The following is a 57,535-nucleotide window of genomic DNA, read 5'->3' as shown; positions in this document are numbered from 1 at the left end:
CATCAAGAACTCGGCCGACCTCGCGGTCAAGACGGCCAACAAGAAGGAGTACGTCAAGGGCGTCACCTTCAAGCTCGTCGCCCTGGACGACCAGGCCCAGCCCTCCGCCGGCCAGCAGAACGCCACCAAGCTGGTCGCCGACAAGACCGTCCTCGGCGTGGTCGGCCCGCTGAACTCCGGCGTCGCCGAGTCGATGCAGAAGGTCTTCGACGACGCGAAGCTGGCGCAGGTCTCCCCGGCCAACACCAACCCGGCGCTCTCCCAGGGCCCGAACTGGGCCTCCGGCGACAAGAAGCGCGGCTACAAGTCGTACTTCCGTACCGCCACCACGGACGCCATCCAGGGCCCGTTCGCCGCGCAGTACGTCTTCAACGACGCCAAGAAGACCAAGGCGTTCATCATCGACGACAAGAAGACCTACGGCGCCGGCCTCGCGGGCACCTTCAAGGGCGAGTGGGAGAAGCTCGGCGGCAAGGTCGTCGGCACCCAGCACATCGACCCGGAGACCAAGGACTTCTCCGCGGTCGCCACCCAGGTGAAGAGCTCCGGCGCGGACGTCGTCTACTACGGTGGCGAGTACCCGGCCGCCGGCCCGCTGGCCAAGCAGATCAAGGAGGCCGGCGCCAAGGTCACCGTCGTCGGCGGTGACGCGCTCTTCAGCCCCGAGTACGTCAAGCTGGCGGGTGCCACCGCGGCCGAGGGCGACTTCGCCACCTCCGTCGGCGCCCCGATCGAGACCCTCGACTCCGCCAAGGAGTTCCTGGCCAACTACAAGGCCGAGAACTACAAGGAGGCCTTCGAGGCCTACGGCGGCTACTCCTACGACTCGACCTGGTCGATCATCGAGGCCGTGAAGAAGGTCGTCGACGGCAACGGCGGCAAGCTCCCCGAGGACGCCCGCGCCAAGGTCGTCGAGGCCCTGCAGGGCGTCTCCTTCGACGGTGTGACCGGCAAGGTCGCCTTCGACGAGTTCGGTGACACCACCAACAAGCAGCTGACCGTCTACCAGGTCAAGAACGGCGCCCACGCGCCGGTCAAGTCCGACACCTTCGGCGAGTGACCTTCGGCGGCTGACCCTCAGCTCCACCCCACTCAGCACCACCCAGCACCACTCAGCACCACCTTTCACCGCGCGGGGGGCCGCACACCACAGGCACCCCGCGCGGTGTCATATCCGTCGAAAGTCTCGGAGGACAATGCGGTGAACGAACTGCCGCAGCAGCTGGTCAACGGCCTGCTACTGGGATCCATGTACGGGCTGGTCGCCGTCGGCTACACGATGGTCTACGGCATCGTCCAGCTCATCAACTTCGCCCACGGCGAGATCTTCATGACCGGCGGCTTCGGGGCCCTGACGGTCTGGCTCATCCTGCCCGGCGGCACCAGCATGTGGGTCGCGCTGCCCCTCATGATCATCGGTGCCGTGATCGTCGCGACGACCATAGCCGTCGGAGCGGAACGCTTCGCCTACCGTCCGCTGCGCGGCGGCCCGCGTCTCGCCCCGCTCATCACGGCCATCGGCCTCTCGCTCGCCCTGCAGTACGCGGTCTGGGTCTGGTACCCGGAGGCGAAGTCCGCCCGGACCTTCCCGCAGATCCCCGGCGGCCCGATCGAGCTCGGCTCGGTCACCATCCAGACCGGTGACGTCTTCCTGCTGATCGCGGCCCCGATCTGCATGGCCTTCCTCGCCTTCTTCGTCATGCGCACCCGCACCGGCCGCGGCATGCAGGCCACGGCGCAGGACCCGGACACCGCGAAGCTCATGGGCGTCAACACCGACCGCATCATCGTGATCGCGTTCGCCCTCGGTGCCGTCTTCGCCGCCGTCGGCGCCGTCGCGTACGGCCTCAAGTACGGCGTCGTCGACTACAAGATGGGCTTCCTCCTCGGACTCAAGGCGTTCACCGCCGCCGTCCTCGGCGGCATCGGCAACATCTACGGCGCCATGATCGGCGGCCTCGTCCTCGGCGTCGCCGAGACCATGGCCACCGCCTACGTCGACCAGATCCCCGGTATGGAGCAGCTCGGCGGCCAGTCCTGGGCCAACGTCTGGGCCTTCGTACTCCTCATCGTCGTCCTCCTCGCCAGGCCCCAGGGTCTGCTCGGCGAGCGCGTCGCGGACAGGGCGTGAGCACCATGACCACCATCTCCGAGAACCCCCAGGCACCCGCTGCCACGGAGGCCGTGAAGACCGCCGACCGCGGTCTCATCGGCTTCCTGCCCGAGCAGACCGCCCGCGCCGTCGTCCTCGGCGGCTCCGTCCTGACGGTGGCGAGCTGTTTCCTCGCCTGGACGTGGACCTCCCGCTTCCCGGGTGACCTCACCGTGTACGGCTACCCGGGCGGGCTCCAGCTCCAGGTCCTGGTGCTGGGTGTCCTGACCGCCCTCTTCGCCCTCTCCTCGTACGGCGTCAAGGGGCTGCGCTGGCTGACCCCGGCCGGTGCGGACGGCGCGGTCAAGCTCGGCGCGCTGGCCTCCTTCTGCACCGCCTGGTTCACCGTCGGCGCGATCAGCGTCACCCTGGGCGGGCCGGTCAACCTGGAGCCCGGCGGTGCGATCGTCGCGGTCACCACGCTGGTCACCCTGCTCGCCGCCCTGGCGCTGCCCTTCACCCGCCCGGCCGTGCTGCCGGTCGACCCGGAGGACACGGGCTGGGACCAGTTCAAGCACCGGGCCGGCAACGGCTGGGCCTCCTTCCGGGCGTCCTTCTCCGCCCCCCGCCCGGTGGGGAAGCTCCCCCCGCTGCCCTCCGCCGTCGAGATCCTGATCATCGCGGGCGTCCTCGCGGTGGCGCTCGGCGTCTTCACGTACGGCATCGGCACCGAGTACGACGAGCTCTTCCTCGGCTTCCTCATCACGGCCGGCCTCGGCTTCGCCACGATCGGCGCCTCCGGTCTGCTCAAGCAGGCCACGCAGCTCACCTCGAAGCACCAGAACCTGTCGATCGCGGGCGCGTTCATCGCCGCGGCGCTGTTCCCCTTCACCCAGACCGACGACCAGTACGCGACGCTCGGCGTCTACATCCTGATCTTCGCCACGGTCGCCCTGGGCCTGAACATCGTCGTCGGCCTCGCGGGGCTCCTCGACCTCGGTTACGTCGCCTTCCTCGGCGTCGGCGCCTACGCGGCGGCCCTCGTCTCGGGCGCCCCGACCTCGCCGTTCGGCGTGCACTTCCCCTTCTGGGCGGCGATCCTGGTCGGCGCCGCGGCCTCGGTGGTCTTCGGCGTCCTGATCGGCGCGCCGACCCTGCGGCTGCGCGGCGACTACCTCGCCATCGTGACGCTCGGCTTCGGTGAGATCTTCCGCATCACGGTGATGAACACCGACGGCACCTCCGGCCCGGACATCACCAACGGCTCCAACGGCATCGCGTCCATCCCGAACCTGGACTTCTTCGGGTTCGACTTCGGCCAGCCGCACACCATCGCCGGCTTCACCATCGGCCGCTTCGCCAACTACTTCTTCCTGATGCTGCTGATCACGGCGGTCGTCGTGCTGGTCTTCCGGCGCTCCGGCGACTCCCGCATCGGCCGCGCCTGGGTCGCGATCCGCGAGGACGAGACCGCCGCGCTCGCCATGGGCATCAACGGCTTCCGGGTGAAGCTGATCGCCTTCGCGCTCGGCGCCGGTCTGGCCGGTCTCGCCGGTACGGTGCAGGCCCACGTCACGTACACGGTGACCCCGGAGCAGTACCTCTTCGCCGGTCCCATCCCGCCCAACTCCGCCTTCCTGCTCGCGGCCGTCGTCCTCGGCGGCATGGGCACGATGAGCGGCCCGCTGGTCGGCGCGGCCCTGCTCTTCCTCATCCCCAACAAGCTCCAGTTCATGGGCGAGTACCAGCTCTTCGCCTTCGGCGTCGCGCTCGTGCTGATCATGCGCTTCCGTCCGGAGGGCATCGTCGCCGACAAGCGGCGCCAGCTGGAGTTCCACGAGCACGACGAGAAGCCGGCGCCGGACGCTACGCCCGCCAAGGCAGGTGCCTGAACCATGACGACGACCACCACCGAGGCCGACGCCACCACGGAGCCGGCCGCCCGCGAGACCGTGCTCGACGCGCGCGGGGTCACCATGCGCTTCGGCGGTCTGACCGCCGTCAGCGATGTGAACCTCACCGTCAACGCCGGCGAGATCGTCGGTCTGATCGGCCCGAACGGCGCCGGCAAGACGACCTTCTTCAACTGCCTGACCGGTCTGTACGTGCCCACCGAGGGCGAGGTCCGCTACAAGGGCCAGGTCCTGCCGCCGAAGTCCTTCAAGGTCACCGCGGCCGGCATCGCCCGTACCTTCCAGAACATCCGTCTCTTCAACAACATGACGGTCCTGGAGAACGTGCTCGTCGGCCGGCACACCCGCACCAAGGAGGGCCTCTGGTCCGCCCTGCTGCGCGGCCCCGGCTTCAAGAAGGCCGAGGCGGCCTCCGAGAAGCGGGCGATGGAGCTCCTGGAGTTCGTCGGGCTCGCGGAGAAGGCGCAGCACCTCTCCAAGAACCTGCCGTACGGCGAGCAGCGCAAGCTGGAGATCGCCCGCGCCCTCGCGAGCGACCCGGGCCTGATCCTCCTCGACGAGCCGACCGCCGGCATGAACCCGCAGGAGACCCGGGCGGCCGAGGAACTCATCTTCGCCATCCGGGACATGGGCATCGCCGTGCTCGTCATCGAGCACGACATGCGCTTCATCTTCAACCTGTGCGACCGGGTCGCCGTGCTCGTGCAGGGCCAGAAGCTGATCGAGGGCGACAGCCAGACCGTCCAGAGCGACGAGCGGGTCATCGCCGCGTACCTCGGCGAGCCGATCGACGAGACCCCGAAGGCCGAAGCCCCCGCGGCCGAGGCTCCGGCGGACGAGACCCCGGCAGCCGAGACCCCGGTGGACGAGGCGGACGGTTCCGACGAGGCCGAGGCCGATGCCCCGGCGGACGGCGAGACGCCCGACGAGACGCCCGACGAGGCTCCGGCGGACGACGAGACCCCGGCCGAGGACGACACCCCGGCGGACGCGGCGGACGCCGCGAAGGACGCCGCTCCGGGCAAGGAGAACGACGCATGACCGCACTGCTCGAAGTCGAGGACCTGCGCGTCGCCTACGGAAAGATCGAGGCCGTCAAGGGCATCTCCTTCTCCGTGGAGGCGGGCGAGGTCGTCACCCTCATCGGTACGAACGGCGCCGGGAAGACCACCACCCTGCGGACCCTCTCCGGGCTCCTCAAGCCGGTCGGCGGCCAGATCAAGTTCGAGGGCAAGTCCCTCCGCAAGATCCCCGCGCACAAGATCGTCTCGCTGGGTCTGGCCCACTCCCCCGAGGGCCGGCACATCTTCCCGCGCATGACGATCGAGGAGAACCTGCTCCTCGGCGCCTTCCTCCGGAAGGACAGCGCCGGCATCGCCAAGGACGTGCAGCGCGCCTACGACCTCTTCCCCATCCTGGGCGAGCGTCGCAAGCAGGCGGCCGGCACGCTCTCCGGCGGTGAGCAGCAGATGCTCGCCATGGGCCGGGCGCTGATGTCCCAGCCCAAGCTGCTCATGCTCGACGAGCCCTCCATGGGCCTCTCGCCGATCATGATGCAGAAGATCATGGCGACCATCGCCGAGCTGAAGGCCCAGGGCACCACGATCCTGCTCGTCGAGCAGAACGCCCAGGCCGCGCTGGCGCTGGCGGACCACGGTCACGTGATGGAGATCGGCAAGATCGTGCTCTCGGGCACGGGCGGCGACCTCCTGCACGACGAGTCGGTGCGCAAGGCGTACCTCGGCGAGGACTGACCCGTACGCACACGAGGAGGCCCGCCCCGCATCACGCGGGGCGGGCCTCCTTTCGCGTACCGGTACGGGCTACTGCCCCTTCGCGGCCTTCTTCTCCTCGGCGTCCTCGATGACGGCCTCGGCGACCTGCTGCATGGACATGCGGCGGTCCATGGACGTCTTCTGGATCCAGCGGAAGGCGGCCGGCTCGGAGAGGCCGTACTGGGTCTGGAGGACCGACTTGGCGCGGTCGACCAGCTTGCGGGTCTCCAGGCGCTGGCTGAGGTCGGCGACCTCCTGCTCCAGGGCGCGCAGCTCGGCGAAGCGGGAGACGGCCATCTCGATGGCGGGGACGACGTCGCTCTTGCTGAAGGGCTTGACCAGGTACGCCATGGCACCGGCGTCCCGGGCGCGCTCGACGAGGTCGCGCTGGGAGAAGGCGGTGAGCATGAGGACCGGGGCGATGGACTCGCCGGCGATCTTCTCGGCGGCGGAGATGCCGTCGAGCTTGGGCATCTTCACGTCCAGGATGACCAGGTCGGGGCGGTGCTCGCGGGCGAGCTCGACGGCGGCCTCGCCGTCACCGGCCTCGCCGACGACCGTATAGCCCTCCTCCTCCAGCATCTCCTTGAGGTCGAGGCGGATCAGCGCCTCGTCCTCGGCGATGACGACACGGGTCGTCAGCGGCGGGACGTGCGACGCGGTCGCGGCGGCGGCGTCGTCGGAGGCGGGCTGGGGCGACTCGGGGGCGGTCACGGGGGCTCCTCGTTCCGGGGCAGGTGTGCTGCATGAAGAAGCCTACCTAGCTGCTGGCCGCACCCGGGACCGGGTACACTCCGATTGGCAACCTGCCGGGTTGGCGAAATCGGCAAACGCGGAAGCCTCAAAAGCTTTTGCCCGTAAGGGCTTGCGGGTTCAAGTCCCGCACCCGGCACCAGATTCTGAAGCGGACGTTCACCTTCGCGTGAATGTCCGCTTTTTGCTGCGTACGGCGATGCTCCGTCGCGCAGGGTAGTCGCATGAACTTTCACGGGACACGCGTGCGCCAGCGGGCACTCACGATGCTGCGGGGGGGCGCCAAGAACGCGGAAGTGGCGCGCAAGCTCAACGTTCCCATGGGCACCGTCGGCTACTGGAAGCACGTGGACCGCGCCAAACGCGGCGAGTGTCCGGGCAGGCGCGCGCCGCTGTGCCCCCGATGTGATGGACGCGAGCTCGACAACATCGCGTACGCGTACCTGCTCGGCCTCTATCTCGGCGACGGCCACATCGCTCAGAGCCGCGCCATGCGGGTTCCGAGTCTTTCCGTCTCCTGTACCGACACCTGGCCGGGGCTCATCGACGCATGCGTGGGGGCCATGCAGTCCGTCCTGCCCGGCAATCGTGCGTCGAAGGTACAGAGGCAGGGGTGCGTGGATGTCAAGATCACCTCCATGCACCTCGGGTGTCTCTTCCCCCAGCACGGGCAGGGCAGGAAGCATGAGCGCCCCATCGTCCTCGCGGCCTGGCAGCAGGCAATCGTCACTGCTCACCCCTGGGAGTTCATTCGGGGGCTCATCCACTCCGACGGCAGTCGGATCACCAATTGGACCGAGAAGATGATCGGCGGACAGCGCAAGCGGTACGAGTACCCCCGCTACTTCTTCACCAACTCGTCCGCCGACATCATCGCGCTCTTCACCGACGCCCTCGACCGTGTCGGGGTCGAGTGGAAGTCCGCGAACCAGTCGCGCGTCGCGCAGAACATCTCCGTCGCCCGCAAAGCCTCCGTCGCGCTCATGGACCTTCACGTCGGGCCCAAGCACTGACTACGTCAGCGGCTCCCCGATGTGGTGGACGCGGACGAGGTTGGTGGAGCCGGAGACGCCGGGCGGCGAGCCGGCCGTGATCACCACGACGTCGCCCTTCTTGCAGCGCCCGATGCGGAGCAGTTCCTCGTCGACCTGGGCGACCATGGCGTCCGTGGAGTCGACGTGCGGGCCGAGGAAGGTCTCGACGCCCCAGGTGAGGTTGAGCTGGGAGCGGGTCGCCGGGTCCGGGGTGAAGGCGAGCAGCGGGATCGGCGAGCGGTAACGGGAGAGGCGCCGGACGGTGTCGCCGGACTGGGTGAAGGCGACCAGGAACCTGGCGCCGAGGAAGTCGCCCATCTCGGCGGCGGCCCGGGCCACCGCGCCGCCCTGGGTGCGCGGCTTGTTCCGCTCGGTCAGCGGCGGCAGGCCCTTGGCGAGGACGTCCTCCTCGGCGGCCTCCACGATCCGGCTCATGGTGCGGACCGTCTCGATCGGGTGGCGGCCGACGCTGGTCTCGCCGGAGAGCATCACGGCGTCGGTGCCGTCGATGACGGCGTTGGCGACGTCGGACGCCTCGGCGCGGGTGGGCCGGGAGTTGTCGATCATCGAGTCGAGCATCTGGGTGGCGACGATGACCGGCTTGGCGTTGCGCTTCGCCAGCTTCACCGCGCGCTTCTGGACGATCGGGACCTGCTCCAGGGGCATTTCGACGCCGAGGTCGCCGCGGGCGACCATGATGCCGTCGAAGGCGGCGACGATCTCCTCGATGTTCTCGACCGCCTGCGGCTTCTCGATCTTGGCGATGACCGGGAGGCGGCGGCCCTCCTCGTCCATGATCCGGTGGACGTCCTCGATGTCCCGCGCGGAGCGGACGAAGGAGAGGGCGATGACGTCGGCGCCGGTGCGCAGCGCCCAGCGGAGGTCCTCGACGTCCTTCTCGGAGAGGGCGGGGACGGAGACGGCGACGCCCGGGAGGTTGAGTCCCTTGTGGTCGGAGACCATGCCGCCCTCGACGACCCGGGTGTGCACCCGGGGGCCGTCGACGGAGGTGACCTCCAGGGTGACCCGGCCGTCGTCGACGAGGATCCGCTCACCGGCGGTGACGTCCTCGGCGAGGCCGGCGTAGGTGGTGCCGCAGCGGTGGCGGTCGCCCTCCACCGGCTCGACGGTGACGGTGAACGCGTCGCCGCGTTCAAGGAGTACCGGCCCCTCGCGGAAACGGCCGAGCCGGATCTTCGGGCCTTGAAGGTCGGCGAGGACGCCGACGCTGCGGCCGGTCTCGTCGGCCGCCTTGCGGACCCGCCGGTAGCGCTCCTCGTGCTCGGCGTAGGTGCCGTGGCTGAGGTTGAGGCGGGCCACGTCCATCCCGGCCTCGATCAACGCCTTGATCTGGTCGTATGTTTCGGTGGCGGGCCCAAGGGTACAAACGATTTTCGCTCGGCGCATGAGGCGAGCCTAGGGCCTTACCCATCAGTAGCCGCCGGCTCCCGCGTGACTACTCAACAACCTTTCCGTGAAACGTTGTTGACAAGACTTGAATCTGTGCGCCGGAGTGCTCCGATGAGCGTTTTCCGCGCCTCCGGGCGCCTCGTCTCAGAGTGCGGGCGGCAGCATCGTGAAGCGCGCGACGACCTCGGCGGTCACCGTCCGACGCTGCGGTTCGAGGTCGAGCGAGGGGGCCGCGCCCGCCCCTTCCACCGCGTAGGCGGCGGACACCCGCTGGAAGGCGTGCCCCCTCGGCCCGCCCGGCTCCGCCGCCCCCGCGTCCGACAGTTCGAGGAGTGAGCCGAGCGTGGTCCCCAGCGCTTCGGCGTAGGCCCGTGCGCGCCGCACCGCCGCCGCCACCGCGAGCCGGCGCGCCTCCGCGTACGCCTCCGAGTCCGGGCGCAGCTCCCACGACGGGCCCTCCACCTGCGTCTGCTCCCGGTCCGCGAGTTCGGGTACCAGCTCGCCGAGGACCGTGAGGTCGGTCAGCTCGACGGTGATGCCGACCCGCCCGCGGTAGGCGCGCGCCTCCTCGCCCTTCCTCCGGCGGGGCTGTTCGGGAAGGATCGAGACGCTGCCCGTCTCCAGTTTCCCCACGGCCGCTCCTCGCGCCCGGAGCAGGCCGAGGACCTCGGTGTTGCGGCGGGTGAGGTCCGCGAGGACGGCGGTCCGGTCGACTCCCCGCGCGGAGACGGTCAGCCACAGCCGGGCCAGCTCGGGATCGACCTCCAGGCGGCCTTCACCACGGACCGTCACCTGCGGCGCCTGCGGGGTGGGGTGGGGGTGCGTCACGGCGGGCTCCTCGGGACCGGGCATCGACGGCATACGAACACTTTCCCACTCCGTAACCCGAAAGGGCTGTTGCCGGCGAAAGGTCTGAGCCAGAATCTACGCGCGTTGTGCACCTGTGACAGCGCCACGGAACAAGGAGAGACACACATGCCGCTTAACCGCCGGACCTTCCTGGAGAGCTCCGCCGCCCTCGGGGCCGGGGCCGCCCTCGCCGCCGGGACCGCCGGGACCGCCGAGGCCCACGGAGCCCGCCCCAAGCCGGCCAAGCGGTACTCCTTCACCGTCATGGGCACCACCGACCTGCACGGCAACGTCCTCAACTGGGACTACTTCACGGACAAGGAGTTCGACGACAAGGCCCACAACGACGTCGGCCTCGCCAAGATCTCCACCCTGGTGAACCAGGTCCGCGCCGACCGGGGCCGCCGCAACACCCTCCTCATCGACGCCGGCGACACCATCCAGGGCACCCAGCTCTCGTACTACTACGCCAAGATCGACCCCATCACCCGCACGGGCGGCCCGGTCCACCCGATGGCCCAGGCCATGAACGCCATCGGCTACGACGCCGCCGCGCTCGGCAACCACGAGTTCAACTACGGCATCCCGGTGCTCCGGAAGTTCGAGGAGCAGTGCGACTTCCCGCTGCTCGGCGCCAACGCGCTCGACGCGAAGACGCTGCGCCCGGCCTTCCCCCCGTACAGCATCCACCGGCTGCGCACCCCGCACGGCAAGGACGTCCGCGTCGCGGTCCTCGGCCTGACCAACCCCGGCATCGCCATCTGGGACAAGGCCAACGTCAACGGCAGGATGGTCTTCCCCGGCCTGGAGGAGCAGGCCGCGAAGTGGGTGCCGAAGCTGCGCTCCATGGGCGCCGACGTCGTGATCGTCTCCGCCCACTCCGGCTCCAGCGGCACCTCCTCGTACGGCGACCAGCTCCCCCACGTCGAGAACGCGGCCGGCCTCGTCGCCGAGCAGGTCCCCGGCATCGACGCGATCCTCGTCGGCCACGCCCACACCGAGATCCCCGAGTACCGGATCGCCAACAAGGAGACCGGCAAGGAGGTCGTCCTCTCCGAGCCGCTCAAGTGGGGCCAGCGCCTCACCCTCTTCGACTTCGACCTCGTGTGGGCGAAGGGCCGCTGGACGGTGGAGAAGGTCGCCGCCCAGGTCCTCAACTCCAACACCGTGGAGGAGGACCCGGAGATCACCGGGCTGCTCGCCGACGAGCACAAGAAGGTCGTGGCGTACGTCAACACCGTCATCGGCACCTCCACCGCCGCCATGACCACGGCCGACGCGCCGTGGAAGGACGAGCCGATCATCGACCTGATCAACGTCGTCCAGGCCGAGACCGTGCAGGCGGCCCTGGCCGGCGGCGCGTACGCCTCCCTGCCCGTCCTCTCGCAGGCCTCCTGCTTCTCCCGCACGGCCCGCATCCCGGCCGGCGAGATCACCATCAAGGACGCCGCCGGGCTCTACCCCTTCGAGAACACCCTGGAGGCCCGTCTGATGACGGGCGCCCAGCTGAAGGAGTACCTGGAGTACTCGGCGAAGTACTACGTCCAGACCCCGGCGGGCGCCCCCGTCGACACCGCGAAGCTCACCAACGCGGACAACACCCCGGACTACAACTACGACGCCGTGTACGGGCTCACCTACGAGATCGACATCGCCCGGCCGGCCGGGCAGCGGATCACCGGGCTCTCCTTCGAGGGCAAGCCGCTCGACCCGGCCGCGACGTTCGTCCTCGCGGTCAACAACTACCGTGCCAGCGGCGGCGGCGCCTTCCCGCACGTCGCCGACGCCGAGCAGCTGTGGGCGAACTCGGACGAGATCCGCAACACGATCATCCAGTGGGTGCAGGCCAAGGGCACGGTCGACCCGGGGCGGTTCGCGTCCGTGGACTGGAAGCTGACCCGGGACGGCGTGCCGGTCTTCTGATCCCTACTGCTGGACGAGAGGCGTCAGCTTCCGTTCCTGCGACGGGATGCTCGGCGCCTCTCGTGCCACCAGGCCGAAGCTGGTGAAGGCGGTCCGGCGCGGCAGCGGGTACGGCTCCTTGCCGGTCACCGCGTTGAGGATCACCGCGCTGCGCCAGGCCGCGAGCCCCAGGTCGGGGGCGCCCACGCCATGGGTGTGGCGCTCCGCGTTCTGCACGTACACCGCGCCGGTGACCGACGGGTCGAGGACGAGCCGGTAGTGCTCGTCGATCTTCGCCCGGCCCGCCGCGTCGTGCCGCAGGTACGGGTCGAGACCGGCGAGCATCCGGTCGACCGGGCGCTCCCGGTAGCCGGTGGCGAGGACGACGGCGTCGGTGGTGAGCCGGGACCGGGTGCCCTGCTGGACGTGCTCCAGGTGGAGCTCGACCTGGGTGGTGGCGACCCGGCCGGCGGTGCGGACCCGCACGCCCGGGGTGAGGACGGCGTCCGGCCAACCGCCGTGCAGGGTGCGGCGGTAGAGCTCGTCGTGGACGGCGGCGATGGTCTCCGCGTCGATCCCCTTGTGCAACTGCCACTGGCGGGGCACGAGTTCACCCCTGACCTGCTCGGGCAGAGCGTGGAAGTAGCGGGTGTAGTCGGGGGTGAAGTGCTCCAGGCCCAGCTTCGAGTACTCCATCGGCGCGAAGGCCTCGGTGCGGGAGAGCCAGCTGATCCGCTCGGCGCCGGCCGGGCGGCCGCGCAGCAGGTCGAGGAAGACCTCGGCGCCGGACTGGCCGGAGCCGATGACGGTGACGTGCCCGGCGGCCAGCAGCGACTCCCGGTGGGCGAGGTAGTCGGCGGCGTGGATCACCGGCACGCCGGGGGCGTCGGCGAGCGGGCGCAGCGGCTCGGGGACGTACGGCTCGGTGCCGACGCCGAGGACCACGTTCCGGCTGTAGGCGCGGCCGAGGGCGGCGGCCTCGCCGTCCGGGTCGAGCTGGGTGAAGTCGACCTCGAAGAGGCGCCGTTCGGGGTTCCAGCGGACCGAGTCGACCTGGTGGCCGAAGTGCAGTCCTGGCAGCCGCTCGCTGACCCAGCGGCAGTAGGCGTCGTACTCGGCCCGCTGGATGTGGAACTTCTCCGCGAAGTAGAAGGGGAAGAGGCGCTCTCGGCTCTTCAGGTAGGCGAGGAAGGACCAGGGGCTGGCCGGGTCGGCGAGGGTCACCAGGTCGGCGAGGAACGGCACTTGGAGGGTGGAGCCCTCGATGAGGAGCCCCGGGTGCCAGTGGAAGGCCGGGCGCTGCTCGAAGAAGCTCGCGGCGAGTCCGCCGGGGACGCCGTCGGCGAGGGCGGCGAGCGAGAGGTTGAACGGGCCGATGCCGACGCCCACCAGGTCGTGCGGGCGGTCGAGGTCCTGCTGGGGGGTGCTGCCGGTCATCGGTCGGTGCCGCCTTCCACGAGTGCCGCGAGGGTGAGGGTGACGAGCCGGTCCAGGTCGTCGGGGGTGGTGTGGGGGTTGAGGAGGGTGGCCTTGAGCCAGAGCCGGCCGTCGGCCTCGGCGCGGCCGAGGACGGCGCGGCCCTCGGCGAGGAGCCGGCGGCGGACCCCGGCGACCGCCGTGTCGTCGGCGCCGGCCGGGCGGAAGAGGACGGTGGTGAGGACGGGCCGGTCGTGGAGTTCGAGCCCCGGGTGCTTCTCCACCAGGTCGGCGAGGTCCCGGGCGTGCTCCATGCACCGGTCGACGAGGGCGCCGAGGCCGGTCCTGCCGAGGGCGCGCAGGGTGACGGCGGCCTTGAGGACGTCGGGGCGGCGGGTGGTGCGCAGGGAGCGGCCGAGGAGGTCGGGGAGGCCGGCCTCGGTGTCGTCGTCGGCATTGAGGTAGTCGGCGGTGTGGGCGAGGGCGGCGAGGTCGGCGGTGTCGCGGACGGCGAGGAGTCCGGCGGCGACCGGCTGCCAGCCGAGCTTGTGCAGGTCGAGGGTGACGGTGCGGGCCCGGTCCAGGCCGGCCAGGAGGTGGCGGTGGGCGGCGCTGAACAGGAGCGGGCCGCCGTAGGCGGCGTCGACGTGCAGCTCGGCGCCGTGCGCGGCGCAGGCGTCGGCGAGGGCGGGCAGCGGGTCGATCAGTCCCTCGTCGGTGGTGCCGGCGGTGGCGGCGAGGAGGACCGGTCCTTCCCGGTCGGCGAGGACCCGGGCGGTGGCCTCCGGGTCGAGGACGCCGCGCGGGGTGGGGACGGTGACCGGCTCGGGGAGGCCGAGGAGCCAGGCGGCGCGGCGGACGGAGTGGTGGGCGCGGTCGCCGGTGACGGTGGTGAGGCCGGGGCCGTGCCGCTCCCGGGCGAGGAGCAGGGCGAGGTGGTTGGACTCGGTGCCGCCGGTGGTGACGAGCGCGTCGGGACGGTCGGCGGCCGGGAAGACCTCGGCGGCGAGCGCGGCGGTCACCTCGGCCTCCAGGGCGGAGGCGGCCGGGGCCTGGTCCCAGGAGTCCATCGAGGGGTTGAGCGCGGCGGCGGCCAGGTCGGCGGCGGCGGCGAGGGCCAGCGGCGGGGTGTGCAGATGGGCGGCGCACAGCGGGTGCGCGGGGTCGGCGGCGCCGGCGGCGACCAGGTGCACGAGGGTGCGCAGCGCCTCGTCCGCTCCGGTCCCGGTCTCGGGGAGTACGGCTCCGAGGGCGGCGCGCACGCGTGCCGTGACGGCCGCCGGTCCGCCGGGCGGCAGCGGCCCGCCGCGTTCCTCGGCGCCGGTGCGGAGCGCGTCCAGGGCGATGCCGAGGAGTCGGCTGAGCGGGGTGGGCTGGGCGGCGAGGGGCGGCGGGGGTGCGACACGCATGGACGACAGGGTGCCGGGGCCGGTGTGCCGCTGTCCGCGGAGTGGGGGGTTGTTACCCGAACGGGGGACGGCACCCCGGGTGGGGGGTGCCGTCCTGGCGGCATCAGCCCTGGCGGACGCGCAGGGCGCGGGCGAGGTCGTCGAGCTGGTCGACGAGCTTGCGCCGGAGGGCCGGGATCATCGCGTCGTCGGCGAGCCGGCGTTCGCCGAGGGCGAGGGAGTCGGCGTCGATCGCGTACGCGGGGAAGGCGTACCGGCCGGCGGCCTCGGCCATGGCGGGGCCCCGGCGGTCGCCGAGGGCGGCGGCGTCGTCGTAGAAGCGGGCGACGTACACGCCTACCAGCTCGGCCTGTTCGGGCTGCCAGAAGCCGAGCGCGGTGGCGGTGAAGAGGTAGTTCGACAGGTCGTCGGACTCGAACATGGCGGCCCAGGCCGCCGCCTTGGCGGCCGGGTCGGGGAGGGAGGCGCGGCAGCGGGCCGCGCCCTCCTGGCCGGTGGCGCTGGGGTCGCGCTCCAGCTCGGCGGCGATGGCGGCCTCGTCGGTGGCGCCGAGGACGGCGAGCCGGGCGAGGATGCGCCAGCGCAGCTCCGGGTCGAGCTCGGGGCCGCCGTGGACGGTGCCCTCGTCGAGCCAGGAGGCGATCTGGTCGGGGGTGGTGGCGCTGTCGATGAGGGCGCGGACGGCGGTGAGGCGCAGTCCGGGGTCCTCGCCGTCCTCGGTGCGGCGGAGCAGGGCGCGGGCGATCTCGCGGAGGGTGGCGAGGGCGGCGGGGCGCTGCTCCTCGGGGACGTACCGGTCGGCGACCTGCTGGCGGGCGAAGGCGAGGACGCCCTGGACGATGCCGAGTTCGGTCTCCTCGGTGAGGTGGGCGAGGGCGGCGTCCAGGTAGGCGGCGGGGGCCAGTTCGCCGTCGCGGACCATGTCGCGGAGGCTGTTCCAGACGACGGCGCGGGTGAGCGGGTCGGGGATGCGGGCGAGGCCGCGGAGGGCGGACTCCTCGGAGACCTCGTCGAAGCGGAGCTTGGCGTAGCTGAGGTCGCCGTCGTTGAGGACGACGAGGGCGGGGCGGGGGCCGGTGAGGCGGGCGGGCTCCTGCTGCGGGACGTCGAGGGCGACGCGCTCGCGCAGGGCGAGTTCGCCGTCGGGGCGGCGGTCGTACAGGCCGGCCTCGATGCGGTGGGGGCGGCTGCCGGCGCGGTCGACGGCGAGCTCCCAGCGGCTGCCCTCGCCGGTGAGGCGGGGGGTGAGGGTGTCGACGCCGGTGGTGCGCAGCCACTGCTCGGCCCAGGCGTGGACGTCGCGGTCGGTGGCGGCGGCGAGGTTGTCGATGAAGTCGGCGAGGGTGGCGTTGCCGAACTTGTGGCGCTTGAAGTGGATGTTGATGCCGGCGAGGAAGTCGGCCTCGCCGAGCCAGGCGACGAGCTGGCGGAGGGCGGAGGCGCCCTTGGCGTAGGAGATGCCGTCGAAGTTGAGGAGGGCGGAGGCGGTGTCGGGGACGGCCTCGGGGTCGGGGGCGACGGGGTGGGTGGAAGGGCGCTGGTCGGCGTCGTACCCCCAGGCCTTGCGGGCGACGCCGAAGTCGATCCAGGTGTCGGCGAAGAGGTCGGAGCAGGCTTCGTTGACGGTCTGGTAGCCCATGTACTCGGCGAAGGACTCGTTCAGCCAGATGTCGTCCCACCAGCGGAGGGTGACGAGGTCGCCGAACCACATGTGGGCCATCTCGTGGGCGATGACCATGGCGCGGGTCATGCGCTCGGTGGCGGTGACGGCGGAGCGGAAGACGAACTCGTCGCGGAAGGTGACGAGGCCGGGGTTCTCCATGGCGCCGGCGTTGAACTCGGGGACGAAGGCCTGGTCGTAGGAGTCGAAGGGGTAGGGCTCGTCGAACTTCTCGTGGAAGCGGTCGTAGCAGGCCTTGGTGACGGCGATGATCTCGTCGGCGTCGGCGTCGAGGTAGGGGGCGAGCGAGCGGCGGCAGTGGATGCCGAAGGGCAGTCCGGCGTGCTCGGTGCGGATCGAGTGCCAGGGGCCGGCGGCGACGCAGACGAAGTAGGTGGAGAGCGGCGGGGTGGTGGCCGCGGTCCAGCGGCCGTCCGCCTGCTGCTCGGTGATGCCGTTGGAGAGGACGGTCCAGCCCTCGGGGGCGGTGACGGCGATGTCGAAGACGGCCTTGAGGTCGGGCTGGTCGAAGGCGGCGAAGACGCGCTGGACGTCCTCCATGAAGAGCTGGGTGTAGACGTAGGACTCGCCGTCGGTGGGGTCGAGGAAGCGGTGCATGCCCTCGCCGGTGTGCGAGTAGCGCATGGTGGCGGTGAGGGTCAGCTCGTGCTCGCCCTCGGTGAGGTCGAGCGGGAGCCGGTTCTCGACGAGTGCGGCGGGGTCGAGCGGCTCGCCGTCGAGGGTCGCGGAGTGCAGGGTGTCCGGCTTGACTTCGACGAAGGTGGATCCGGCGGAGCGGGCGGTGAAGCGGATGCGGCTGGTGGACCCGAAGGTCTCGTCGCCGGTGGTGAGGTCGAGGTCCACCGTGTAGTGGTGGACGTCGAGCAGCTGGGCACGGGTCTGCGCTTCGTCGCGCGTCAGTACGGACATGGGCCCTATGCTGCCCGATCGTCCGGTCGGCGGGCAGGGGGGTTGCCGAACCCGGCCGCGGAAGACGCGGCCTACGCGAGACCGCTGCCGTCGAGGTGGGCGAAGGCGGCGGTGATCCGGGGGCGGTCGTAGCCGGCGGGTCCGGCGGCGCCGCTGGAGACGAGGGCGGCGAGCAGCAGCCGGGCCTTGGCGGGGTCGAGCGGTCCGGCCGGGATCAGGCCGTGGTGGAGGAGATCGTGCTCGGAGCCGGGGCCGCGGTAGGTGTCGCTGAGGCCGGTGCCCGCTCCGGTACGGGAGGCGAGGACGACCGGGATGCGGCGGGCGAGTTCGGCGAGGGGCTCGACGAGCCAGGAGGGGGCGTGGCCGGCGCCGAAGGCGGCGACGACGAGGCCCTGGAAGCGGTCGTCGACGGCGGAGAGCAGTTCGCCGCGGTCGCCGAGGGTGAGGGTGAGGAGGGCGATCCGGACCGTGGGGTCGTAGGAGAGCCGGCAGGGCGCGGTGGGCACGGTGGGGCGGAGCAGGATCCGCGGGGTGCCCTCGACGACGGTGCCGAGGGGTCCGGCGCCGGGCGAGGCGAAGGTGGCGACCGAGGTGGTGTGGGTCTTGCGGGCGTGCCGGGCGGCGTGGATCTGGTCGGCGAGGACGACGAGGACGCCGAGGCCGCGGCAGGCGGGGTCGGCGGCGACGGCGAGGGCGGCGGCGAGGTTGGCGGGGCCGTCGGCGCCGGGCAGGTCGGGGCGGCGCATGGCGCCGGTGACGGCGATGGGGGCCCGCCCGGTGGGGCAGAGCAGGTCGAGGAGGAAGGCGGTCTCCTCCAGGGTGTCGGTGCCCTGGACGACGACGACTCCGGAGCCGGCCGCGACGGTCTCGTTCACCTCGGCGGCGAGGGCGGCGAGGTCCTCGGGGGCGAGGGAGGAGGAGGGGAGCCGGCGGAAGTCGCGGAGCTCGACGTCCTCGGGCGCGCCGAGGGCCGCGAGGACCTCGGGGCCGGTCATCCGGGCCGCGTCACCGCCCCGCGCGGAGATGGTGCCTCCGAGGGTGAATACGGTGACGCGGGCCATCAGCGTGCTCCGTCCGCGATCGTCTCGTGGTGGCGGATGACCTCGGCGATGATGAAGTTGAGGAGCTTCTCCGCGAAGGCCGGGTCCAGTCTGGCGCTCTCGGCGAGTTCCCGCAGCCGGGCGATCTGGCGGGCCTCCCTGGCCGGGTCGGCGGGCGGCAGCTGGTGCTCGGCCTTGAGGACGCCGACCTGCTGGGTGCACTTGAAGCGTTCGGCGAGCATGTGGACGACGGCGGCGTCGATGTTGTCGATCGACTCGCGCAGCCGGGTCAGCTCGGCCCGTACGGCGGGGTCGATGTCGCGGGAGTCGTTCCTGGTGTCGCTCATGGTCAGCGAGCCTATCCGGAGTCCCCGGTGAGGGTGGGCGGGTGTTCGGGATCCGGTACGCGGTCGCTCCAGCCGCCGTGGACGGCGCGGCCCTGCTGCTCGCGGAAGCGGACGGGGGCGAGTCCGACCCTTCGGGTGAAGAGCCGGGAGAAGTAGGCGGGGTCGTCGTAGCCGACGCGGCGGGCCACGGAGGCGACGGGCAGTTCGGTGGCGGCGAGGAGTTCCTTGGCGCGGCCGAGGCGGACGGTGAGCAGGTAGTCCTTGGGGCTGCAGCCGGCGGCGCGGCGGACGGCGGCGCGCAGCTCGGCGGCGGTCATGCCGTGCCGGGCGGCGTGTTCGGCGACGGAGAGCGGCTGGAAGGCGTCGCGGGCGAGGCCGGTGAGGACGGGGTCGCCGTCGGCGTCGGTGTCGGCGCGGGCGCGGCGCAGGGCGACGAGGAGTTCGTGGACGGCGGCGGCGGTCTCGACCTCCAGGAGGGGGTTGCCGGGGCGGGCGGCGCGGGCGATGCGGCCGATGGCGGCGCGGGCGGGGCCGGCGTCGGCGAGGGGGACGACGGGCCGGTCGGGTTCGATGTAGCCGAGTTCGGTGTAGGTGGCGGCGGCGGGTCCGGTGAAGTCGACGAAGGACTCGTCCCAGCCGGTGGCGGGGTCGGCGCCGTAGTGGTGGGGGACGCCGGGGGTGAGCCAGAGGAGGGCGGGGGCGGCGACGGGGGTGGTGCGGCCGTCGGCGGAGCGGTACCAGCCGCCGCCGGCGGAGACGAGGACGGCGACGTGGTGGTCGAGGGTGCGGGGGCCGACGACGGGGAGGCGGCCGTGCTGGAGTCCGACGCCGAGGCAGACGAGGCCGAGGCGGTGGTGGACGGGGCCGGGCGTGAAGTAGCGCATCCAGGTGTGGTACATGCCGGTGGCCCTCCGTAACGTCCAAACTGCGACGATCTTTGTCCATGGACCGGTCCGCCGCCAGGGGGCGAGGGTGAGGCCATGAGCACGTTCGCTGTGGGTGACGAGGACTTTCTGCTCGACGGGCGGCCGGTGCGGCTGCTGTCGGGGGCGCTGCACTACTTCCGGGTGCACGAGGGGCACTGGGAGCACCGGCTCCGGATGCTGCGGGCGATGGGCCTGGAGTGCGTGGAGACGTACGTGCCGTGGAACCTGCACGAGCCGGAGCCGGGCCGGTACGCGGATCCGGAGGCGCTGGGGCGGTTCCTGGACGCGGTGGCGGCGGCGGGCATGCGGGCGCTCGTGCGCCCGGGGCCGTACATCTGCGCCGAGTGGGAGAACGGCGGGCTGCCGCACTGGGTGACGGGGCCCCTGGGGCGGCGGGTGCGGACCCGGGACCCGGAGTTCCTGGCGCCGGTGGAGCGGTGGTTCCGGCGGCTGCTGCCGCAGGTGGTGGCGCGGCAGGTGGACCGGGGCGGTCCGGTGCTGATGGTCCAGGTGGAGAACGAGTACGGGAGTTACGGGAGTGACGACCGCTATCTGGAGTGGCTGGCGGGGCTGCTGCGGGAGTGCGGGGTGACGGTGCCGCTCTTCACCTCGGACGGGCCGGAGGACCACATGCTGACGGGCGGTTCGGTGCCGGGGGTCCTCGCGACGGCGAACTTCGGCTCGGGCGCGGCGGAGGGCTTCGGGGTGCTGCGCCGGCACCGGCCGTCGGGGCCGCTGATGTGCATGGAGTTCTGGTGCGGCTGGTTCGACCACTGGGGCACGGAGCACGCGGTGCGGGACGCCGGGGACGCGGCGAAGGCGCTGCGGGAGGTCCTGGAGTGCGGGGCGTCGGTGAACGTCTACATGGCGCACGGGGGCTCGAACTTCGGCGGCTGGGCGGGCGCGAACCGCTCCGGCGACCTGCACGACGGGCGGCTGCTGCCGACGGTGACCTCGTACGACTACGACGCCCCGGTGGACGAGTGGGGCCGGCCGACGGAGAAGTACCACCGCTTCCGGGAGGTCCTCGCGGAGTACGCGGCGGGGCCGCTGCCGGAGGTTCCGGAGCCGCCGGCCCGGCTCGCTGCGCCGGTGCGGGCGGACGTGGCGGAGTGGGCGCCGCTGGACGCGGTCCTGGAGGCGCTGGGCGGGGCGGAGGTCGAGGCGGGGGTGCCGCCGGCCTTCGAGGAGCTGGGCGTCGACCGGGGTGTGGTGCGCTACCGCTTCTCCGTGCCGGGGCCCCGGCAGCCGTATCCGCTCGCGGTGACGGGGCTGCGGGACCGGGCGCAGGTGCGGGTGGACGGGGTCTTCGCCGGGGTGCTCACGGAGGAGGACGCGGTGCTGCCGGAGCCGGTGGCGGGGCCCGCGGTGGTGGAGCTGTGGGTGGAGTCGCTGGGCCGGGTGAACTACGGGCCGCGGCTCGGCGAGCCGAAGGGGATCACCGGCGGGCTGCTGCACGAGCGGCAGTACGTGCACGGGGTACGGGCCCGGGGGCTGCGCCTGGACGCGTTCACGGCGGAGGCGGTCGGCGGCCGGGTGCCGTTCGCCGGGGTGCCGGAGGACGCGGGCCGGGGCCTGTACCGGGCCCGGGTGGAGGTGGCGGGCGCCGGGGACGCGGAGCTGCGGCTGCCCGGCGCGGGCCGGGGCTTCGTCTGGGTGAACGGCTTCTGCCTGGGCCGCCACTGGCCGTCGGCGGGCCCGCAGGAGGGCCTGTTCGTGCCGGGCCCGGTGCTGCGGGAGGGGACGAACGAGGTGTGGGTGCTGGAGCTGGAGGGCGACGGGCCCGGGGGTGTGGAGCTGCGCTGAGAGGGCGGGGAGGGGCCCCGGGGCGCTGTGCCGCCCCGGGGCCCCGGTCCTCGGGTGGGCTATAGCGTGGCCGCGGCGGACTTGATCGCGGCGGCGAAGGTCGAGACCTCGGTGTAGACGCCGGGGTAGCCGGCCCGCGCGCAGCCCTCGCCCCAGCTCACGATGCCGACCTGGATCCAGGCGCCGGCGTTGTCCTTGCGGAACATCGGGCCGCCGGAGTCGCCCTGGCAGGTGTCGACCCCGCCCTGGTTGTATCCGGCGCAGATCTCCTCGGACGGGACCAGGTCGCTGCCGTACGCGTCCTGGCAGTCGGCGTCCGGGACGAAGGGGACGGTGGCCTTGAGGAGGTGGCGCTGCTGCGCGCCGCCCTCGCGGGCCGCGCCCCAGCCGGCCACGGTGAAGGTGCCGCTGTTGTAGGCGGTGGTCTCGGCGATCTTCAGGGTGGGCAGCGAGGTGATGGGGGCGGCGAGCTTGATGAGCGCCCAGTCCTTGCCCTTGCCGTTGTAGCCGGGGGCCTGGAGGACCTTGGTGGACCGGACCTTGATGGCGCTGCTCGACCGGAGGTCCACGACGCCGGCGGTGGCGGTGATGGAGGTGTTGTTGCCGGAGCCGCTGACGCAGTGGGCGGCGGTGAGGACGACCTGGGGGGTGATCAGGGAGCCGCCGCAGCCCATGGAGAGCCGGACCATCCAGGGGAACTCGCCCTGGGCGGCGCGGGTGCCGCCGACGACCGGCGCGGGGGCCGCGGTGGCGGAGGAGACGGGCTGGAGGCTGAGCGCGGCGAGCGCGACGGCGCCGGCGGCGGCGAGTTTCTGCAGGGTGCGGACGAACCTGTTCTTCTGCACGGTCTGCCTTCTTCCGTGGGGGGTGGAGCATGGGGGGTGCGGCATCGACGGTGGGTCGCGCACGCCCCGCTTGCTGACATGCGCCCGTCAAGCCATGTCCGGATTATGGACAGCCTCCACTGCCGCCACAAGAAAGCCTTTTCGGCCAGACACCGCGCTCGGACCGTACAGTGGGGGACGGGGGTGATCGCGCATGACGGACCGTCACGCGGCCGACCGGGTCCGCGAGGACACCCATGGGGTGGAGCACGGCTTCCCCCACCGGGAGGCCGTACGGGCCTCGCTCACCGCGCTCTACCGGCGCCTCGGACCCACCGGCGTCGACCGCTACCCGACCAGCGTGGCCGCCGCCGACGTGGCCCTCCGCCCCGGCGAGGACCCGCTCCTCGGCGCCACCCGCGCCGCCGGGGTCCTGGTCCGCCACCTGCGCCTCCCGGAGGCCCGCGTGGCGGTGTCGTTCCGGACGATGGAGCACGCCGCCACCGTCGAACTCGCCGCGGGACCGGAGTACTCCGTCGAACTCAACACACGCTTCCGCGGCCGCCCCCGGGACATCGGCGCCGCCCTCGCCCACGAGATCACCCACGTCCTGCTGCACCGCCTCGGCCTCGGCTTCCCCGACCCGGAGCGGAACGAGATCCTCACCGACGTCGTGACCGCCTACCTCGGCGCGGGCTGGCTGCTTCTCGACGCCTTCCGGCAGGACGGCGCCGAGAGCCAGAAGCTCGGCTACCTCACCCCGGAGGAATTCGGCTGGGTCCTCGCCCGGCGCGCCGAACGCTTCGCCGAGGACCCCTCCCCCTGGTTCACCAGCCACGCCGCGTACGAGGCCTGGCGCCGCGGCCGGGCCGAAGCGCGACGGGAACGGCGCCTGCCCCCGCTCGCCGCCGCGGGCTGGACGGCCCGCCGCCGCTACACCCACGACCGCCACCTCGGCCGCACCGCCCCCGACGCCCCCTACACCTTCGACGGCACCACCCCCGCCACCACCGTCACCTTCCCCTGCCCCACCTGCCACCAACGCCTGCGCATCCCGACCGGGCGGGACGTACGGGCCCGATGCCGGCTGTGCGGGTCGGTCCTCGACTGCGCGCCGTGAGGGGCGTCCCGGCTCCGGAACGCCCCTCACGGCAGGTCGACACCCCGTCAGAACGGGTAGAGCCGCCGCACCGCCGTCAGCAGCGTGGCCATGGTCCGGCGGGCCGCGGAGCGGCGGTAGGCGTGCCGCGACCAGATCGTCGGCAGCACGACACCCACGAACACCAGCAGGGCGAAGGCAAGCACCAACAGGCCGACGGGACCGAGGAGTTCGAGGGTCTGGGAGAGCAGGGACTCGGCGGGGCCGGGACGGACATCGGCGGGCACGGGAACTCCGTTCGTCTGGGGGACCGAGGGGAACGGGGAACACTCTCCGACGCCCCGCGAAGCCGGCGGCGCGTCCCGGGCGGAAGTGGCGGACCCCGCACGTCACCGCAGGCCACGGCATAACCTGGAGGCCGGAATCCGGGGCGTCCCGGGGCGATCCGGGGCGGGCGGCGGGCAGCGGGCGATGCACCGCGCCGGGGAACCCCGGGCGTCGTGTCCGACGGGGAGGGAAGCGTCAGTGGACCGGGGAGCAGAGGCCCGACAGCGGTTCGTCGGATGGCTGCGCGAGGTGCGCGCGGCCGCGGGCACACCCAGCGCCGAGCGCCTCGAAGCCGCCAGCCGCGCCGCCGCGGGCGGCACGGGCCGCGCCCTCAGCAGCTCGGGAGTCCACCGCCTGCTCGGCGCCCAACTGGTCAAGGCCCCCGACTGGGAGGTGGTGACGGCCTTCCTCGACGCCTGCGTCCACTGCGCCCCGGCCTCCGCGCCGGTGCCCCGGGCTCTCGTGGAGCGGCAGTTGTGGCGCAACCGCCACCAGCAGCTCGTCAGCGTCCTGGAGGCGATGAAGGGCTCCCCCAAGGAGGGGAAGGAGGAGGACGAGCCCGCCGTCGCCCAGGCCCTGAAGGCGTACGCGCGACGCGTCCTCGAATCGTACGGACGGCTCGACCTGGAGGTGCTGACCCCGGACAACGACCAGAGCGTGCAGCAGAAGGTCGAGCTGCGCGAGGTCTTCGTCGTCCCGACGGTACGGGCGGACCCCCCTCCCGTGGAGCTCTCCCGCGAGCTCATGGTGAAGCTCCTCGAAGGCGAGGAGCTGCTCGCGGACGGCGAACTGCCGCCCGGCCTCGACCTGGAGCTGCTCGACTCCCTCGTCGAGGCGTACCGGCAGCGGCCGACGGAACCCGTCCTGGACGTCCTCGCGCGGGAGGAGAACCACCGCGTCGTCCTGCTGGGCGACCCCGGCGCGGGCAAGTCCACGCTGGCGCACTACCTCGCGCTGACCCTGACCGGCGACCCCGACCCCGGCGGCCCGCTGGCCCGTCTCGCGGGAAGCGTGCCGCTCGTCGTCGAGCTCAGGCAGTACGCGCAGCCCGCCTGGCGGCAGAAGACGTTCGAGGAGTTCCTCGACCACCTGTGCGCCACGGAGGGGATGGGACTCCCGCGCCCCGCGCTGACGCGGCTGCTCGCCGAGGGGCGCGCGATCCTGGTCTTCGACGGGCTCGACGAGATCTTCGACCCCGAGTCCAGGGCCGCGACGGCGCGCCGGATCGCCGGCTTCGCCACCCGGCACCCGCGCTGCCGCGTCGTCGTCACGTCCCGGGTCATCGGCTACCACCGGCAGACCCTGGACGGCGCGGGCTTCGCCCACTACATGATCCAGGACCTGGACACGCCCCGGATCCACGCCTTCGCCCGCCGGTGGTTCGCCACGGCGTGCCCCGAGCAACCGGCCCTCGCGGAGCAGCTGTTCGCCCGCTTCAAGGACGCGGTCACGCACTCGGCGTCCGTGCGGGAGCTGGCCGGCAATCCGCTCCTGCTGACGATCCTCGCCATCCTCGGCCGCCGCCAGACGCTCCCCCGGGACCGGCACGGCGTGTACCAGCACGCCGTCACGGTGCTCGTCGCCCGCTGGGACCGGGACGCCAAGCACCTCACGACCCACCTGTCGGGCGCGGTCGCCGACGCGCTCGACACCCTCGGCCAGGCCGAACGTCTGGAGATGCTCCGGCTGCTCGCCCGCAGGATGCAGGAGGGGGCGGGCGGCATCTCGGGCAACTACGTCCCCGAAGCGGACATCGAGGACGTCTTCCGCCAGTACCTCCGGCTCCTCGACATCCCCCCGGACGTCGCCCGCCGCGCGGCCCGCGCCATGGTCCAGCAGCTGCGGGAACGCAACTTCATCCTCGCCCGCTACGGCGGCGGCGCCTGGGGCTTCGTCCACCGCACCTTCCTGGAGTACCTCGCCGCGGCGGACATCGTGCACCGCTACGAACACGAACGCGAGTGGACCCCCGAGGCGCTGGTGAACGAGGTCCTGCTGCCCCGGGCCAAGGACACGACCTGGCACGAGGTGATCCTTCTGCTGGCGGGCCAGCTGCGCGAGCGTGACACGGGGACGCTGGTGGACGGCCTGGTCGACGCGGCGGCGTACGGCGACCTGGGCGACGGGCTCACGCTGGCGCTGCGCGCGCTCGCCGAGGTGAAGAAGATCGGGGTGCTGGCCGCGCAGAGCACGACGGTGGTGGACGGGATCACGCGGTACCTCGCACTGGGGAGCCCGACGGCCCTGTACCGCTCCTACTTCCGGGAGCCGTCCCTGCCGTCGCAGGCCGCCGTTCCGGCACTGGCCTCGTTCAGCGAGCACTGGGCGGGACGCGGGCGGTTTCTGACCTGGTTCCACGTGTGGGGCCAGTTCGAGAGCGATCGCGACGCGACCCTGCTCGCCTGCGCCCTGCACCGGGACGTGGCGGCCGTCGCCGCCTACGCGTTCTTCGCCTGGACGGCCGAAAGCCGCATCGCCGCCCTCACCGTCCTGGGCGAGCGGTGGTCCGACACGCCCCTCGCCGTGGAGGCGATCAAGACCAGTGCGGTCCTCCACGAGGACGCCCGCACACGGAGCGCCGCCCTGCTGGCCCTGACGACCGCGACGCGCGACAGCGGACGGGCGGAAGAAGTGCGCGCGTTCGTACAGGACCGGGCGGTCCGGGATCCCGCCCCCGGTCCCCGCATGCTGGCGCTGACCCACCTGCTGGTCACGTGCCCCGACGACGCGAGCCGTCGCTTCTTCGAACAACGCGCGCGCCACGACCGGTTCACCGCCGTTCGCGACCACGCCGAAGACTATGCGTACCACCTCGCGGGGCAAGACGCCGAAGAACTGCCCGAGGAGACCCCCGGCCTCCGCGTCCCCCTCCGACGAGAGCACCTGCTCAAGGGTTTCGACGCCCCTGGGGACAGCCGCGGGAGCGACGTGGGATGGGCGCTGGAAGCCTGGCGGACCGGGGACTGCCTCCCCTTGATGGACCTGGTGGACCACCTCCCCCGGCGGCACGCCGAGAAGGCGGCGCTGGCCCTCCGGCTCCGGAACCGTCCGGACGAGCTCCGCATGCTGATGGACGACGTGAGGCCCCTTCCGGACGACCGGATCCCCGCCCTGCCCCGGCTCATGAGGCTGCCGGACCAGGAACACCTGCACCTGAGTGCGTTCCGGGTGCGGAAGACCGCTCTGTCGGCCGTCGGCCTCGTCCCCGGAGAGGACACGCACGCCTTCCTCGTCTCCTGCGTCCGGGAGCTCGCCGAGGCGCCCCTGCGCACGGTGGCGATGGAACTCCTCGCCACCAGGGAAGGCGGTCCTTCGCCGACCCCTCTCCTGCTGGACGTCGTCCAGTGCGATCCCCACCCCGGCCTCCGCTTCGACGCCCTCCATCTGCTCGCACGGAACTGCTCCCATCAGCCCGCCGTCCGGGACCTCCTGTACCGGTGCGCGACAGACGACCGGAACACCAGCGTGCAGCACTTCGCCTTGTGGTGGATGGCCCAGTGGTGGCCCGACCATCCCGAGTGGAAGGCCCTCTTCGTCGAGGACGCCCACAGCGACGTGGTGAAGCTCAAGGCCCTCGCCGCCGGCGGACACGAAGCGGCGCTGGAGCAGCGGCTCGCGCTGGAGCCGGACGCCTCGGTCCGGGAACAGCTGCGGCGGGTCCGGCTGCTCCAGGAGTCTCCCGAGCGCGCCGTCCGCGCCATGTTCCACCACCGGCTGCTCACCGCCTGCGCCCGGCTCCTCAAGGCCAAGGCCCGGACATGAGCGCGTTGTTCGAGGCCATCGCCGCCGGGGACGAGGACGCGGTCGTACGGGCCCTGCGGGCGGGGGCCGATCCCGAGGCCACCGACGACGGGGAGACCGCGCTGTACCGGGCCGCGGTCGCCGACGAGCCGGGGATCGTGCGGCTGCTGCTCGCCGCCGGGGCCGATCCGGGGCGGGGCAGTGGCGTGGGCGGAGGGGACCTTCCGCTGTGCGGGGCGGCCTGTGGGGGGCACACGCGGACCGTACGGGCCCTGCTCGCGGCGGGGGCCGGGGTCGACCAGGAGGAGGAGTTCGGGTTCACCGCGCTCGCCTGGGCGGTGCGGCTCGGGCACGCGGAGGTCGTACGGGCGCTGCTCGCGGCCGGGGCCGGGCCCGACCGGGTCGGGCCCGACGGCCTTGAGCCGCTGGCCGCCGCCGCCCGGCGGGGCTCCGCCGCCTGCGTACGGGCGCTGCTCGACGGCGGGGCGCGGGGCGCCGAGGGCGCGCTGCGGGAGGCGCGGCGGTGGATCGGGGTGGACGTGGCGGCCGAGCTGCGGCGCGGGCTCGTCGCCGGGAACGGCGGCGGGGAGACGTACGAGGCCGTGGTGCGGCGGGTGCGGGAGGACGGCGGGGTGACCGTGGTCGTCGAGCTGCTGCGGGAGGACGGGCGGCCCGGGCGCGGTGACGAGCGGCAGACCGGGCACGCGGCCGTCGCGACCCTCCTGGAGGTGGCGCTGGGCCGGCGCGTGTCGCACGAGGAGCTGGCCGCGCGGGCGTTGCGCTGCGGCGACCCGGAGCTCGACGACTGGACGACGGCGGTGGACGCGCTCGCCGGGCGGGCCGACGAGGAGACCTTCGTGGCGGCGGCGGCCTGGTGCGCCGACCGCGATCCGCTGCGGCGGGCGCTCGGCGCGCGGGTCCTGGGCGCCCTGCCGGGGTTCGCGGCGAGCGCGGTGCCGGTGCTGCGGAGGGTGGCGGTGGAGGCGGCCGAGCCGGCGCGGGAGCCGGTGCTGTCGGTGGTGACGGCGCTCGGGGCGTGCGCGGACCCGGCGGCGGTGCCGGAGCTGCTCGCCGCGGCGGACCACCCGGACCCGGAGGTGCGGCGGGCGGTGGCGGGCGCGCTCGCGGGGCTCGTGCCGGCCGGGCATCTGGAGGCGCTCGGGGTGCTGCTCGGGCTGAGCCGGGACGGGGACGCGCGGGTGCGGGACTGGGCGGTGCTGGCCCTCGCCGAACTGCCGGACGACACCCCGCTCGTACGGGAGGCGCTGGCGGAGCGGCTCGCCGACCCCGATCCGGAGACGGCGGCGGAGGCGGCCCGCGGGCTCGCCATCCGGCAGGACCCGCGGGCGGTGGAGGCGCTGGCGGCGGTCCTGGCGGACGGCGACCCGGACGGCGCGCCCCGGGAGACGGCGCTGGCCGCCCTGGAGTTCGTGCGCGACGCCCGGGTCAGGACCCGGCTGGAGTGGACGCCCCCGCGCCGCCGCTAGACCGTGTCCTCCGTCACCGCCGTACGCGGCAGGCCCAGGCTCAGCAGGGCCGTGAGGGCGTAGGCGCCGAGGACCCAGGGCAGGGCGGCCGTGACGGAGAGGTCGGCGAAGTAGGCGGTGCCGACGACGGCCGCGCCGAGGGCACCGCCGAACTGCTGGGCGGTGGAGAAGACCCCGGAGGCGCCGCCGGCGAGCTCGGCGGGGGCGGCGGAGAGCACGATGTTCACGAGCGGGACCACGAGGAGGCCGAGGCCGGCGCCCGCGACGGCGAGGCCGGGGACGAGCGGCCAGGCGGCGGTGGCGTGCGGGGCCGCGTGCTCCATGGCGTACCAGACCCAGCCGTAGCCGGCGCCCATCAGGACCGCGCCGGCGGCGGGGACGTGCCGGCCGAGCTTCACGGCGAGGGGTTCGGCGACGGGCGCGGTGAGGAAGCCGCCGGCGGAGAAGGCCACCATCAGGACGCCCGCCTGGGTGGGGGTGTAGCCCTGACCGCCCTGCAGCCAGAGGGCGAGGACCAGGAAGAAGCCCTGCATGCCGAGGGCGAAGAGGAGCTGGACGGCGAGGCCGAGGGAGAAGGCCGGGACGGTGAACATCCGGCGGGGGACGACCGAGCCGCGGACGGCGACGGCGGCCACCGCGAGCGCGCCGGCCGCGAGGATCCCCCAGCCCCACAGCGGCCACCCCCACTCGCGGCCCTGGACCAGCGGCAGGACGACGGCGACCAGGCCGACGGCGAGGAGCAGGCTGCCGAGGACCGGCGGGCGGGTGGCGGAGCGCTCCCGGGTGGACGGGACGAGGAGGACGGCGGCCACCAGGGTGAGGGCCGCGACCGGGACGTTGACGAGGAAGACCGTGCGCCAGCCGAGGCCGAAGAGGTCGGCGTCGGTGAGGACCCCGCCGAGGAGCAGCCCGAGCGCCGAGGCGAAACCGGCCACCGCCCCGTACATCCCGAAGACCTTGCCGCGCTCCCGGCCCCGGAACAGGCTGTGGAAGGAGCCGAGGACCTGCGGCATGAGGACGGCGGCGGCGACGCCCTGCACGGCCCGGGCGGCGATCAGCTGGCCGGGCGTCTGGGCGAGGCCGCAGGCGAGGCTGGCCAGGCCGAAGGCGGCGGTGCCGGCGAGGAAGAGGGGCCGGCGGCCGTGGCGGTCGCCGAGCCGGCCGGCGACGACGAGGGTGGCGGCGAAGCCGAGGAGGTAGGCGGAGACGGTCCACTGGAGGGCGCTCTCGGAGGCGCCGAGGCCCTGGCCCAGGGAGGGCAGGGCGACGTTGACGATGGTGACGTCCACCAGGTCCATGAGGGCGGCGACCATCATGACGACGGCGGCGGCCCAGCGGCGCGGGTGGGCGGTGTCGGCGACGGGGTCGCGGGTGACGGTCAGGGACGGCATGGGAACCCCTCCAGATATTTCGTTCGGGCGAACGAAATAAAAGTCGCATACGCCGACCCGTGATCACAAGTCTTTCGTTCGGCCGAACGAAATGAAAATTGCTAGGCTGCCGCCATGAGCGAGCAGAGCGGCGAGCAGGCCGGCGAGCAGAACGGCGAGCAGGCCTCCGAACAGGCCGGCGAGCGGAGCCGGGATCCCGACCGGACGCGGGCCGAGGTCGTCGCCGCGCTGACCGCCGCCGGCCGGGACTCCAGCGCCGCCTCGGTCGCCTTCCACTCGGCCGTCGCCGCCCGGCAGGACCTCGGCGCCACCGAGACCAAGACGCTCGACCTGCTCCAGCGCCACGGCGCGCTCACCGCGAAGGAGCTGGCCGAGCACTCCGGCCTCGCCCCCGCCTCGGTCACCGGACTCGTCGACCGCCTGGAGCGCAAGGGGTACGTCCGCAGGGTGAAGCACCCCACGGACAAGCGCCGGGTGCTGGTCGAGCCCCGCCCCGAGAAGCTGGCCGAGCTCGCCCCGCTCTTCGACGACTGGGCGCGCGAAGTGCACGAGCTGTACGAGGAGTTCAGCACCGGCGAGCTGGAGACCGTGCTGCGCTTCCTGACCGGCGCCACCGCGCGGCAGCGCGCCGCGACCCGCAGGCTCTCCGGGACGGAGTAGCCGGCACGGCCCTCCCGTCCGCACCACCGGGCTGCTACCTTCCCCCTCGATGTCACCTAACTAATGTTTGGTGGAAGGGAGTCAGCCATGCCCCTGCCGACCCCGTCTCTGTCGAGACGCGCACTGCTGAGCACCGCCGGTACCGCCGGCGCCGCCGCCGTCCTGGCCGCGGTCGCCCCTCCGGCCGCCGCCGCCCGCGCCAGGACCGGCGCCCCGATCCGCCAGATCCCGCTCCAGGGCGCGGTGAACGTCCGCGACCTGGGCGGCAGCCCCACCTACGACGGCGAACGGGTCCGCCACGGGCTCGTCTACCGCGGCGACCACCTCGGGAAGCTCACCGACGCCGACCTGCTCACGCTCGCCGGGCTCGGACTCGCCCGCGCCGTCGACTTCCGGATCCCGGCGGAGGTCGGATACGACGGCGCCGACCGGCTCCCCGCCGGGGTGGCGGCGGTCTCCCGGCCCGTCACCGACAACGGCCTCTTCGGGCAGCTGCTGACCGCGATCGGCTCGCGCGACCCGGTGCGGCAGGAGGAGATGCTCGGCGGCGGGCGGGCCGCCGCCTTCATGTCGGACGTGTACCGGACCTTCGTCACCGACGCGGCCAACCGCGAGGCCTTCGGACGGACCCTGCGCGAACTCGCCGCGCCCGGCTCGGGGCCGACGCTCTACCACTGCACCTCGGGCAAGGACCGCACCGGCTGGACCAGTTGGCTGCTGCTCTGCCTCGTCGGCGTGCCGGAACGGTTCGCCACCGAGGACTACCTGGCCTCCAACACCTTCCGCGCCACCTACGACGCCCGGGTCCGCGAGGGGCTGAAGCAGGGTGGGCTCATGCAGAACCCGGAGCTGATCGTGCCCCTCCAGGAGGTCCGCCAGGAGTACCTGGACGCGGCCCTCGGCGAGGTCCGCGCCCGCTACGGCGGCCTGTACCGCTATGTGACGGCCGGCCTGGGTCTGGACCCGCGCGCCCTCGTGGGCCTGCGGGAGCGGCTGGTCGGCTGACGCGGGGTGCGGCGCGGCCCGTGCGGGGGCCGCGCCCACCCGCGTACGACAGCGGCCCGTACGCCGGGAGGTGTCAGCCGCCCACGGCGATGCCGTCGAGGACCATCGACAGGTACTGGCGGGCGATCTCCTCGGGGCTGTGCCGGCCGCCCGGCCGGTACCAGGAGGCAGCGACCCAGACGGTGTCCCGGACGAAGCGGTAGGTGAGCCGGACGTCGAGGTCGGCGCGGAACACCCCGTCCGCCACGCCCCGCTCCAGGGTGCCGAGCCACGCCTCCTCGAACCTGCGCTGCGAGTCCGCGAGGTAGTGGAAGCGGGGCAGGTCGGTGAGGTGGCGGGACTCCTTCTGGTAGATGGCGACGGCGGCGCGGTGCCGGTCGATCTCCCGGAAGGACTCGGTGACGAGGGCCTCGATGGTCTCCCGGGGGCCGAGACCGGCGGCGAGGACGGCGTCGTACCCCTCCCACAGCTCGTCGAGGAAGGTGGAGAGGATCTCGTCGAGCATCGACTCCTTGGAGTCGAAGTGGTAGTAGAGGCTGCCGGCGAGCATGCCGGCGGCGTCCGCGATCTTGCGGACGGTGGTGGCGTTGTACCCCTGGGCGGCGAACACCTCGGCGGCGGTGTCGAGGAGTTCCCGGCGCCGCTCGGGCGCCGGTGCGTTCGCCTGGTTCTTCTTCTTGGTCGCTGACACCCGCCCATTGTCGTCGCTCCGGCCGCGGGCCGGCGGCCCGCGGTCCGTGGCGTGTGGCCTGCGGCCTGCGGTCAGCTGTCGGCGGGGGGTCGTCGCCGCCGCGCCGCAGGGCGCGGACGCGCGGAGTTCAGGAGGCCGCGCGCTCCGCCGCGCTGCGCTCCACGCAGAACTCGTTGCCCTCCGGGTCGGCCATCGTCGCCCAGCCGGTCCCGTCGGGCCTCCGGTGGTCGCCGACGAGCGTCGCGCCGAGCGCCAGCAGCCGCTCGACCTCCTCGTCACGGGTGCGGTCCTGCGGCTGGAGGTCGAGGTGGACCCGGTTCTTGACCGACTTCGGCTCCGGGACCTGGATGAAGAGGAGACCGGCACCCGCCGACTCGACGAGCGCCTCGGGGTCGCCGGGGTGGTCGTCGTCGGAGAGCTTGCCGTCCAGGACTTGGGCCCAGAACCCGGCGAGGGCGTAGGCGTCGGCACAGTCGATGGTCACATGGCGAACGAGAGAACTCATGGCGTCATGGTCCCCCGGCACCCCGGACGCGGCCAGGGGTTTTCCGACGGCCCGTCACCCGGTGGCGCCCGCGGGGAGCTTGCCCTCGGTGGCGGCGACCAGGAGGGGGATGAGGCAGGGTTCGATCCCCGCCTCGCCGCCGCAGAAGCAGTCCCGTACCTCAGCGACGACCCGGGTGGGGAGGCCGGCGCCGAGGAGGGCCCGGATCCGGCGGACGGCGGACGGCGGACGGGGCGTCGGGGCCGTAGCGGCGCCGGCCGCCCGGGGTGCGGTCCGGGACGAGCGGGCCCTGCTCCTCGTAGGAGGTCCGGCACATCGACCCCTCCGAGGTGACGGTGGCGCAGCTGGCGGAGGCGGAGGCGGAGGCACCGGTCTCGGCGGTGCAGAACCTGTACGACCTGGCGGCCCGCGGCCACGAGGCGGTCCTGGAGCACACCGCCGGGCGCGGCATCGCGTTCGTCCCCTTCTTCCCGATCGCGATGGGCGGGCACGCGGGTCCGGGCGGCCCGGTCGCGGAGGTGGCCCGCGAGATCGGGGCCACCCCGTCGCAGACGGCGCCGGCCTGGCTGCCGCACCGGGCGCCGCACGTCCTGCCGATCCCCGGCACCTCCTCCGAACACCACCCGAAGGAGAACCTGGGCGCGCTGGACGTCCGGCTCACGGACGAGCAGTTCGCCCGTCTGTCGGCCGCGCCGGCGTCATGACCGGACGATGCCCCGGGCGCGGGCGGCGGTGAGCCAGCGGGGGAACTCGGCGACGAGCCGGTCGTACAGCTCCGCGTCCGGGACCCGGCCGGGTTCCCTCCCGGCGTGGAAGAAGCCGACGTTGTCGACGCACCGCCGCTCGGGGACGGCGAGTTCGTCGAGCCGGCGCAGGAAGTCGAACTGCTTGCTGCGGGGGTCGCCGAAGCCGACGAACTGCCAGAAGATCGGCAGCCGGGCCGCCTTGCAGACGTACCGTTCGGCGGCGAGCCGGTTGATGGGGCCGCCGTCGGTCTGGAAGACGACGAACGCGGGCGCGGTGGCCCCGCTGTCGAGGTAGTGGTCGATGACCGCGTCCATGGCGAGGTGGTAACTCGTCTTCCCCATGTGGCCGAGCCCGGCGACGATCCGGTCCACCCGCCCCTGGTGGTCGTCGAGCCGGATCTCGGTCTCGGCGTCGACGTCGGTGGAGAAGAAGACGACCGGCACCCGCCCGTCGTCGTCGAGCTGCGCGGAGAGCCCGAGTACCCGGTCGGCGAGGGCCTGGACGCTGCCGTCCCGGTAGTACGGCTTCATCGAGCCGGAGTAGTCGACCACCAGATAGACGGCGGCGCGCTCTCCGGCGACGCCGTGCCGGCGCAGCGACTCCCCCGCCGTCTTGTAGAGGCTGACCAGCGCGGGCGCCTCCTCCTCGACCTTCCGCAGGCTGAGTGCCATGAGCTCCCCTTTCCCTCCTGGAATCATGGCCGTTCGGGGCGGGCGAGGGAAGTGGGGGCCCGTGGGCACGGCGGAGCGGGGAACACCACGACGCCCGCCCCTGAGTCCTTGGTCGGGGACGGGGCGGGCGCCGTTCGGTTCCGTACGCCGTTGTACGGGACGTTCGGTGGGGCCGGTCAGACCAGCAGGGAGCGGTCCGTCGGGCGGATCGGGGCCGGCAGGGAGCTGGCGCCGGTGAGGTAGCGGTCCACGCCGCGGGCGGCCGAGCGGCCCTCCGCGATGGCCCACACGATCAGCGACTGGCCGCGGCCGGCGTCGCCGGCGACGTACACGCCGTCGACGTTGGTGGCGAAGTCGGCGTCGCGGGCGATGTTGCCGCGCTCGTCCAGGTCGACGCCGAACTGCGCGACCAGGCCGTTGGCGACGTCGGTGCCGGTGAAGCCCATGGCGAGGGTGACCAGCTGGGCGGGGATCTTCCGCTCGGTGCCCGGCTTCTGGGTCAGCTTGCCGTCGACGAACTCGACCTCGACGAGGTGCAGGAACTGGACGTTGCCGTCCTCGTCGCCCTCGAAGTGGGTGGTGGAGACGGAGTAGACCCGCTCGCCGCCCTCCTCGTGCGCCGAGGTGACCTTGTACAGCATGGGGAAGGTCGGCCAGGGCTGGCCCGCGTTCCGCTCCTCGCCCGGCTTCGGCATGATCTCCAGCTGGGTGACGGAGGCCGCGCCCTGGCGGTGGGCGGTGCCGACGCAGTCGGCGCCGGTGTCGCCACCGCCGATGACGACGACGTGCTTGCCCTCGGCGGTGATCGGCGAGGTCACGAAGTCGCCCTCGACCACCTTGTTGGCGAGCGGGAGGTACTCCATCGCCTGGTGGATGCCCTTGAGCTCGCGGCCCGGGACGGGCAGGTCGCGGGCGGTGGTGGCGCCGGCGGCGACCACGACCGCGTCGAACCGCTTGCGCAGGTCGGTGGCGGTGATGTCCTGGCCGACCTCGACGCCGGTGCGGAACTTGGTGCCCTCCGCGCGCATCTGCTCGATGCGGCGGTTGATGTGCCGCTTCTCCATCTTGAACTCGGGGATGCCGTAGCGCAGCAGGCCGCCGATGCGGTCGGCGCGCTCGTACACGACCACGGTGTGGCCGGCCCGGGTCAGCTGCTGGGCGGCGGCGAGGCCCGCCGGGCCCGAGCCGATGACGGCGACGGTCTTGCCGGAGAGCCGCTCGGGCACCTGCGGCGTGACGTCGTTCGCGTCCCACGCCTTGTCGATGATGGAGACTTCGACGTTCTTGATGGTGACGGCCGGCTGGTTGATGCCGAGCACGCACGCCGACTCGCACGGAGCCGGGCACAGGCGGCCGGTGAACTCCGGGAAGTTGTTGGTGGCGTGGAGGCGCTCGGACGCCGCCGACCAGTCCTCGCGGTAGGCGTAGTCGTTCCACTCGGGGATCAGGTTCCCGAGCGGGCAGCCGTTGTGGCAGAACGGGATGCCGCAGTCCATGCAGCGGCCGGCCTGCTTGCTGATGATCGGCAGCAGGGAGCCGGGGACGTAGACCTCGTTCCAGTCGCGGACGCGCTCCGCGACCGGGCGGGTCTCGGCGACCTCGCGGCCGGTGGTGAGAAAGCCCTTCGGGTCAGCCATGGGTCGCCGCCTCCATCATCTTCTCGGTGGTCTCCTGCTCGGAGAGACCGGCGAGCTCAGCGGCGTCCTTGGCGGCGAGCACTGCCTTGTACGTGGTCGGGATGATCTTGCTGAAGCGGCTCACCGCCGCGTCCCAGTCGGCCAGGAGCTTCTCGGCCACGGTCGAGCCGGTCTCCTCCTGGTGGCGGCGCACGACGTCGTGCAGCCACGCCTTGTCGGCGTCCGACGGGGCCTCGACGGCGCCGATGTTGCCGGAGTTCACGTTGGACCGGTCGAGGTCGATGACGTAGGCGACGCCACCGGACATGCCCGCCGCGAAGTTGCGGCCGGTCTCGCCGAGGACGACCGCCGTGCCGCCGGTCATGTACTCGCAGCCGTGGTCGCCCACGCCCTCGGAGACGACCAGGGCGCCGGAGTTGCGGACGCAGAAGCGCTCGCCGGTGCGGCCGCGCAGGAAGAGCTCGCCGCCGGTGGCACCGTACGCGATGGTGTTGCCCGCGATGGTGGAGTACTCGGCCAGGTGGTCGGCGCCGCGGTCCGGGCGGACGATCACACGGCCGCCGGAGAGGCCCTTGCCGACGAAGTCGTTGGCGTCGCCCTCCAGGCGGAGGGTGACACCGGACGGCAGGAAGGCGCCGAAGGACTGGCCGGCGGAGCCGGTGAAGGTGAGGTCGATGGTGTCGGCCGGGAGGCCGGCGCCGCCGAACTTCTTCGTCACCTCGTGGCCGAGCATGGTGCCGACCGTGCGGTTGATGTTGCGGATCGCGACCTGCGCGCGGACCGGCTGGGCCTGCTCGGCGGAGGCGGCGTTCAGCGCCTCGGCGGCGAGCTGGATCAGCTCGTTGTCGAGCGCCTTCTCCAGGCCGTGGTCCTGCTCGACCAGGGCGTGGCGGGCCGCGCCCTCGGGCAGCTCGGGCACGTGGAAGAGCGGCTGCAGGTCCAGGCCCTGCGCCTTCCAGTGCGTGACGGCGCGGCTGGTGTCGAGCAGCTCGGCGTGGCCGACGGCCTCCTCGATCGTGCGGAAGCCCAGCTCGGCGAGGAGCTCGCGGACCTCCTGCGCGATGAACTCGAAGAAGTTGACGACGTACTCGGCCTTGCCGGAGAAGCGGTCGCGCAGGACCGGGTTCTGGGTGGCGATGCCGACCGGGCAGGTGTCGAGGTGGCAGACGCGCATCATGACGCAGCCGGAGACGACGAGCGGCGCGGTGGCGAAGCCGAACTCCTCGGCGCCGAGCAGCGCGGCGATGACGACGTCGCGGCCGGTCTTCAGCTGGCCGTCGGTCTGCACGACGATCCGGTCGCGCAGGCCGTTGAGCAGCAGCGTCTGCTGGGTCTCGGCGAGGCCGAGCTCCCAGGGGCCGCCCGCGTGCTTCAGCGAGGTGAGCGGGGAGGCGCCGGTGCCGCCGTCGTGGCCGGAGATGAGGACGACGTCCGCGTGGGCCTTGGACACGCCGGCCGCGACCGTGCCGACGCCGACCTCGGAGACCAGCTTCACGTGGATGCGGGCGACCGGGTTGGCGTTCTTCAGGTCGTGGATCAGCTGGGCCAGATCCTCGATGGAGTAGATGTCGTGGTGCGGCGGCGGCGAGATGAGGCCGACGCCGGGCGTCGAGTGACGCGTCTTGGCGACCCACGGGTAGACCTTGTGGCCGGGCAGCTGGCCGCCCTCGCCGGGCTTGGCGCCCTGGGCCATCTTGATCTGGATGTCGTCGGCGTTGACCAGGTACTCGGAGGTGACGCCGAAGCGGCCGGAGGCGACCTGCTTGATCGAGGAGCGGCGCGCCGGGTCGTACAGGCGCTCCGGGTCCTCGCCGCCCTCACCGGTGTTCGACTTGCCGCCGAGCCGGTTCATGGCGATGGCGAGGGTCTCGTGCGCCTCCTGGGAGATGGAGCCGTACGACATGGCGCCGGTGGAGAAGCGCTTGACGATCTCGGAGACCGGCTCGACCTCGTCGATCGGGATCGGGGTACGGCCCTCGGTGGCGAAGCCGAACAGGCCGCGGAGCGTCATGAGGCGCTCGGACTGCTCGTTCACCCGGTCCGTGTACTTCTTGAAGATGTCGTACCGCTTGTTCCGCGTGGCGTGCTGGAGGCGGAAGACGGTCTCGGGGTCGAAGAGGTGCGGCTCGCCCTCCCGACGCCACTGGTACTCGCCGCCGATCTCCAGGGCGCGGTGCGCGGAGGCGATGCCGGTGGCCGGGTACGCCTTGGCGTGGCGGGCGGCGACCTCCTGGGCGACGACGTCCAGGCCGGCGCCGCCGATCTTGGTGGCGGTGCCGTTGAAGTACCGGCCGACGAACTCCTCGTCGAGGCCGACGGCCTCGAAGACCTGGGCGCCGCGGTAGGAGGCGACCGTGGAGATGCCCATCTTCGACATGACCTTGAGGACGCCCTTGCCGAGGGCGTGGATCAGGTTGCGGATGGCCTGCTCGGGCTCGATGTCCGAGAGGAAGGTGCCGGCGCGGAGCAGGTCCTCGACGGACTCCATGGCGAGGTACGGGTTGACCGCCGCGGCGCCGTAGCCGATGAGCAGGGCGACGTGGTGGACCTCGCGGACGTCACCGGCCTCGACGAGCAGGCCCACCATGGTGCGCTGCTTGGTGCGGATGAGGTGGTGGTGGACGGCGGCGGTGAGCAGCAGCGAGGGGATCGGCGCGTGCTCGGCGTCGGAGTGCCGGTCGGAGAGGACGATCAGGCGGGCGCCGCCCTCGATCGCCGCGTCGGCCTCGGCGCAGATGGCGTCGATGCGGGCGGCGAGGGCCTCGCCGCCGCCGGAGACCCGGTAGAGGCCGGAGAGCGTGGCGGCCTTCATGCCCGGCATGTCGCCGTCGTGGTTGATGTGGATGAGCTTGGCGAGCTCGTCGTTGTCGATCACCGGGAAGGGCAGGGTGACCGAGCGGCAGGAGGCCGCGGTCGGGTCAAGCAGGTTGCCCTGCGGACCGAGGGAAGAGCGCAGACTTGTCACGAGCTCTTCACGGATGGCGTCCAGCGGCGGGTTGGTGACCTGCGCGAACAGCTGGGTGAAGTAGTCGAAGAGCAGCCGGGGGCGCTCGGAGAGGGCCGCGATCGGCGAGTCGGTGCCCATGGAGCCGAGCGGCTCGCCGCCGGTGCGGGCCATCGGGGCGAGGATGACGCGAAGCTCTTCCTCGGTGTAGCCGAAGGTCTGCTGGCGGCGGGTGACCGAGGCGTGGGTGTGCACGATGTGCTCGCGCTCGGGGAGGTCGGAGAGCTCGATCTCCCCGGTCTCCAGCCACTCGGCGTAGGGCTGCTCGGCGGCGAGGCCGGCCTTGATCTCGTCGTCCTCGACGATGCGGTGCTCGGCGGTGTCGACGAGGAACATCTTGCCGGGCTGGAGGCGGCCCTTGCGGACGACCTTGGCGGGGTCGACGTCGAGGACGCCGACCTCGGAGGAGAGGACGACGAGGCCCTCGTCGGTGACCCAGTAGCGGCCGGGGCGCAGACCGTTGCGGTCGAGGACCGCGCCGACCTGGACGCCGTCGGTGAAGGTGACGCAGGCCGGGCCGTCCCAGGGCTCCATCATCGTGGAGTGGTACTGGTAGAAGGCGCGCCGGGCCGGGTCCATGGAGTCGTGGTTCTCCCACGCCTCGGGGACCATCATCAGGACCGAGTGGGGCAGCGAGCGGCCGCCGAGGTGGAGCAGCTCCAGGACCTCGTCGAAGGAGGCGGTGTCGGAGGCGTCCGGCGTACAGATCGGGAAGATCCGGTCCAGGCCCTTGCCGGCCTTGCTCTCGCCGAAGACGTCGCCGACGAGCTGGGCCTCGCGGGCCGTCATCCAGTTGCGGTTGCCCTTGACCGTGTTGATCTCGCCGTTGTGGGCGACGAAGCGGTACGGGTGGGCGAGCGGCCAGCTCGGGAAGGTGTTGGTGGAGAACCGGGAGTGGACGAGGGCGATGGCGGAGGCCAGGCGCCGGTCCGACAGGTCCGGGAAGAAGGGCTCCAGCTGGCCGGTGGTCAGCATGCCCTTGTAGACGATCGTGCGGGCGGAGAGCGACGGGAAGTACGCCGCCGCCTCGCGCTCGGCGCGCTTGCGCAGCGCGAAGGCCTTGCGGTCCAGGGCGATGCCGGTGGACTCCCCGTCGGTGACGAAGAGCTGGCGGAAGACCGGCATGGTGGCGCGGGCGGTGGCGCCGAGCAGGGCGGGGGCGACGGGGACCTCGCGCCAGCCGAGGACGGTGAGGCCCTCGTCGGCGGCGATGGCCTCGACGGCGGCGGCGGTCTCGTCGGCGCCGTCGACCGGGAGGAAGGCGGTGCCCACCGCGTACGCGCCGGCCGCGGGCAGCTCGAAGCCGGCGACCTCGCGGAAGAAGGCGTCCGGGATCTGCAGCAGGATGCCGGCGCCGTCGCCGGAGTCCGGCTCGGAGCCGGTGGCGCCGCGGTGTTCGAGATTGCGCAGTACGGTCAGCGCCTGCTCGACCAGCGCGTGGCTGGCCACACCGGTGAGGGTGGCCACGAACCCGACACCGCAGGCGTCGTGCTCGTTACGGGGGTCGTACATGCCCTGGGGGGCGGGGCGACCGTCCATGGGCGACCAGGCGTCGGAACGCATCGGCTCTCCCGTCGTCGTCGTGGCATATGCAGATGCCGAGGGACGACGTTGGCCCTCCGCGAAATTTCGTGCAGGTTACATGATGGCGTGCTTCTCGCCTAGCGGATAGCTCGTTCCAGCATGCGGACACCTCCGACACGGAGCGGTGGTGCGCGTTCACCTGTTTCTTCTGGATGCGGAGGCAGTGACCGCATCGTGACTGCTCCGCGGGGGACGGAGCCGTACCGGTCCGCCCCGGAAGGGCCTCATTGCCCAGCGACGCTTCTGCCTCTTTCCCGCTGGTCACGGGTTCGAAACCGCCGAGTAACCGGCTACATATGTGGCGTCGTGCATAGTGTCTCACCGCCGCGGGGATTCCGAACAGGGATATGCGTCACAGCGAGAATGCGGCTTGGATTCCGAAAAGTCACCCCGAAAAGCCCGAAAGGCCCCTTGCGGGGGCCTCTCGGGCATGGCTGGAGGTACGGATTCCGTCGGCCGGGCGGCGCGGCTTCCGTCGGCTAGAGGGCGGCGCCGAAGACCATGCCCAGGCCGTACGTGACGGCTGCCGCGGCACCGCCGAGGAGGAGCTGGCGCAGGCCGCTGAACCACCAGCCGCGGGCGGTGACCCGGGCGACCAGTGCACCGCAGGCGAAGAGCCCGAGCAGCGCCAGGAGGACGGCCGGCCAGAGCGCGGTCGCGCCGAGCAGGTACGGAAGGAGCGGCAGCAGCGCGCCGAGCGCGAAGGAGGCGAAGGAGGAGGCGGCGGCGACGGCGGGCGACGGCAGGTCGTCGGGGTCGATGCCGAGCTCCTCGCGGGCGTGGATCTCCAGCGCCTGCTCGGGGTCCTTCGACAGCTGCATGGCGACCTCGCGGGCCAGCGCGGGCTCGACGCCCCGGGAGACGTAGAGGGCGGCGAGCTCCTCCATCTCGTCGATCGGGTGCTTGCGCAACTGCCGGCGCTCCACGTCCAGTTCGGCCTGGACGAGCTCGCGCTGGGAGGCGACGGAGGTGTACTCGCCGGCCGCCATGGAGAAGGCGCCCGCCGCGAGGCCGGCGAGGCCGGTGATCACGACGGTGCCCGAGGAGACGGCGCCGCCGGCGACGCCGGTCATCAGGGCGAGGTTCGAGACGAGGCCGTCCATCGCGCCGAAGACCGCGGGCCGCAGCCAACCGCCGTTCACGTCACGGTGGGTGTGGTTGTCGCGGTGCGCCTCGTGCAGTGGCGCCTGGGCTTCGATGATGGACATGGTTCTCCCCTCGTCACGGCGGGCCGGGTCGCACCCGCCGCCCCCAACGCACTCGAAAATACGCCCGAAGTAAGGGGCGCGCCAGCAAGGCAGGCCGTACTTAGTAAGGCCTGCCTCAGTGTGGGAAGCCTTGCCTGACACCCCCTCAACCTCCTTCGCCCCGCCGACAGACGGGTGACAGAAGCCGCCCATCGGCGAGTCGTCCGCACGCCGTGGCACAGATCCAGGCGAAGGGGTACCGCCGTTGCGGTGCCCGCACCGAGGGAAGGGGCGCGCGGATGGTGACCACGGCATGCGACACCCGGGAACGGGCGAGGGGGGCGCTGCTCGGCCTCGCCGTCGGCGACGCGCTCGGCGCCCCCGCCGAGAACATGAAACCCTCCGAGATCCGCCGCCGCTGGGGCCGGATCGAGGGCTTCCTGACGGACCGTCCGGCCGGCACCGACGACACCGAGTACGCGATCTTCTCGGCGCTGCTGCTCGCCCGGCACGGCTCGGCGCTCACCGTCGCCCACGTCGAACGGGCCTGGCACCGCTGGATCGCCGACCTCGACGAGGGCCCCTTCCGCGGCGCCGGCTTCTCGGAGCGCGGCACCCTGGAGAACCTCCGGCGCGGCCTGGCGGCCCCCATCTCCGCCCAGCACCGCCACGCGTGGTCGGACGGCCTGGCCATGCGGGCCGCCCCCTTCGGCGTCTTCGCCGCCGGCCGCCCGGCCGAAGCCGCCCGCCTGGTCGCCATCGACGGCAGCGTCAGCCACGAGGGCGAAGGAATCTACGGCGGCCAAGCGGTCGCGGCGGGCGTCGCGGCGGCGATGTCCGGCGCGACGGTGACCTCCGTGATCGCCGCGGCCCTCTCGGTGATCCCCATGGACTCCTGGACGGCCCGCTCGCTGCGCCGCGCGGTGGTCGCGGCCCAGCGGGTCCAGCCGGACCCGCTCACCCGCGAACGCCAGGTCCGCTCCGCGGTGGTCATCGGCGGCTACCCCTGGACCGACCTCGCCCCGGAGGCCGTCGGCCTCGCCTTCGGCGCCTTCGCGGCGGCCCGCGGCGACTTCCGCACGGCGGTCCTGACGGCCGTGAACATGGGCCGCGACGCCGACACCACCGCCGCGGTGGCCGGCGCCCTGGCCGGCGCGGCGGGCGGCCTGACGGCGATCCCCCACGAATGGGCGACGGCCATCACCCCGGTCACCGGCAGCTGCCTCCCCACGATGCGCGGCCACCACGTCCTGGAAGTAGCCGACCTCCTCACCCCGGAGCCCACCCCATGAGCGCCCCCACCACGCCCCCCACACCCGCCACCCCCACGCCCCCCGAGGCCAGCCCTACCGGCCCCGCCGGATCCGGCACTCCCGGCGCTCCCGGGGCCAGCCCTTCCGGGCCCGGCGGCCCCGCCGACCCCGGCGTCCCCGCCGCTCACGCTGCCGCGCCTTCCACCTCCACCGCACCCGCCGCACCCGCCGGACCCGCCGGATCCGGCACTCCCGGCACGCCCGGCGCTCCCGGGGCCAGCCCTTCCGGGCCTGCCGGCCCCGCCGCCCCTGCCGCCCCAGCTGTGGGCAGGCGTTCCGCAGGGCGATGGGGGTCCCCCCTGCTCGAACGAAGCCGAGAGCTTGGGGGAGGGTGGGCACAGCCCCCGATGCCGGGCACCGACTCGCAGGGCCACGCCCCGCAGGACCTCCCGGTGCGGGGCCTCCTGCATGCGACCGACACCCCTCCGGCCCCCGGCCCGATGCCGGGCACCGTCCCGGCGACCGACGCCCCGCCGGACCCGCCCCCGGTGCCGGGCGCCGACTCACAGGGCCACGCCCCGCAGGGCCTCCCGGTGCCGGGCGCCGATTCGCAGCGCCCCTCCGTGCCGGACCGCGCCGGTGCGCCCCGTACCGCCCCGCGCGCCACCGGCACCTGGGCCGCGGGGCGCGCGCGGGAGACTGCGGGGTCGGCCGCCCCGGCCAAGGCGAGCCGGGAGCGGGTCGAGGGGCTGCTCCTGGGCCTCGCCGCGGGGGACGCCGCCGGCTGGCCCGCCGCCCGGCACCGCGCCGCCCGCATGCCCGAATGGACCCGCCGCCTCACCCGCGAGCTCGACACCTTCGCGGAGCAGAACGCGACGACCACCCTCCCCGTCCCCATCGCCCTGAACCAGCCCCCCGAACCCCTCCGCCTCGGCCCCTCCGACGACGCCGAGTGGGCGGCCTTCACCGCGGAGGCGGTCCTGGCCGCCACCGGCCCCCTCTTCGCCGCCCTCCCCCCGGAGCGCCGGCTCCGCGCCGCCGTCGACCTCGCCTGGAACCACCTCGCCGGCCAGGTCGCCGCCGCCGCCGACCGCGCGCCGGAGATCGAGTCCGCCGTCCTCCCCCTCCGCGCCCGCATCTCCGTCCGCGCCGGCCTCGGCAATCTCGCCACCGGTCTGCGCCCGCCCGCCACCGGCCACGACAACCCGCACTACTTCGACGACGCCGCCTGCGTCCGCGCCGCCGTCCTCGCGACCGTCCACCCGGGCGACCCGCGCGCCGCCGCCGGACTCGCCGAGTTCGACGCCCGGTACACCCAGGACGGCGACGGCGTCCACGGCGCCCGCGCCACCGCCGCCGCGGTCGCCGCGGCCCTCGGCGGCGCGGACCCGGACACCGCCGTCGAGGCCGCCCTCGCCGAACTCCCGCCGGTCAACGAGATCGGCCGCAACGCCCGCCACGCCGTGAAACTGGCCCGCACCGCCGACACCGCCTTCGAACTGGTCCCCCTCCTGGAGCACCAGATCGTCGACCACGTCTACAGCTACGGCATCGCCGCCGCCGAGACCGTCCCGGTCGCCCTCGCGCTGACCGTCGCCGCGCGCGGCGCGATGACCGCCGCCGTCCCGGCCGCCGCCTGCCTGTCCCGGGTCGCCGACTCCGCCCCCGCCCTGGCCGGCGCGCTCACCGGCGCGCTCGGCGGCGGCCGTTCGGTCCCGGCGAGCTGGCGGGACGCCTGCCGGACGCTCTCCGGCTGCGCGCTCCCCCGCCTCGCCGGTACGGACCTGGTGGAACTCGCCGGGCTCCTGGGAGCCACGGAACCGGCGCCCCCAGGTGGACAATTCCGACATGACACCCACACTGGATGACCGGATCACCGGAAGTCTCCTCGGTGCCGCCGTCGGCGACGCCCTCGGCGGCCCCGTGGAGGGGTACACCCCCGAGCAGATCGCCGAACGCCACGGCGGCCGCGTCACCGGCATCGTCGGCCCCTGGAACGGCGACGCCTGGCGCACCGCCCGCCCCATCGCCCCGTACCACAAGGGCGACGGGCACGTCACCGACGACACCCTGATGACCCACGCCCTCGTCCGGGTGTACGAGAGGGTCCGCGACCACCTCGACGCGTACGCCGTCGCGGACCACCTCGTGCCCGAACTCATGGGCACGCCCGTGTGGATCCCCGAGCTGGAGGCGGAGGCGCTCCCCCTCCAGCGGATCTTCCTCGCCGAGAAGTGGCTGGTCGCCCGCCTCCACTACGGGCACAACGACCCCCGCGAGGCCGGCACCGGAAACATCGTCAACTGCGGCGCCGCGATGTACATGGCCCCGGTCGGCCTGGTCAACGCCGCCGACCCGCACGGCGCGTACGCCGAGGCGATCGACGTCGCGGGCGCCCACCAGTCCTCGTACGGCCGCGAGGCGGCAGGCGTCCTCGCGGCGGCGGTCGCGGCGGCCTGCGTCCCCGGCGCCACCCCGCGCACGGTCGTCGACACCGCCCTGGCCCTCGCCAAGGACGGCACCCGCGCCGCGATCGAGGCGGTCGCCGAAGCCGCCGACCGCCACCGGGACTTCGAGTCCGCGCTCGTACCGCTCCGCAGGGCGGTGGCCCCGTACGACTCCGTCGGCCCCGACTACCGCAACCCCGGTCTCGACGCCCGCCGCCCCTCCCGCCTCCACGCCATCGAGGAGCTGCCGATCGCGCTCGGCATGCTCCTGGTCGGCGAGGGCGACTACCGCCGTACGGTCCTCGGCGCGGTCAACTACGGACGCGACTGCGACTCCATCGCCACCATGGCGGGCGCGATCGCCGGCGCCCTCCACGGCGAGGCCGCCGTCCCCGCGGAGTGGGCGAAGCGGGTGGCGGAGGCCAGCCGCCTCGACCTCCACGCCCCGGCCCGTTCCCTCGCCGCGGTCGCCGCCGAGGTCTTCGCCCGCGACACCGCCCGCCGCCGCGCCCACGAGTCCGCCCGCGCCGCCCTGACGGATCCGGCCCGATGACCGACACCACCCCCGCCCACCCGGACCGCCCCCCGGCCCGCCCTGCCACCCGCACACCGGCGCACACCCCCGGGCCGCCCCGCACGGCCGCCCCGGCACGACCGGCCGCGTCCCCCGGCCCGGGCCACCCCCCAGGCCCCGGAGCCACGCCCGTCCCTCCCGCGCTCACCACGACCGGCACGGACCCGGCGACCACCCCGGGCGCCAGGACCGCGCCGCCCCGCCCGCCGGCCACGAAGCCCGCCCACCGGGCCCGTTCCGCCGCGCCACCCACCGCGTACCCCGGACTCGCACCCGACCGGGCCGCGCCCCGCGACGCCCCCGGCACCACCGGGCCCGCCCCGTACGCCCGCACGGCACCCGCCACCGGAGCCCGGCACGCCTCCGACGGACGGCCGGCACCCGCTCCCGCGCTCCGGCTCACCTGGGTGCAGCCCGAGGACCTCGTCGGACACGAGCTGCGGCAGGCCGCCGAGGACGGGCGGGACGCGCGGGAGCTCGCGGCGCGCTGGTACGCCGCCGGCGGGCACCCCGCGCCGCCCGCCGCCGGCGCCTCCCCCGGGCCCCGGCCGGAACTGCGGCCGCTCGCCGAGGAGCTGCTCGACGCCCTCGACGCCCTCCCCTCCCCCCTCGCCGCCGACGAGCCCACCGCCCTCGACGCGATCGTCGCCGCCTGCCCCGACCGCCCCGCCCCGCTCCCCGGCGCCGCCGAGGACCCCGCCCTCCGCGACCGGCTGCACGCCGCCTGGCTCGGCAGGGCCGTCGGGTGTGTGCTCGGGAAGCCCGTCGAGAAGCTGCCGCTGGACGCCATCCGGGCGCTCGCCCGGGCCGCCGGGAACTGGCCGCTCGACGACTGGTTCACCGCGCGCGGAGTCCCCCGGGAACTGCTCGCGGCCCACCCCTGGAACCGCCGTTCCGCCGCCACCTCGCTCGCCGAGAACATCGACGGCATGCCCGAGGACGACGACCTCGACTACCCCCTCCTCGCCCTGCTCCTCCTCCGCCGCCACGGCCGTGACTTCACCACCGCCGACGTCGCCCGCCTGTGGCTGGACGAGCTCCCCGCCGGCCGGACCTTCACCGCCGAGCGGATCGCCTACCGCAACCTCCTCGACGGGATCGAACCGCCGCTGACCGCCGTCCGCCGCAACCCCTTCCGGGAGTGGATCGGCGCCCAGATCCGGGCCGACGTCCACGGCTGGACCCGCCCCGGCGACCCGGCCGGGGCCGCCGCCCAGGCCCACCGGGACGCCGTCCTCAGCCACACCGCCGCCGGCGTCCACGGCGCGATGTTCGTCGCCGCGGCCCTGGCCGCCGCCGCGGACGGCACCGGCGACGTCCACCGCGCGCTGGCCGCCGGGCTCTCCGTCGTCCCGCCCCGCTCCCGGCTCGCCGAGGCCGTCCGGTACGGCATCGCCACCGCCCGCGCCGACCCCGCGTTCGACACCGTCGTCGACCGGCTGCACGCCCGCTACGGCGGGTACCACTGGGTCCATGCCGTGCCGAACACCGCGCTGCTCGCCGCCGCGCTCACCCACGCCGACGGCGACTTCACCCGCTCCGTCTGCGCGGCGGTCTCCGGCGGCTGGGACACCGACTCCAACGGCGCCACCGCCGGCTCCGTCGCCGGTCTCCTCGCCGGACACCCGGACCGGCTCCCCGACCGCTGGACCTCCCCCCTGAAGAACCGGCTCTCGACCTCGGTGGCGTCCTTCGACGGCATCGGGTTCGACGCCCTCGCCGACCTGACCCACCTGGAGGCAGTACGCCCATGACCAGCATCGTGGTACTCGGGAGCACCAACATGGACCTCGTCGCCTACGTGCCGAAGGCCCCGGCCCGCGGCGAGACCGTCACCGGCCGGGCCTTCCGCACGATCCCCGGCGGCAAGGGCGCCAACCAGGCGGTCGCCGCCGCCCGCGCCGGCGGCGAGGTCGCCATGATCGGCGCGGTCGGCTCCGACGACTTCGGATACCGGCTCCGCGACACCCTGGAGCACTGCTCCGTCGACACCGACCTGCTCCGCACCGTCGAGGGCCCCTCGGGCACCGCGCACATCGTCGTGGACGACGAGGGCGGCAACGCCATCGTCGTGGTCCCCGGCGCCAACGGCACCGTCACCTCCCTCAGCCACGGCGACGAGGCCCTGATCGCCACCGCCGACCTGCTCCTCCTCCAGCTCGAACTCCCCCTCTCCGCGGTCGTCGACGGCGCCGCGCACGCCCGCCGGAACGGCGTGAAGACCGTCCTCACCCCGGCCCCCGTCCAGCCGCTGCCGCCCGAACTCTTCGACGTCACCGACCTGCTGGTGCCCAACGAGCACGAGGCCACGGCGCTCACCGGCCGCGCCGACCCGCACGCCGCCGCGCTCGCCCTCCTCGAAGTCGTCCCCGAGGTCGTCGTCACCCTCGGCGCGGCCGGCTGTCTCTACGCGGCGCGCGGCGCGGAACTGCTCGCCGTGCCCGCCCCCCAGGTGCGGGCCGTGGACACCACCGCGGCCGGCGACACCTTCGTCGGCGCCCTCGCGGTCGCCCTCGGCGAGGGCCGTCCCGTGCCCGAGGCGCTGACCTGGGCCGGCACGGCCGCCGCGCTGTCCGTCCGGCGCGAGGGCGCGTCGACCTCGATGCCGTACCGCACCGAGATCGACACGGCCCTCGGCACCCCCGCGTCCCTGGAGGCCGACCCCACATGACCACCGCCCCCTCCCCCGCCGCGCCCCTGGACGGGCTCCGCGTCCTCGATCTGGCGACGCTCTTCGCCGGGCCGCTGGCCGCCATGATGCTCGGCGACTTCGGCGCCGACGTCGTCAAGGTCGAGCACCCCCGCAAGCCCGACCCGTCCCGGGGCCACGGCCCCGCCAAGGACGGGGTGGGCCTGTGGTGGAAGGTCCTGGGCCGCAACAAGCGGACCGTGACCCTCGACCTGTCCACCCCCGGCGGCCGGGACGCCCTGCTGCGCCTCGCCGCCGACGCCGACGTGATCGTGGAGAACTTCCGCCCCGGCACCCTGGAACGCTGGGGCCTGGGCTGGGAGGAGCTGTCCACGGCCAACCCGCGCCTCGTCCTGGCCCGGGTCACCGGCTTCGGCCAGTTCGGGCCGTACGCCCACCGCCCCGGCTTCGGGACCCTCGCCGAGGCGATGAGCGGCTTCGCCGCGATCACCGGCGAGCCCGACGGCCCGCCGACCCTGCCCCCCTTCGGCCTCGCCGACTCGGTCGCCGCCCTCGCCACCGCGTACGCGGTGATGACCGCGCTCACCGCGAGGACCACGACCGGCCACGGCCAGGTCGTCGACATGGCCATCATCGAACCGATGCTCTCCGTCGTCGGCCCCCACCCCCTCTGGTACGACCAGCTCGGCTACGTCCAGCCGCGCACCGGCAACCGCTCCCGCAACAACGCCCCCCGCAACACCTACCGGACCTCCGACGGCTCCTGGGTGGCCGTCTCCACCTCCGCGCAGTCCATCGCCGAGCGCGTGCTGCGCCTGGTGGACCGCGCCGAGCTGATCGACGAGCCGTGGTTCGCCGACGGCACGGGCCGGGCCGCGCACGCCGACGTCCTCGACGAGGCCGTCGGCTCCTGGATCGCCCGCCACACCCGCGACGAGGCCATGGCCGCCTTCGAGAAGGCGGAGGCCGCGATCGCCCCGGTCTACGACGTCCGGGACGTCCTGGCCGACCCCCAGTACCAGGCGCTCGGCACGGTCACCGAGGTCCCCGACCCGGAACTCGGCCCGATCCGCATGCAGAACGTGCTCTTCCGGCTCTCCGAGACGCCCGGCGGGATCCGCTGGGCCGGCCGCCCGCACGGCGCCGACACCGACGAGGTCCTGACCGCGGCCGGCTTCGCCCCCGCCGAGATCAGCGCCCTGCGCGCCCAGGGGGCGGTATGAGCGCCCCGGGCGCCGTGAACGGCCTGCGGCACCGCGGCAGACTCCCCCTCACCTGGCTGTACGCCCCCGGCGACCGCCCGGAGGTGGTCGGCAAGGCGCTCGGCTCGGGCGCCGACGTGGTCATCGTGGACCTGGAGGACGCGGTCGCCCCCGACCGCAAGGCGTACGCCCTCGACGCCACCGTCGATCTGCTCTCCGACGCCCACCCGGTCCCGGTGCACGTCCGCATCCACACCCCGCGCGACATCCCCGTCCTGGCCTCCCTCCCCGGCCTCGGCGGTCTCCGTGTACCCAAGGTGACACACCCCTCCGACATCCACCGGATCAGCGAGCTCGCGCCCGGCCTCCCGCTCTACCCGCTCCTGGAGAACGCCCTGGCCGTGGAGCAGGCGTACGCCATCGCCACCGCCCACCCGGCGGTGCGCGGCCTCTCCCTCGGCGAGGCCGACCTCCGCGCCGACCTGGGGGTGCGCGAGGACGGCGGGCTCGACTGGCCGCGCAGCCGGATCGTGGTCGCCGCCCGGGCGGCACGGCTGCCGCCGCCCGTGCAGTCGGTCCACGCGGACATCGGCGACCTCGACGCGCTGGCCGCCGGCTGCGTCCGGGGCCGGGCGCTCGGCTTCCTCGGCCGGGCCGCCATCCACCCCCGGCAGCTCCCGGTGATCGAGCGGGCCTATCTGCCGACCGCGCAGGAGGTCGACGCGGCCCGCGCGGTGGTGGCGGCGGCCGAGACCGACCGGGGCGCGCTGGCCCTGGCGGACGGCCGGTTCGTGGACGCGGCGGTGGTGGCGGGCGCCCACCGGGTCCTGGCCCTCGCGGACCGCCTCGGCTGACCCGTACCGGGACATGCGCGAGGGCCGCCGGGACCTCTTCGGTCCCGGCGGCCCTCGTGGGCGTACGGAAGGGGGTACGGCCGGAGTACGGCCGGGGCGTCAGCCCTTGGCAGCCGACCCGGCGCCGTTCCCGGCCCCGTTCTCGACGTCGTCGGAGTCCGCCGGGGCGTCGTCCGTCTTCTCCGCCCGCTCGGTCTTCTCCATGTCCACGGCCTTCTCCGTGTCCCCGGGCGTCTCCGGGTCCACCGGCTTGCGGGAGCGCGGCTCGACGAGCTCCTCGCGGCCCGGACGGATCCGCGCCGAGACGACCATGTAGACGACGGCGAGGAGGAAGACGATGATCGCGGTCCACACGTTGAGCCGCAGGCCCAGGATGTGGTGGGCCTCGTCGACCCGCATGTACTCGATCCAGCCGCGGCCGGCGCAGTAGGCGGCGACGTACAGGGCGAAGGCGCGGCCGTGGCCGAGCTTGAAGCGGCGGTCGGCCCAGATGACGAGGACGGCGACGCCGACGCACCAGAGGGACTCGTAGAGGAAGGTCGGGTGGTAGAGCCCGGCCTCGCGGTTGGCGCTCTCGGTGATCTTCAGCGCCCACGGCAGGTCGGTGGGCCTGCCGTACAGCTCCTGGTTGAACCAGTTGCCCCAGCGGCCGATGGCCTGGGCGAGGACGATGCCGGGCGCGATGGCGTCCGCGTACGCCGGGAGCGGGATGCCCCGGCGGCGGCAGCCGATCCAGGCGCCGACGGCGCCGAAGGCGATGGCGCCCCAGATGCCGAGGCCGCCCTCCCAGATCTTGAAGGCGTCGACCCAGTTCTCACCCTCGCTGAAGTACAGCTGGTAGTCGGTGATCACGTGGTAGAGGCGTCCGCCGACGAGGCCGAACGGCACCGCCCAGACGGCGATGTCGGCGACGGTGCCGGCGGTGCCGCCCCGGGCGATCCAGCGCTTGTTGCCGAGCCAGACGGCGACGAAGACACCGAGGATGATGCAGAAGGCATAGCCGCGCAGCGGGATCGGTCCGAGGTGGAGGACACCGGTCGACGGGCTGGGAATGTAGGCAAGGTCCATGGCAGGTCCGACGCTACCCTGCCGGGCGGGCGGACCGGCAGCCCACCCGGCAACGTCTGGGTAACTAACCCCTCGGCGCTACCCCGCCGAGGGGGAGGCGGTGCCCGGCTTCTTGCCCTCGTTGGCCTCGGCGACCCACTTCTTCAGGTTCTCCGGCGAGATCTGCTCGCCGCCCTTGTCCGGGAAGATCGATTCTCCGTTGAGCAGGACGGACGGGGTGCCGCGGAAGCCGCCGTTCCGGAAGGCCTCGTGGGACTTCTCGACCCAGCTGTCGTGCGTGCCGTCCTCGACGCAGGAGCGGAACGACGGCGTGTCGAGGCCGGGGACCTTGGCGGCCAGCTCGATCAGCTTGGCGTTGTTCCCGAAGGCGTCGTCGGTCTCCTGCGGCTGGTTGGTGTAGAGCGTGTCGTGGTACGCGGTGAACTTGCCGGCGTCCTGGGCACAGGCCGCCGCGTTCGCCGCGCGCAGCGAGCCGCTGCCGCCCATGTTGCCGTCGATGAGGGTGGCGAGGTGGTACTCGGCCTTGAGCGCCCCGGCGGCCTCCAGTTCGTGGATGGAGTCCCGCATCACGTTCTCGAACTGGGCGCAGGCCGGGCAGCGGAAGTCCTCCCAGATCTGGAGGGTGGACGGGGCGTCCGTCTTCCCGGTGGGGATGGCCGGCTTGTCGCCCTCGATCGAGCCGGTGGGGGCGACGACGGGCCCGGCCTTGTCGGACCCGGAGTCCTTGTCGCCGCTCGCGGCGATCACGCCGACGACGGCGGCGAGGCCGAGGACGCCGACCACTCCCGCCGTCACGATCAGGACCCGCCGCTGCTTCTCGCGGGCCTTCTCGCGCTCGCGCTGCTGCTGGAGGCGCTCCCGCGCGCTCTTGTTACTACCGTCACGGTTCTTCTCGCTCACGCCCACAGCAACGAACCGGGGAGGCGCGTCCGCGCCTCCCCGGTCCCATATCCACCCGAATGGACTACATCGGGTGATCAGTCACGGCGTACGCCGTCCGCCAGTTCGGCCGCCAGTTCCTTTACGGCGGCGAGTCCGGCGGCCTCGTCGCCGTCGGCGTCGAGGATCCGCTGGACGAAGGCCGAGCCGACGATGACGCCGTCGGCGAAGGCGGCGACCTCGCGGGCCTGGGCGGCGTTGGAGACGCCGAGGCCGACGCAGACCGGGATCTTCGAGGTGACCCGGGTGCGGCGGACCAGGTCGGCGGCCTGCTCGCCGACCGAGGCGCGGGTGCCGGTGACGCCCATGAGGGAGGCGGCGTAGACGAAGCCGGAGCCCACCGCGGTGATGGTGGCGAGCCGCTCGTCCTTGCTGCTGGGGGCGACGACGAAGACGGTGGCGAGACCGTGCGCGTCGGCGTGCTCCCGCCACAGGGCGGACTCCTGGACCGGCAGGTCGGGCAGGATGCAGCCGGCGCCGCCGGCCTCGGCGAGCTCCCGGACGAAGCGCTCGACGCCGTACCGGTCGATCGGGTTCCAGTACGTCATGACGAGGACGGGCTTGCCGGTGGCCTGGTGGGCCTCCTTCACCGTCCGCATGACGTCGGCGATCTTCACGCCGCCGCGCAGGGCGATGTCGTCGGCGGTCTGGATGACGGGCCCGTCGAGGACCGGGTCGCTGTGCGGCAGACCGACCTCGACGATGTCCGCGCCGCCCTCGAAGGCCGCCTTGATCGCCTTGATGCCGCCGTCCACGGTCGGGAAGCCGGCCGGGAGGTAGGCGATGAGCGCGGCCCGGTCCTCGGACTTCGCGCGCTCCAGGGTGTCGGCGAGCAGCTGAACGTTTCCGGTGGTCACTTCGAACCCTCCCCGTCGTACAGGCCGAAGTAGCGGGCGGCCGTGTCCATGTCCTTGTCGCCGCGGCCGGAGAGGTTCACGACGAGGAGCGCGTCCTTGCCGAGCTCCTCGCCGACCTCCAGGGCGCCGGCGAGCGCGTGCGCCGACTCGATGGCCGGGATGATGCCCTCGGTACGGGAGAGCAGCCGCAGCGCCTGCATGGCGGCGTCGTCGGTGACGGCCCGGTACTCGCCGCGGCCGGTGTCCTTGAGGTACGAGTGCTCCGGGCCGATGCCGGGGTAGTCGAGGCCCGCCGAGATCGAGTACGGCTCGGTGATCTGGCCCTCGTCGTCCTGGAGGACGTACGAGCGGGAGCCGTGCAGGATGCCGGGCTCGCCGGCGGTGAGGGTGGCCGCGTGCTCGCCGGTCTCGACGCCGTGGCCGGCCGGCTCGCAGCCGATGAGCCGGACGCCGGTGTCGGGCAGGAAGGCGTGGAAGAGGCCGATGGCGTTGGAGCCGCCGCCGACGCAGGCGATCGCCGCGTCGGGGAGGCGGCCGGCCCGCTCCAGGAGCTGGCGGCGGGCCTCGACGCCGATGACCCGGTGGAAGTCGCGGACCATCGCCGGGAAGGGGTGCGGGCCCGCGACGGTGCCGAAGAGGTAGTGCGTCCGGTCGACGTTGGCGACCCAGTCGCGGAACGCCTCGTTGATGGCGTCCTTGAGGGTACGGCTGCCGGACTTCACGGCGATGACCTCGGCGCCGAGCATCCGCATCCGGGCCACGTTGAGGGCCTGGCGCTGGGTGTCGACCTCGCCCATGTAGATGGTGCATTCGAGGCCGAAGAGGGCGCAGGCGGTGGCGGTGGCGACGCCGTGCTGGCCGGCGCCGGTCTCGGCGATGACCCGGGTCTTGCCCATGCGCTTGGTGAGCAGGGCCTGGCCGAGCACGTTGTTGATCTTGTGCGAGCCGGTGTGGTTGAGGTCCTCGCGCTTGAGGAAGATCCGGGCGCCGCCGGCGTGCTCGGCGAAGCGGGGCACCTCGGTGAGGGCGCTGGGGCGGCCGGTGTAGTTGGCCATGAGGTCGCCGAGCTCGCGGGCGAACTCGGGGTCGTTCTTGGCCTTCTCGTACTCGACGGCGACCTCGTCGACGGCGGCGACGAGGGCCTCGGGGATGAACTTGCCGCCGAAGGCGCCGAAGTAGCCCTCGGGCGACGGGACCTGACCCTCCGGGTCCGGGATGAAGAACTCGCTGGTCATGCTGATGCTGCTCCTCGCGGGGCGATGCGGCCGATAGGACGTGACTCGCTTCGTACACGCGCGGTGTGGTGCCGCCGCCGTGCCTGTGGGCAGGCGTCCCGCGGGGCGGGACGGGTGGGCACAGGGACGGCGCCCCTGCCGGGCCCAAGGCTTTCCGCGCCTGAGCCCGCACCCGATGTACGGCTCCGTACGGGTGCGGGTTCAGGCGACAGGTGCGGAGGCACCCGCGAAGGTGCCGTTCCGTTGTGCCCACCCGTTCCGCCCTAGCGGAACGTATGCCCACAACGCAACGACGGGCGCGCGCGTGAGGTGCGGGCGCGCCATCGCATGCCCGGGACCGTGCCCGGTTCGGAGCCGATGCAGTGGCGGACCCGGCGGCCGTGGACCCGGCGGGCGGGCGCCCGGCAGCCGCGGGGCCGGCAGCCCCGGGCGAGCCGGGCGTGGGCCGGTACGGCGACCGCGCGCAGGCCGACGGGTCCGCGGGCGGTGGAGCCCGGGGCGGTCGGCACGGCGCGGCAGCGGGTCACGGCGGGGTCAGCTCCGCCCGTGCCGCAGGGCGGGGTGCGCGCCGGCGGCGACCAGGTCGGCGACGGCGGTCTTCGGGTCGCGGCCGGTGACCAGCGACTCGCCGACCAGCACCGCGTCGGCGCCGGCGTTGGCGTAGGCGATGAGGTCGTGCGGACCGCGGACGCCGGACTCGGCGATCTTGACGATGTGGTCCGGGATCTCCGGGGCGACGCGCTCGAAGGTGGAGCGGTCGACCTGGAGGGTCTTGAGGTTGCGGGCGTTGACGCCGATGATCCGGGCGCCGGCGTCGACCGCGCGCTCGACCTCCTCCTCGTCGTGGACCTCGACGAGCGGGGTGAGCCCGATGGACTCGGCGCGCTCGATGAGGGAGACGAGGGCCTCCTGCTCCAGGGCGGCGACGATGAGGAGCGCGAGATCCGCTCCGTACGCCCGGGCCTCCCAGAGCTGGTAGGCGGTGACGATGAAGTCCTTGCGCAGGACCGGGATGTCCACCCGGGCGCGCACGGCCTCCAGGTCGGCGAGCGAGCCGCCGAAGCGGCGCTGCTCGGTGAGGACGGAGATGACGGCGGCGCCGCCCGCCTCGTAGTCGGCGGCGAGCCCCGCCGGGTCGGCGATGGCCGCGAGTGCTCCCTTGGACGGGCTGGAGCGCTTGACCTCGCAGATCACCTTGACGCCGTCGCCGCGCAGCGCGGCGACCCCGTCCTTGGCCTGCGGGGCCTTGGCGGCCCGCTCCTTGAGCTCGTCGAGGGAGACCCGCGCCTGCCGCTCTGCGAGGTCGGCGCGCACGCCTTCGATGATCTCGTCGAGCACACTCACGCGAGAGGCCCCCTTCCGGGACGGTGACGGTTCCACGGGAACCTGAATGAACACGGTTCAGCCATGTCGATGGTATCCGCAGCGGGGCCTCCGATCCGCATCGAGCGGCGCGGCGTCCCACGAGCTGGGACTTCAGGGGGCCAGCGCGGAGCCGAACGGAAGGTTCCGGACCACCGTGAAGAGGGCGGTCAGCGCCCCGATGGCCCACCACCAGGCGGGCTTCACGGTGATCCGGGTCGGCCTGCCGCGAACGGCGTGAACCAGCCAGACGGCCATGAGAACCGCGCAGACGGCGTAGCCCGCGACGGCGACGGCGTTGGCACCGAGCGCGGTCGGGAGGTCGCCGTGGGCGACGGCGTGGGCGCTGCGCAGGCCGCCGCAGCCGGGGCAGTACAGGCCGGTGAAGCGGAGCAGCGGGCAGACCGGGTAGTGGCCGGGTTCGTTGGGGTCGACGAGGCCGACGTAGGTGAAGGCGGCGCCGACGCCGGCGAGGGTGGCGAGCGGGGCGAGCAGCCGCCGTCCGAGCGGCCTGCGCCGGAACTCCTCGGCCTCGTGGGGCCAGGGGGCGGTCTGGGGGGTGGGCTCGACGGTCACGCCGTGATTGTCGCCCGGGCGGCCCGGGGACGCACGACGGCGCGGCCCGGCCGTGCCGGACTGCGCCGTTCGCGTGGTTCCGGACCCGCGCGTGTCACGCGTCAAGCCCGGGGACCGGGCCGGGGGTCAGGCGCGGGCCTTGATCGCGGCGGTCGCGGAGTCGCGGGCCGAGACGACGGCCTCGGACTCCTTGGGCATGCCGAGGCCGGCGATCTTCATCGCGCCGCCGACGACGCCGCCGAGGAGGATGACGCCGATGCCGGCCCAGAAGCCGGGGATGTTCGCCGCCACCATGAAGACTCCGGCGATGCAGAAGCCGATGAAGGAGATGATGACACCGGTCCAGGCGGCCGGGGTGTGTCCGTGGGCGCTGCCCGCCATGAGTTGCTCCTCGTAGATGTTGCTCGGTGGTGACGTCGGAGGTGACGTGACGTCCGGGGTGACGGCTGTCGGTGATGACGGCGTCATTCTTCCGCACATGACCCCGCGGAGGTGACTCGGGGGGTCCCGGACGATCACGCGTCGTGCGTCGGGTCCTCGCCGCGGTCGAGCGCCTTCCACAGGTCCTCGGGGCGGTCGGGGTCGTCGGCCGCGGCGCGGCGGGACGGCCGGGGGGCGCCGGAGCGCTCGTAGCGGCCGCCCATCGCGGGCCAGCTCTTGCCGTAGCGGAGGGCGAAGAGGCCGGCGACGAGGATG

Annotated in this window: 47 protein-coding genes, 1 tRNA gene and 1 pseudogene (2 of these 49 only partly in view); 22 read left to right on the top strand and 27 right to left on the bottom strand. The window is 73.4% G+C overall.

Going from position 1 to position 57,535, the window contains the following annotated elements; translation table 11 throughout:
* The 5 genes from HHL19_RS05015 to HHL19_RS04995 form a co-directional block, all read left to right on the top strand.
* Positions 1-1,060, top strand: partial view of a branched-chain amino acid ABC transporter substrate-binding protein gene (locus tag HHL19_RS05015; RefSeq protein WP_169085851.1) — the 3' portion only. Its footprint begins 179 nt before the window's first position; only the last 1,060 of its 1,239 coding nucleotides appear in the window; the start codon falls outside the window, past its left edge; its stop codon occupies positions 1,058-1,060.
* Between the two features lie 141 nt (positions 1,061-1,201).
* The gene (locus HHL19_RS05010; protein WP_169085849.1) at positions 1,202-2,131 is read left to right on the top strand and encodes a branched-chain amino acid ABC transporter permease; all 930 of its coding nucleotides are present in this window, start codon (positions 1,202-1,204) and stop codon (positions 2,129-2,131) included.
* A gap of 5 nt (positions 2,132-2,136) precedes the next feature.
* Positions 2,137-3,984, top strand: a complete 1,848-nt coding sequence (locus HHL19_RS05005; RefSeq protein WP_169085847.1) for a branched-chain amino acid ABC transporter permease — start codon at positions 2,137-2,139, stop codon at positions 3,982-3,984.
* 3 nt (positions 3,985-3,987) lie between these two features.
* Entirely contained in the window at positions 3,988-5,046 is a 1,059-nt protein-coding gene (locus HHL19_RS05000) for an ABC transporter ATP-binding protein (RefSeq protein ID WP_169085845.1), read from the top strand.
* Complete coding sequence (locus HHL19_RS04995) at positions 5,043-5,759, top strand: ABC transporter ATP-binding protein (RefSeq protein ID WP_043219280.1); 717 nt, start codon at positions 5,043-5,045, stop codon at positions 5,757-5,759. The genes HHL19_RS05000 and HHL19_RS04995 overlap by 4 nt, the downstream gene beginning before the upstream one ends.
* Positions 5,760-5,828: 69 nt before the next feature.
* Here the strand turns inward: HHL19_RS04995 and HHL19_RS04990 are convergent, their stop codons facing one another.
* Entirely contained in the window at positions 5,829-6,494 is a 666-nt protein-coding gene (locus HHL19_RS04990; protein WP_169085843.1) for a response regulator, read from the bottom strand.
* Positions 6,495-6,588: 94 nt separating this feature from the next.
* Between HHL19_RS04990 and HHL19_RS04985 the strand changes: the two genes are divergently transcribed.
* Together HHL19_RS04985 and HHL19_RS04980 are read left to right on the top strand one after the other, a co-directional pair.
* Positions 6,589-6,675: transfer RNA gene (locus tag HHL19_RS04985), tRNA-Leu, on the top strand.
* An 82-nt stretch (positions 6,676-6,757) separates the two neighbouring features.
* Positions 6,758-7,546 (top strand): helix-turn-helix domain-containing protein, encoded by a 789-nt coding sequence (locus tag HHL19_RS04980; RefSeq protein WP_169085841.1) that lies wholly within the window; start codon positions 6,758-6,760, stop codon positions 7,544-7,546.
* Here HHL19_RS04980 and pyk read toward each other — a convergent pair whose 3' ends face one another.
* Entirely contained in the window at positions 7,547-8,974 is a 1,428-nt protein-coding gene (gene pyk / locus HHL19_RS04975; protein ID WP_169085839.1) for a pyruvate kinase, read from the bottom strand. It abuts the gene before it with no gap.
* A 147-nt stretch (positions 8,975-9,121) separates the two neighbouring features.
* Positions 9,122-9,805, bottom strand: coding sequence for an SIMPL domain-containing protein (locus tag HHL19_RS04970; RefSeq protein WP_346768251.1), 684 nt, complete (start codon positions 9,803-9,805; stop codon positions 9,122-9,124).
* A gap of 147 nt (positions 9,806-9,952) precedes the next feature.
* Here HHL19_RS04970 and HHL19_RS04965 point away from each other — a divergent pair, with 147 nt between their 5' ends.
* On the top strand, positions 9,953-11,749 hold the full coding sequence (locus tag HHL19_RS04965; RefSeq protein ID WP_169085837.1) for a 5'-nucleotidase C-terminal domain-containing protein: 1,797 nt from the start codon (positions 9,953-9,955) through the stop codon (positions 11,747-11,749).
* A 3-nt stretch (positions 11,750-11,752) separates the two neighbouring features.
* Here HHL19_RS04965 and HHL19_RS04960 read toward each other — a convergent pair whose 3' ends face one another.
* From HHL19_RS04960 to HHL19_RS04935, 6 genes are all read right to left on the bottom strand, one after another.
* Entirely contained in the window at positions 11,753-13,165 is a 1,413-nt protein-coding gene (locus HHL19_RS04960) for a SidA/IucD/PvdA family monooxygenase (RefSeq protein ID WP_169085835.1), read from the bottom strand.
* Positions 13,162-14,553 (bottom strand): aminotransferase class V-fold PLP-dependent enzyme, encoded by a 1,392-nt coding sequence (locus HHL19_RS04955; protein WP_169085833.1) that lies wholly within the window; start codon positions 14,551-14,553, stop codon positions 13,162-13,164. Before HHL19_RS04955 ends, HHL19_RS04960 begins: the two co-directional genes overlap by 4 nt.
* A gap of 103 nt (positions 14,554-14,656) precedes the next feature.
* Positions 14,657-17,143: an aminopeptidase N gene (gene pepN / locus HHL19_RS04950; RefSeq protein WP_169085831.1), complete on the bottom strand. Its 2,487-nt coding sequence runs from the start codon at positions 17,141-17,143 to the stop codon at positions 14,657-14,659.
* A gap of 71 nt (positions 17,144-17,214) precedes the next feature.
* Complete coding sequence (locus HHL19_RS04945) at positions 17,215-18,204, bottom strand: asparaginase domain-containing protein (RefSeq protein WP_169085829.1); 990 nt, start codon at positions 18,202-18,204, stop codon at positions 17,215-17,217.
* Positions 18,204-18,530, bottom strand: coding sequence for a chorismate mutase (locus tag HHL19_RS04940; RefSeq protein ID WP_169085828.1), 327 nt, complete (start codon positions 18,528-18,530; stop codon positions 18,204-18,206). Before HHL19_RS04940 ends, HHL19_RS04945 begins: the two co-directional genes overlap by 1 nt.
* An 11-nt stretch (positions 18,531-18,541) precedes the next feature.
* Positions 18,542-19,429 carry an AraC family transcriptional regulator gene (locus HHL19_RS04935; RefSeq protein WP_169085826.1) on the bottom strand — a complete coding sequence of 296 codons (888 nt, stop codon included), beginning with the start codon at positions 19,427-19,429 and terminating at the stop codon, positions 18,542-18,544.
* Between the two features lie 81 nt (positions 19,430-19,510).
* Here HHL19_RS04935 and HHL19_RS04930 point away from each other — a divergent pair, with 81 nt between their 5' ends.
* Positions 19,511-21,262 carry a beta-galactosidase gene (locus HHL19_RS04930; RefSeq protein ID WP_169085824.1) on the top strand — a complete coding sequence of 584 codons (1,752 nt, stop codon included), beginning with the start codon at positions 19,511-19,513 and terminating at the stop codon, positions 21,260-21,262.
* Between the two features lie 59 nt (positions 21,263-21,321).
* Here HHL19_RS04930 and HHL19_RS04925 read toward each other — a convergent pair whose 3' ends face one another.
* Positions 21,322-22,152 carry a serine protease gene (locus HHL19_RS04925; protein ID WP_169085822.1) on the bottom strand — a complete coding sequence of 277 codons (831 nt, stop codon included), beginning with the start codon at positions 22,150-22,152 and terminating at the stop codon, positions 21,322-21,324.
* Positions 22,153-22,300: 148 nt separating this feature from the next.
* Between HHL19_RS04925 and HHL19_RS04920 the strand changes: the two genes are divergently transcribed.
* Complete coding sequence (locus tag HHL19_RS04920) at positions 22,301-23,206, top strand: hypothetical protein (protein WP_169085820.1); 906 nt, start codon at positions 22,301-22,303, stop codon at positions 23,204-23,206.
* 47 nt (positions 23,207-23,253) lie between these two features.
* Here the strand turns inward: HHL19_RS04920 and HHL19_RS04915 are convergent, their stop codons facing one another.
* A complete protein-coding gene (locus HHL19_RS04915) occupies positions 23,254-23,472 on the bottom strand; it encodes a hypothetical protein (protein ID WP_169084241.1) in 219 nt (72 codons plus the stop codon).
* 238 nt (positions 23,473-23,710) lie between these two features.
* Between HHL19_RS04915 and HHL19_RS04910 the strand changes: the two genes are divergently transcribed.
* Together HHL19_RS04910 and HHL19_RS04905 are read left to right on the top strand one after the other, a co-directional pair.
* Positions 23,711-27,274, top strand: a complete 3,564-nt coding sequence (locus HHL19_RS04910; protein WP_169085818.1) for an NACHT domain-containing protein — start codon at positions 23,711-23,713, stop codon at positions 27,272-27,274.
* Positions 27,271-28,740, top strand: coding sequence for an ankyrin repeat domain-containing protein (locus tag HHL19_RS04905; protein ID WP_169085817.1), 1,470 nt, complete (start codon positions 27,271-27,273; stop codon positions 28,738-28,740). Before HHL19_RS04910 ends, HHL19_RS04905 begins: the two co-directional genes overlap by 4 nt.
* Here the strand turns inward: HHL19_RS04905 and HHL19_RS04900 are convergent.
* Positions 28,737-30,131 (bottom strand): MFS transporter, encoded by a 1,395-nt coding sequence (locus HHL19_RS04900; RefSeq protein WP_169085815.1) that lies wholly within the window; start codon positions 30,129-30,131, stop codon positions 28,737-28,739. The two genes, HHL19_RS04905 and HHL19_RS04900, sit on opposite strands and share 4 nt — an antisense overlap.
* Positions 30,132-30,245: 114 nt before the next feature.
* On the opposite strand from HHL19_RS04900, the gene HHL19_RS04895 reads away from it, so the two are divergent.
* Complete coding sequence (locus HHL19_RS04895; RefSeq protein WP_240981391.1) at positions 30,246-30,791, top strand: MarR family transcriptional regulator; 546 nt, start codon at positions 30,246-30,248, stop codon at positions 30,789-30,791.
* An 87-nt stretch (positions 30,792-30,878) separates the two neighbouring features.
* Positions 30,879-31,796 (top strand): tyrosine-protein phosphatase, encoded by a 918-nt coding sequence (locus HHL19_RS04890; protein ID WP_169085813.1) that lies wholly within the window; start codon positions 30,879-30,881, stop codon positions 31,794-31,796.
* Between the two features lie 73 nt (positions 31,797-31,869).
* Here HHL19_RS04890 and HHL19_RS04885 read toward each other — a convergent pair whose 3' ends face one another.
* Positions 31,870-32,487: a TetR family transcriptional regulator gene (locus HHL19_RS04885; RefSeq protein WP_169085811.1), complete on the bottom strand. Its 618-nt coding sequence runs from the start codon at positions 32,485-32,487 to the stop codon at positions 31,870-31,872.
* Positions 32,488-32,620: 133 nt separating this feature from the next.
* Positions 32,621-32,992: pseudogene (locus HHL19_RS04880) on the bottom strand (VOC family protein); the annotation flags it as partial.
* A 314-nt stretch (positions 32,993-33,306) separates the two neighbouring features.
* Between HHL19_RS04880 and HHL19_RS38415 the strand changes: the two are divergent.
* Positions 33,307-33,696: an aldo/keto reductase gene (locus HHL19_RS38415; RefSeq protein ID WP_169086325.1), complete on the top strand. Its 390-nt coding sequence runs from the start codon at positions 33,307-33,309 to the stop codon at positions 33,694-33,696.
* Here the strand turns inward: HHL19_RS38415 and HHL19_RS04870 are convergent.
* The 4 genes from HHL19_RS04870 to HHL19_RS04855 form a co-directional block, all read right to left on the bottom strand.
* The gene (locus tag HHL19_RS04870) at positions 33,691-34,410 is read right to left on the bottom strand and encodes a VWA domain-containing protein (protein ID WP_206324511.1); all 720 of its coding nucleotides are present in this window, start codon (positions 34,408-34,410) and stop codon (positions 33,691-33,693) included. The genes HHL19_RS38415 and HHL19_RS04870 overlap by 6 nt on opposite strands.
* A 176-nt stretch (positions 34,411-34,586) precedes the next feature.
* Positions 34,587-36,047, bottom strand: a complete 1,461-nt coding sequence (locus HHL19_RS04865; protein ID WP_169085805.1) for a glutamate synthase subunit beta — start codon at positions 36,045-36,047, stop codon at positions 34,587-34,589.
* Positions 36,040-40,614 carry a glutamate synthase large subunit gene (gene gltB, locus HHL19_RS04860; protein ID WP_169085803.1) on the bottom strand — a complete coding sequence of 1,525 codons (4,575 nt, stop codon included), beginning with the start codon at positions 40,612-40,614 and terminating at the stop codon, positions 36,040-36,042. The genes HHL19_RS04865 and gltB overlap by 8 nt, the downstream gene beginning before the upstream one ends.
* Positions 40,615-41,114: 500 nt before the next feature.
* Entirely contained in the window at positions 41,115-41,843 is a 729-nt protein-coding gene (locus HHL19_RS04855) for a VIT1/CCC1 transporter family protein (RefSeq protein WP_169085801.1), read from the bottom strand.
* Between the two features lie 278 nt (positions 41,844-42,121).
* On the opposite strand from HHL19_RS04855, the gene HHL19_RS04850 reads away from it, so the two are divergent.
* From HHL19_RS04850 to HHL19_RS04820, 7 genes are all read left to right on the top strand, one after another.
* A complete protein-coding gene (locus HHL19_RS04850; RefSeq protein ID WP_169085799.1) occupies positions 42,122-43,114 on the top strand; it encodes an ADP-ribosylglycohydrolase family protein in 993 nt (330 codons plus the stop codon).
* A 461-nt stretch (positions 43,115-43,575) separates the two neighbouring features.
* Positions 43,576-44,943 (top strand): ADP-ribosylglycohydrolase family protein, encoded by a 1,368-nt coding sequence (locus tag HHL19_RS04845; RefSeq protein WP_169086323.1) that lies wholly within the window; start codon positions 43,576-43,578, stop codon positions 44,941-44,943.
* Positions 44,924-46,075 carry an ADP-ribosylglycohydrolase family protein gene (locus HHL19_RS04840; RefSeq protein ID WP_169085797.1) on the top strand — a complete coding sequence of 384 codons (1,152 nt, stop codon included), beginning with the start codon at positions 44,924-44,926 and terminating at the stop codon, positions 46,073-46,075. The genes HHL19_RS04845 and HHL19_RS04840 overlap by 20 nt, the downstream gene beginning before the upstream one ends.
* Positions 46,076-46,503: 428 nt before the next feature.
* A complete protein-coding gene (locus tag HHL19_RS04835) occupies positions 46,504-47,850 on the top strand; it encodes an ADP-ribosylglycohydrolase family protein (protein WP_169086321.1) in 1,347 nt (448 codons plus the stop codon).
* A complete protein-coding gene (gene rbsK / locus HHL19_RS04830; RefSeq protein ID WP_169085795.1) occupies positions 47,847-48,767 on the top strand; it encodes a ribokinase in 921 nt (306 codons plus the stop codon). The genes HHL19_RS04835 and rbsK overlap by 4 nt, the downstream gene beginning before the upstream one ends.
* Positions 48,764-49,969 carry a CoA transferase gene (locus tag HHL19_RS04825; protein WP_169085793.1) on the top strand — a complete coding sequence of 402 codons (1,206 nt, stop codon included), beginning with the start codon at positions 48,764-48,766 and terminating at the stop codon, positions 49,967-49,969. Before rbsK ends, HHL19_RS04825 begins: the two co-directional genes overlap by 4 nt.
* Positions 49,966-50,802 (top strand): CoA ester lyase, encoded by an 837-nt coding sequence (locus HHL19_RS04820; protein WP_169085791.1) that lies wholly within the window; start codon positions 49,966-49,968, stop codon positions 50,800-50,802. The genes HHL19_RS04825 and HHL19_RS04820 overlap by 4 nt, the downstream gene beginning before the upstream one ends.
* A 99-nt stretch (positions 50,803-50,901) precedes the next feature.
* Here the strand turns inward: HHL19_RS04820 and lgt are convergent, their stop codons facing one another.
* From lgt to HHL19_RS04775, 9 genes are all read right to left on the bottom strand, one after another.
* Entirely contained in the window at positions 50,902-51,870 is a 969-nt protein-coding gene (lgt, locus tag HHL19_RS04815) for a prolipoprotein diacylglyceryl transferase (protein WP_169085789.1), read from the bottom strand.
* 78 nt (positions 51,871-51,948) lie between these two features.
* Positions 51,949-52,770: a thioredoxin domain-containing protein gene (locus tag HHL19_RS04810; protein ID WP_169085787.1), complete on the bottom strand. Its 822-nt coding sequence runs from the start codon at positions 52,768-52,770 to the stop codon at positions 51,949-51,951.
* Positions 52,771-52,847: 77 nt separating this feature from the next.
* Positions 52,848-53,666, bottom strand: coding sequence for a tryptophan synthase subunit alpha (gene trpA, locus HHL19_RS04805; RefSeq protein WP_169085785.1), 819 nt, complete (start codon positions 53,664-53,666; stop codon positions 52,848-52,850).
* Positions 53,663-54,901 (bottom strand): tryptophan synthase subunit beta, encoded by a 1,239-nt coding sequence (gene trpB, locus HHL19_RS04800; protein WP_169085782.1) that lies wholly within the window; start codon positions 54,899-54,901, stop codon positions 53,663-53,665. The genes trpA and trpB overlap by 4 nt, the downstream gene beginning before the upstream one ends.
* Positions 54,902-55,164: 263 nt before the next feature.
* The gene (locus tag HHL19_RS37030; protein ID WP_240981450.1) at positions 55,165-55,368 is read right to left on the bottom strand and encodes a hypothetical protein; all 204 of its coding nucleotides are present in this window, start codon (positions 55,366-55,368) and stop codon (positions 55,165-55,167) included.
* Between the two features lie 67 nt (positions 55,369-55,435).
* The gene (trpC, locus tag HHL19_RS04790; RefSeq protein WP_169085780.1) at positions 55,436-56,245 is read right to left on the bottom strand and encodes an indole-3-glycerol phosphate synthase TrpC; all 810 of its coding nucleotides are present in this window, start codon (positions 56,243-56,245) and stop codon (positions 55,436-55,438) included.
* Positions 56,246-56,377: 132 nt separating this feature from the next.
* Positions 56,378-56,758 (bottom strand): DUF2752 domain-containing protein, encoded by a 381-nt coding sequence (locus HHL19_RS04785; protein WP_240981449.1) that lies wholly within the window; start codon positions 56,756-56,758, stop codon positions 56,378-56,380.
* A gap of 207 nt (positions 56,759-56,965) precedes the next feature.
* Positions 56,966-57,220: an HGxxPAAW family protein gene (locus HHL19_RS04780; protein WP_169085777.1), complete on the bottom strand. Its 255-nt coding sequence runs from the start codon at positions 57,218-57,220 to the stop codon at positions 56,966-56,968.
* A 134-nt stretch (positions 57,221-57,354) separates the two neighbouring features.
* Positions 57,355-57,535, bottom strand: the 3' portion of a protein-coding gene (locus HHL19_RS04775; RefSeq protein WP_169085775.1) for a TIGR02234 family membrane protein. It continues 470 nt past the right edge of the window; 181 of the gene's 651 nt are visible here — the last part of the coding sequence; the start codon falls outside the window, past its right edge; the stop codon is at positions 57,355-57,357.

Source organism: Streptomyces sp. R302 (assembly GCF_012927245.1).
In the GTDB taxonomy this organism is placed as follows: Bacteria; Actinomycetota; Actinomycetes; order Streptomycetales; family Streptomycetaceae; genus Streptomyces.
Note: the sequence above shows the minus strand (reverse complement) of the source record. Positions and strands in the feature narration are given on the sequence as shown.

Bases quoted from the DNA above. Each gene is read 5' to 3' on its own strand.
- HHL19_RS04930 (WP_169085824.1), top strand. From the start codon at position 19,511: ATGAGCACGTTCGCTGTGGGTGACGAGGACTTTCTGCTCGACGGGCGG.
- HHL19_RS04870 (WP_206324511.1), bottom strand. From the start codon at position 34,410: ATGGCACTCAGCCTGCGGAAGGTCGAGGAGGAGGCGCCCGCGCTGGTC.
- HHL19_RS04890 (WP_169085813.1), top strand. From the start codon at position 30,879: ATGCCCCTGCCGACCCCGTCTCTGTCGAGACGCGCACTGCTGAGCACC.
- HHL19_RS04965 (WP_169085837.1), top strand. From the start codon at position 9,953: ATGCCGCTTAACCGCCGGACCTTCCTGGAGAGCTCCGCCGCCCTCGGG.
- HHL19_RS04845 (WP_169086323.1), top strand. From the start codon at position 43,576: ATGCCGGGCACCGTCCCGGCGACCGACGCCCCGCCGGACCCGCCCCCG.
- pyk (WP_169085839.1), bottom strand. From the start codon at position 8,974: ATGCGCCGAGCGAAAATCGTTTGTACCCTTGGGCCCGCCACCGAAACA.
- HHL19_RS04840 (WP_169085797.1), top strand. From the start codon at position 44,924: ATGACACCCACACTGGATGACCGGATCACCGGAAGTCTCCTCGGTGCC.
- HHL19_RS04920 (WP_169085820.1), top strand. From the start codon at position 22,301: ATGACGGACCGTCACGCGGCCGACCGGGTCCGCGAGGACACCCATGGG.
- HHL19_RS04850 (WP_169085799.1), top strand. From the start codon at position 42,122: ATGGTGACCACGGCATGCGACACCCGGGAACGGGCGAGGGGGGCGCTG.
- HHL19_RS04825 (WP_169085793.1), top strand. From the start codon at position 48,764: ATGACCACCGCCCCCTCCCCCGCCGCGCCCCTGGACGGGCTCCGCGTC.
- lgt (WP_169085789.1), bottom strand. From the start codon at position 51,870: ATGGACCTTGCCTACATTCCCAGCCCGTCGACCGGTGTCCTCCACCTC.
- HHL19_RS04955 (WP_169085833.1), bottom strand. From the start codon at position 14,553: ATGCGTGTCGCACCCCCGCCGCCCCTCGCCGCCCAGCCCACCCCGCTC.
- rbsK (WP_169085795.1), top strand. From the start codon at position 47,847: ATGACCAGCATCGTGGTACTCGGGAGCACCAACATGGACCTCGTCGCC.
- HHL19_RS04980 (WP_169085841.1), top strand. From the start codon at position 6,758: ATGAACTTTCACGGGACACGCGTGCGCCAGCGGGCACTCACGATGCTG.
- HHL19_RS04960 (WP_169085835.1), bottom strand. From the start codon at position 13,165: ATGACCGGCAGCACCCCCCAGCAGGACCTCGACCGCCCGCACGACCTG.
- HHL19_RS05005 (WP_169085847.1), top strand. From the start codon at position 2,137: ATGACCACCATCTCCGAGAACCCCCAGGCACCCGCTGCCACGGAGGCC.
- trpB (WP_169085782.1), bottom strand. From the start codon at position 54,901: ATGACCAGCGAGTTCTTCATCCCGGACCCGGAGGGTCAGGTCCCGTCG.
- gltB (WP_169085803.1), bottom strand. From the start codon at position 40,614: ATGCGTTCCGACGCCTGGTCGCCCATGGACGGTCGCCCCGCCCCCCAG.
- HHL19_RS04935 (WP_169085826.1), bottom strand. From the start codon at position 19,429: ATGTACCACACCTGGATGCGCTACTTCACGCCCGGCCCCGTCCACCAC.
- pepN (WP_169085831.1), bottom strand. From the start codon at position 17,143: ATGTCCGTACTGACGCGCGACGAAGCGCAGACCCGTGCCCAGCTGCTC.
- HHL19_RS04820 (WP_169085791.1), top strand. From the start codon at position 49,966: ATGAGCGCCCCGGGCGCCGTGAACGGCCTGCGGCACCGCGGCAGACTC.
- HHL19_RS04900 (WP_169085815.1), bottom strand. From the start codon at position 30,131: ATGCCGTCCCTGACCGTCACCCGCGACCCCGTCGCCGACACCGCCCAC.
- HHL19_RS05000 (WP_169085845.1), top strand. From the start codon at position 3,988: ATGACGACGACCACCACCGAGGCCGACGCCACCACGGAGCCGGCCGCC.
- HHL19_RS04865 (WP_169085805.1), bottom strand. From the start codon at position 36,047: ATGGCTGACCCGAAGGGCTTTCTCACCACCGGCCGCGAGGTCGCCGAG.
- HHL19_RS04995 (WP_043219280.1), top strand. From the start codon at position 5,043: ATGACCGCACTGCTCGAAGTCGAGGACCTGCGCGTCGCCTACGGAAAG.
- HHL19_RS04925 (WP_169085822.1), bottom strand. From the start codon at position 22,152: ATGCCGCACCCCCCATGCTCCACCCCCCACGGAAGAAGGCAGACCGTG.
- HHL19_RS04895 (WP_240981391.1), top strand. From the start codon at position 30,246: ATGAGCGAGCAGAGCGGCGAGCAGGCCGGCGAGCAGAACGGCGAGCAG.
- HHL19_RS04780 (WP_169085777.1), bottom strand. From the start codon at position 57,220: ATGGCGGGCAGCGCCCACGGACACACCCCGGCCGCCTGGACCGGTGTC.
- HHL19_RS04940 (WP_169085828.1), bottom strand. From the start codon at position 18,530: ATGAGCGACACCAGGAACGACTCCCGCGACATCGACCCCGCCGTACGG.
- HHL19_RS04905 (WP_169085817.1), top strand. From the start codon at position 27,271: ATGAGCGCGTTGTTCGAGGCCATCGCCGCCGGGGACGAGGACGCGGTC.
- HHL19_RS04855 (WP_169085801.1), bottom strand. From the start codon at position 41,843: ATGTCCATCATCGAAGCCCAGGCGCCACTGCACGAGGCGCACCGCGAC.
- HHL19_RS04945 (WP_169085829.1), bottom strand. From the start codon at position 18,204: ATGGCCCGCGTCACCGTATTCACCCTCGGAGGCACCATCTCCGCGCGG.